Below are 57,671 nucleotides of genomic sequence, written 5' to 3'. Positions count from 1 at the left end.
ACCGTGTGACAGATCGATCTGAAGCGAAGTCCACAGGACGAGCGCGCGAAACCCTTCGGTGAATGCACGCGCATCCATCAACATGCGGCGAACATCGGGATGAACGATCAGTGGATCGGCAGCTGCCTTGGGGTCTGCCCGTTCGCCCGCGGCCTTGCCCTGCCGCCGTTCCAGCGCATAGGCGGCGGCCTTCTGATAGGCGAGTTCGGCCTGCGCCACGCCCTGATTGCCGCAAGAAAGACGCGCCGCATTCATCATGATGAACATGGCGGCCAGGCCTTCGCCCTCCCCGCCGATCATCCAGCCCTTGGCACCATCGAAATTCATCACGCATGTTGCGCTGCCGCGAATGCCCATCTTGTGTTCGATGGCGCCGCAGCTGACGGCGTTCTTCTCACCGGGTTCGCCAGATTCATCCGGAATGAATTTCGGGACCAGGAACAAGGATATACCGCGCGATCCGGGTGCAGCATCAGGCGTCCGCGCCAACACCAGGTGGATGATGTTGCCGGTCAGATCCTGTTCGCCGCCGGAACAGAAGATCTTTTCGCCGCTGAGAGAGAAAGTGCCGTCATCAGCCGGTTCCGCGCGCGTGCGCAGCAGACCGAGATCGGTCCCGCAATGCGCCTCTGTCAGCGCCATTGTGCCGAGCCATTCGCCGGAAACCAGCTTGGGCAGATAAATCTGCTTCAGCTCATCGCTTCCCTTGGCAAGCAGGGCCGAAACCGCGCCATGGGTCAGGCCCGGATACATATAGAATGCGTGGCACGATGCGTTGGCGAACTCTTCCACCACCGTGGCGAGAACGTGAGGCATACCCTGCCCGCCGAATTCTTCCGGCAAGGCCAGCGTGCCCCAGCCGGATTCGCAATATTGGGCGTAAGCCTCAGCAAATCCGCCCGGCGTCTTCACGCTGCCATCCGCTGCGCGCGTGCACCCCTGTTCGTCGCTCACGCGGTTGAGCGGGGCGAGCACTTCCGCGCAAAAGCGCCCCGCCTCGTCAATGATCGTATCTACCAGGTCTTCGTCCACCATTGCGAAGGCCGGAAGCGCCTGATGGCTTTCCAGATCGAGCAATTCCTTGAGGACGAAGCGTATATCGCGGGCGGGCGGAATGTAATCAGTCATAACAATCCGCCTTTAACCCGGCTTAATCGGGAAGGCGAGTCAGCTTTTCACCCTCCAGCACCCGATAGAAACAGCTTTGCTCCCCGGTGTGACAGGCCGGCCCAGCCGGTCGCACTTTCAGGATGAGCGCATCCTGATCGCAGTCGACCAGGATCTGTTCGACATGCAAAACATGCCCGGACGATTCGCCCTTCATCCACAAGCGTTTACGGCTGCGCGAATGGAAATGGGCCTTGCCGGTTTCAAGCGTCTTTGAAAGCGCTTCCGCATCCATAAAGGCAACCATCAGAATAATACCGCTGGCAGAATCCTGCGCGATGGCCGTCAACAGGCCGGAATCATCGAATTTCGGCAGGAAGCTTGTACCCTGTTCCCGCTCATTAACCTCTGCATCTTTCTCGGAAATGTCCCGGTTCCTTTTCAATTAAGCCTGTAAGGGCCTTCGTTACGCATTATTGTTGCAGGATAACCACAGAGAGGCGGCAAAATCCATGATGCGCGGCGAAGGCTCTTTGTCAGGGAAGCTTTCAATGTGATGAATATGCCCTGCGGTCGTGACGGGCCGCGCTTCAAAACCGGATGCGCCGGTAAAGCGCCAAGGTATTGGGGGGTTTCGGCACTGGTCATAAAATGACAGGCCGATACATGAGGGTTTGGGCCGCCGCATCCGAGTGGGGGGGTGATGCGCCGCTGGCCCAGCGATTTTCGTCACGCGGCGCCCGGGGGTTTTCCCCCGGGCGTTTTGCATTGGGGGTCATAGCGCTTCATCCAGTACGCGGGCGAAGCAGGCAATCCGCACCTTGTTTACGCCCGCCCGCTTCAACGCCTTGACGCAGGCCTGGGTGGTGGCACCGCTGGTCATCACATCATCAACCAGAAGAACCCGCGCCCCGTTGAGTTGCCGGGCCCTCTTCGGGTTAAATGTGATTGCGCCGGAAAGTGCCCTCGCCCTCGCCTTCTTTCCCAGACCCCCAAGTGGCGGCGTCCGCTTGCGGCGGATCAATCCGTCATACAACATTTTCTGATTGCGCCGCCGCGCGATTTCCTGCCCCAGCAGGGCAGACTGATTATATCCACGCTGCCATATCCTGCTGCGGTGCAGCGGCACCGGCACGATCAGCCATTCCCCGTCAAGCGCAGGTAACCGCGTCAGGATCAGCCGCGCCAGCATGGGTGCCAGTGCGATCTTGCGGCCATGTTTGAACGACAGGACCAATTGCCTTGAGGCATCATTATAGAGCGCGGCGGCCGCGATCCCATCATGCAAGGGCGGATCTGCCATGCAAGGTGCGCAAATGGCCCCTTGTTCGAGCGAGGCATTGCCGAAGGGGCGCTGGCATTTTTCGCAGGACGGTTCGCCGGGAATAACCAACTCGCTCCAGCAATCGGTGCATAGCCCCTGTTGAGCGGCAATTCCGGCGCCGCATGACGGGCAGCGCGGTGGATAGACGAGATCCACCAGCGGGGCGAAGGAAGCCTTGAGAAACACCGCATGCTGATGCCCCGGCGCGTGGATTGCAGCAAGCCACCTTGCATGGCCGCGCCCCGCGCGGCAGGTGCGAAACATGGCAAATGTTCCCCCGACTATTTTCTCCGCCCAGCGCCGCAATGCCGCGCGCCGCAGGATAGGCACGCTGCAGGCCCGGCCCAATGCGGCGCGTTTCGTGCTGGACGATATGATTGATGACGTGATCGAACGGCTCGCTTTCGTCATGCATGAACCGAAACGCGCACTTGTCATCGGTGACTGGAGCGGACGGCTTGCCACCATTCTGGGCGAGAGGGGCGCGCAGGTTGTTCGTGCCGATCCCGCCCCATCCTCCGGCGAGGAAAGGGTGGAGGAGGAACGCCCCCTCCCCTTCTCCGGTTTCGACTTCATTGCGAGCCTTGGCACGCTGGATACCGTCAATGATCTGCCCGGCGCCCTGATCCATATACGCAATGCGCTGGAGCCGGGCGGGCTCGCCATTGCCAGCTTTGCCGGGGCTGGCAGCCTGCCGGTGCTGCGCGGGGCGATGCTGGCGGCGGATGGCAATCGCCCGGCGGCCCGGCTGCATCCGATGGTGGATGTGCGTGCCGGGGCACAATTATTGCAAAGGGCGAACTGGGCAGACCCGGTGGTGGACGGGCATCCGCTCAAGGTCCGCTATTCCAGGCTACAGAATCTGGCTGAGGATTTGCGGGCCCAGGGCCTCGGCAATGTCCTTGCCTCAACCGCGCCTCCGCTCGGCAAGGCACAGCTTCGCCTTGCCGAACAGGCATTCATCGCACAGGCGGACTCCGAAGGCCGGGTGACCGAAACCTTCGAAATCCTGACCCTGAGCGGGCGCCGGCGTTAGCCTGCGCGGAGCGCGGCCTGCGCCGCCGCGAGCCGGGCAATCGGCACGCGATAGGGCGACGCGCTGACATAATCGAGGCCGACCTTTTCGCAGAATGCGATGCTGGCCGGATCGCCGCCATGTTCGCCGCAAATGCCCAGCTTGATATCGGGGCGGGTTGCGCGGCCGCGTTCAGCCGCGACACTGACCAATTGCCCCACACCTTCAATATCCAGGCTGACAAAGGGATCGCGCTGGAAAATGCCCTTTTCGACATAAACGGCGAGGAAGCGCGCGGAATCATCGCGGCTGACGCCAAGCGTCGTCTGCGTCAGGTCATTGGTGCCGAAAGAGAAGAAGAGCGCTTCTTCCGCAATTTCGCCTGCCATCAGGGCGGCGCGCGGCAGTTCGATCATCGTGCCGACCAGATAATCAAGCTTGCGGCCCTTTTCGGAGAACACCTTTTCGGCCGTATCGTTCACCAGCTTGCGCAGGATCTCCAGCTCGCGCTTCGTCCCTACCAGCGGGATCATCACTTCCGGCACCACGGCTTCGCCGCTCTTTTCCGCGACTTCGCAGGCAGCCTCGAAGATGGCCCGGGCCTGCATTTCGTAGATTTCCGGATAGGTAATGCCCAGACGGCAGCCGCGATGGCCCAGCATCGGGTTGAATTCGTGCAGTTCGTTCGCGCGCCGTTTCAGATGATCTACGCCGAAGCCGGTCGTTTCCGCCAGTTCGGCGAATTCCGCATCTTCGTGGGGCAGGAATTCATGCAGCGGCGGATCCAGCAGGCGGATCGTGCATGGCAGGCCCGCCATGGTGGTGAAGATCTCCACGAAATCGCTGCGCTGTTCGGGCAGCAGCTTTTCCAGCGCCTTGCGTCGGCCGGCTTCGTTTTCAGCCAGGATCATTTCGCGCACGGCGCTGATGCGGCCGGCATCGAAGAACATGTGCTCAGTCCGGCACAGGCCGATGCCTTCCGCGCCGAACTGGCGCGCCATGCGGCAATCCGCCGGTGTTTCGGCATTGGTGCGCACATTCATGCGGCGGTGACGATCCGCCCATTCCATCAATGTGGCGAAATCGCCCGCCAGTTCCGGTTCGATGGTCGGAACTTCGCCATACATGACTTCGCCGGTGGCCCCGTCCAGCGTGATCGTATCGCCTTCCTTCAATTCCCGATTGCCGACCAGCAAGGTCCGCGCCTTGATATCGATGGAAACCGAAGAGGCACCCGAAACGCAGGGCCGCCCCATGCCGCGTGCAACAACGGCGGCGTGGCTGGTCATCCCGCCGCGAGCGGTCAGGACGCCCTGCGCCGCGTGCATGCCGTGAATGTCTTCCGGGCTGGTTTCCACGCGGACCAGGATCACCTTGTCGCCATGCTGCGCCCATTGTTCGGCCGTGTCGGCATCCAGCACGATCTTGCCGCTGGCCGCGCCGGGGCTGGCGGGCAGCCCCTTGGCCAGCACATCCCGCTGTGCATCGGGATCGAGCGTGGGGTGCAGCAACTGGTCCAGCGCCATGGGATCCACGCGCAGCACCGCCGTTTCCTCGTCGATCAGGCCTTCAGCCACCATGTCGACCGCCATCTTCAACGCGGCCTTGGCGGTGCGCTTACCGCTGCGGGTCTGCAGCATCCACAACTTGCCCTGCTGCACGGTGAATTCGATATCCTGCATGTCCTTGTAATGCTGCTCCAGCAGCTCGAACACGCGGGCCAGTTCGTTATAGGCATCGGGCATGGCTTCTTCCATGCTCGGCTTGTCGGCGCCGGCATCTTCGCGGCGGCGCTTGGTCAGATATTGCGGCGTGCGGATACCCGCCACAACGTCCTCACCCTGCGCATTGACGAGCCATTCGCCGTAATATTGCCTGTCCCCGGTGGAGGGATCGCGGGTGAAGGCAACGCCCGTGGCGCTGGTATCGCCCATATTGCCAAAGACCATGGCCTGCACATTGACGGCAGTGCCCCAGTCGCCCGGAATGTCGTTCAGCCGGCGATAGACCTTGGCGCGGTCCGAATCCCAGCTGTCGAACACGGCGGCGATTGCGCCCCACAGCTGTTCGGTCACGTCCTGCGGGAAGGGCTTGCCCTGTTCGCGCGCGACGATTTCCTTGTATTCGGCGACCAGCGATTGCCAGTCCTGCGCCGTCAGTTCCGTATCCGCGAAATAGCCGTTGTCTTCCTTGGCGATTTCCAGCGCTTCCTCGAACAATCCGTGATCGAGGCCGAGCACCACGTCGGAATACATCTGGATGAAGCGACGATAGGAATCCCAGGCGAAGCGATCGTCCCCTGATGTCGCGGCGAGGCCCTTCACCGTCTCGTCATTAAGGCCGAGATTGAGTACCGTATCCATCATGCCGGGCATGGAAACGCGCGCGCCGGAACGGACGGAAACCAGCAGGGGATCGCTGGCGGAGCCGAAGCTCTTGCCAACCGTCTTTTCGATATGGGTCAGCGCTTCGGCCACATCGGAACGCAGTTTGTCGGAAAAGTCCGACCCTTCCCGCAGATAGCGCACGCATTCTTCGGTCGTGATCGTGAAACCCGGGGGAACGGGCAGGCCAATGCTGGCCATTTCAGCCAGATTGGCTCCCTTGCCGCCGGTAATGGTCTTGTCCGTAGCGCGCGGATCGCCATGCGATGCGCCGCCGCCGAATGTGTAGACCGTATTCATCATGTCCCCTCAAACAGTCAGCCTGGAACGGCTGGAACAGTGTTCCGAATAGAAAAAATCAGCCTTCGATCTTCGAAAAATCGGCCACTTGGTGCACCGCAGCGCGGAAGCGATCAAGCAAATCAAGCCTGCTTGCGCGCTTGTCCTTATCGGGGACATTCACCGTAACCTCGTCAAAGAACCGATCGATCGGCGCGCGGAGCGCCGCCAAAGCCGCCATGGCTGCCTCGAAATCCTCCGCCTCGATCGCGGCGGCAGCCCGGGGCTGCGCCTCGTCCAGGGCATCGATCAGCGCCTTTTCCGCCGGATCGGGCGTGTAGGACAGTTCCTTCGCATGGCGTTCCGCCATCTTGGCGGCGATCACCGGCTTCAGGTCGGGATCGTCCACTTCCGCCAGCGGATCTTCCTCGCCAGTCTGCGGGATTTCCGCTTCGATTCCGTGCCAGTCTTCCTTCTTCAGGATATTGGCCGCACGCTTGTATCCGGCGAGGAGATTGGCGCCGTCTTCGGTATCCAGAAAGCGCTGGAGAGCGCTGGTGCGATTGACCATGCGGACATTGTCACCGCCCGTTTCGACAGCCACGACCGCGTCAATCATATCGTGCCGGATATTCGCATCGCGCTGCTGAACCTTCAGCCGTTCGATCAGGAAGTTTGCGATGTCGCGGCCCGCATCGGATGATTTTCCGTGGTGCGCGGCATGAGCGATCAGGTCGAACATCGATGCGCGAAGACCGTTCTCCAGGATCAATCGCAATATGCCGAGCGCGGCCCTGCGCAGCGCGAAGGGATCTTTCGAGCCAGTGGGCTTTTCATCGATCTGGAAGAAGCCGACCAGCGTATCCAGCTTGTCGGCCAGACTTACCGCCACCGTCACCGGCGCGGTAGGCACATCGTCCCCCTGCCCGACCGGCTTGTAATGATCGCGGATTGCGTCGGCGACTGCATCGGGCAGCCCTTCCGCACGGGCGTAATAGCCGCCCATAAGGCCCTGCAGTTCGGGGAATTCGCCGACCATTTCGGTGACGAGGTCCGCCTTGCACAGGCGCGCGGCCTGTTCGGCCATGTCGGCCAGCTCTGCCTGAGTCCCCGCGAAGGCGGGGACCTCGTTCGGCCCGGCGCCTTCGCCTGAGGTCCCCGCCTTCGCGGGGACTCCCGATGGGGTGACAATCCCTTCTTCCACCAGCCAGCGGGCCAGCTTGGCCACGCGCTCGACCTTGTCAGCCACCGTGCCCAGCTTTTCGTGGAAGGTGATGCGCTCCAGCTTCTTCACCTGTTCGGACAGCTTCACCTTGCGGTCCACGTCCCAGAAGAAGCGCGCATCGGATAGCCGCGCGGCGAGCACCTTGCGGTTGCCATCGACAATCGCCGCGCCGCCATCGCTCGCTTCGATATTGGCGGTGCAGATGAAGGCATTGGCGAGTTTGCCATCCTTTTCACAGACGAAATATTTCTGGTTCGTCCGCGCCGTCAGCTGGATGACTTCAGGCGGCACTTCCAGGAATGCCTCGTCAAAACGGCCAAGCAGCGGCACCGGCCATTCGGTCAGGCCGGCATTTTCCACCACCAGCCCTTCATCTTCCACCAGCGTCAGACCGGCATCGGCGGCAGCCTTCGCCGCGCCTTCGCGCACGATGGCCTCGCGCTCTGCATGATCGACGATTACGTGGCAGGCGCGCAATTTGCCCGCATAATCATCGGCGCCGCCAATCGTGATCGGGCCCGGGCAATGAAAGCGGTGGCCCAGAGTGGCATAGCCGCTCGGCACGCCGTCCACTTCGCATTCCACCAGCTCCTCGCCCAGAATGGCGACAATGCCGGAAAGCGGGCGGACCCAGCGCAAACTTTCGGAGCGGAGGGAGGCCGCGCCCCAACGCATGCTCTTGGGCCAGGGGAAGGCGCGGATGATGGCCGGGATCGCTTCCGCCAGCACATCCTTGACCGCGCGGCCGGGAATATTGCGGACGGCGAAATAGGTCGGGCGGCCCTTCACGTCCCGCACTTCCAGCTGATCGCGCGTGACGCCGTTCTTGCGGCAGAAACCCTCCACCGCCTGATCGGGCGCGCCTTCGGGCGGGCCCTTGGCCTCTTCGCTTACCGCTTCGGTCTGTTCGGGCAGACCCTCTGCAATCAGGGCCAGACGGCGCGGCGTGGACCATACGGTGATCGCGCCGGGCTTGATGCCCGCTTCGTCCAGCTGTTGCCGGAACAGCTTTTCCAGATCGGCGCGCGCGCCCTTCTGCATCCGTGCGGGAATTTCCTCGCAGCGCAGTTCGAGAAGGAAATCAGCCATGGGCCGCACTCCCACACATACGCTCGTGGAATGTCACTTGCTGTATCATGCCGTCCACCCGTCATATTCGGCAGCCCAGCGCTCTTTCTCCTTGGCCATATATGCCTCGCAACTGCCGCGGGCGAGATCACGGACGCGGCCCATATAGCTGGCGCGTTCCTGCACGCTGATCACGCCGCGCGCCTGCAACAGGTTGAAGATGTGGCTGGCTTCCACCGCCTGTTCATAGCCCGCGATGGGCACGTTGTTTTCCAGGCAGTTGCGGCACTCCGCTTCCGCCTTGTTGAACAGGTCGAACAGGGCATCGGTATCGGCGACTTCGAAATTCCATTTCGACATCTGCCGTTCGTTTTCCAGGAAGACATCGCCATAGGTGACGCCCTTCCCGTTGAAATCGAGATCGTACACATTGTCGACATTCTGGATATACATGGCCAGCCGTTCGAGCCCGTAGGTCAGTTCCCCGGCCACCGGCTTGCAATCAAACCCGCCCATCTGCTGGAAATAGGTGAACTGGGTGACTTCCATCCCGTCGCACCAGACTTCCCAGCCAAGACCCCAGGCGCCCAGCGTGGGGCTTTCCCAGTCATCCTCCACGAAGCGGATATCGTGTTTCAGCGGATCGATGCCGATCACCGCCAGGCTCTGCAGGTAAAGTTCCTGCAGATTGGCCGGGCTCGGCTTCATGATCACCTGATACTGGTAATAATGCTGCAACCGGTTGGGATTTTCGCCATATCGGCCATCGGTCGGCCGCCGGCTTGGCTGCACGAAGGCGGCATTCCACGGCTCCGGCCCCAGCGTGCGCAAGGTCGTGGCGGTGTGGAACGTCCCTGCACCCATGCGCATGTCATATGGCTGCAGGATCAGGCAGCCCTGCGCACTCCAGTAATCGTGGAGCGCGAGGATCATGTCCTGAAAGCTTTTTTGCGGCTCTCTCTTCATCGCGCGCGGCTTTGGCCGATGGCCCGATAAGCGTCAATGGCGTGGCGGCATCATGCGGCGGGATGCGGCAAGAACACAACACCGCCTCCTGTGCCCCCGGCGCGATAGACAGGCCTGTTCCTGACGGCAGGAATCGCTAAGAGGTTACGCGAAATCCCAAAGGGAAACCGAATGTCCATCAAACGCATCGCCGCAACTTCCATCGCGGCCCTGTCCATCGCCTTCACCGGCGCCTGTTCGACCAGCGAAGGTGGTCCCGCAGCGATTACCGAAGTGCGGCCCGCAGGTGTAGCGCCGGGGCCGGCTCTCTGGTCCGTCAGCGACGAGGATACGACCATCTATCTCTTCGGCACGGTCCATGCCCTGCCCAAGGATGTGGACTGGTTCGACGGCAAGGTGGAGCGCGCCTTCAACGCCTCCGATGAACTGGTGACCGAAATCGACCTCGGCGATGCCGCTGCATCATCGCAGGCGCTGGCGGCCGCGGGCATGCTCCCGCCCGGGCAGAAACTGCGCGAACTGATGACGGAGGAAAACCGCCGGCAGTATGAAGAAGCGCTGGTTGCGCTCGGCCTGCCGGTGGAAGCGCTGGACCGGCTGGAACCCTGGTTCGCGGCGATGACGCTTACCCTCCTGCCGCTGATGAAGGACGGGTTCCAGACCGAAACAGGCGTTGAATTTTCGCTGGGCAACAAGGCGGGCGAGAAGAAGAAGCGCGGCGCGCTGGAAACTATCGACGACCAGATCCAGCTGTTCGACAGCATGCCGATGGAAGATCAGCTTACCTTCCTGGATGAAACCGTTGAAACGGTGCCGAAGGCAGGCAGCACGCTGAACGCGATGATCGCCGAATGGCTGGAAGGCGATGCGGACGATCTGGCCGATCTGCTGAATGCCGAGATGACCGACCCTGCGCTATATGCACGCCTGCTGACCAATCGGAATGCCCATTGGGCCGACTGGATCAAAAAACGTCTGGATCAGCCCGGCACAATATTTATCGCCGTGGGCGCCGGACATCTGGCCGGCAAGGGCAGCGTGCAGGATCAGTTGCGCCAGCGCGGGCTGGAAGTCGACCGCATCTGGGAGTGACCTCTATCCGATCCGGACTGGCCATTCTTCTGGCAGGGGCCTTGTGGCTGACCGGCTGCGGCGCCCTGTCGGACGAAGGGCGGACGGATTGGCCCGCCCCGTCCCCGGCCCTGTGGCATGTTACCGGGCCCGGCGGAACGGAAGGCTGGCTGTTCGGGACCGTGCACGCCCTGCCCAGGGGGCTGGACTGGCGCAATCCGGCGCTCGATGCAGCCCTGGACCAATCCTCGGTCCTCGTCGTCGAAATCGCCGATCTGAACGATGGCGACGCCGCCAGTGCCGCCTTCATGGCCCGGGCGCGCCAGCCCGGCCTGCCGCCGCTTTCCGAACGCGTGCCACCGAAGGACCGCCCTGCCCTGCGCGAATTCATGGACCGTGCGGATATGGACGATGCCGAACTGGCCGGAATGGAAAGCTGGGCGGCGGGATTGCTGCTGGCCAATGGCGCGCGCCGGCATGAACCTTCGCAAGGCGTGGACCGTGCCCTGCTGGCCGATGCAGCTAGTGTAGTCGGGCTGGAAAGCTTTGCCGAACAATATGACCGCTTTGACCGGCTTACCCATGATCAGCAGGAGAAACTGCTCCTGGGTTTGGCCAACGATGTGGATGGCGACCGCAGCGACGATCATATCGTCGCCTGGCTGACCGGCGACCTTCAGACTTTGGAACATGAAACCGGCATCGGCATCCTGGCCGATCCGGATCTGCGGCAGGCCTTGCTCACCAACCGCAACCTTGCATGGATGGATCGGATAGAAAGCCTTCTGACAGAAGGGCGCCGACCGTTCATCGCGGTTGGCGCGGCGCATATGCTGGGGCGGGACGGGTTGCCGGCCCTGCTGGAAGCCCGCGGCTTCACGGTGGCCCGCCTGCAGTAGAGCTTGCCATTCACAGGCAATGGCACTATGCGCCCGGCCTTCCTGTCATGGTCATCCCTGGAGGCGTGACGGGAAACCAAACCAACGCATTCGAAAGGCACGAGATATGAGCGACGCTCTGACCCTGCCGGCCGAGCTGCGCGAACGGGCTGGCAAGGGAGCCTCCCGTGTATTGCGCCGCGAAGGCCGTGTTCCCGCCGTTATTTATGGCGGCAAGGAAGAACCGACCACGATCCACGTTGAGGAAAAGCTCCTCATGAAACAGCTGGACACCGGGCACTTCATGAACTCGATCGTCATGATCGAGATCGACGGCAAGAAGCAGCGCACGATCCCCAAGGACGTTGCCCTGCATCCCGTCACCGATCGTCCGCTGCATGCCGATTTCCTGCGTCTTGCCAAGGACGCGAAGATCGATGTCGCCGTTCCCGTGCTCTTCATCAATGAAGAAGCCAGCCCCGGCCTCAAGAAGGGCGGCGTGCTCAACGTCGTGCGTCACGAGCTTGAACTGGTCTGCGAAGCGGACAAGATTCCGGGCGAGATCGAAATCGACGTTACCGGCCTCGAAGTCGGCGATTCGATCCATATCAGCCATGTGAAGCTGCCCGCCGGTTCGGAAAGCGCGATCACCGATCGCGACTTCACGATCGCGACGGTCGTAGCTCCGTCTGCCCTCAAGCGCTCCGAAGCTGCGGCTTCCGAGGAAGAGGAAGGCGGCGAAGAGGCAGAGTCGACGGAAGCATCCGAAGACTGATCCTTACGCCGCATATTCGGCATTTCAGGCGCCGGCCCGCTATTGCAGCGCGGCCGGCGCTTTGCTTTTTGGCTCACAGCGAATAGGTGCGCGGGATGCAGCTTTGGGTTGGTCTTGGAAATCCCGGTCCGCAATATGCGATGCACCGGCATAATGTCGGCTTCATGGCGATGGACGTCATCGCCGAAATGCACGGATTCGGCCCCGTTCAGAAGAAGTTCCAGGGCTGGCTGCAGGAAGGCCGGATCGGTGGTGAAAAGATCCTGCTTCTGAAACCGGCCACCTTCATGAATGAAAGCGGCCGCAGCGTCGGGGAAGCGATACGCTTCTACAAGCTGGGGATGGATGCACTCACAGTCTTTCACGATGAACTCGACCTCGCCCCTTTCAAGGTGAAGGTGAAGACCGGGGGCGGCACGGCCGGCCATAATGGCCTGCGTTCCATCGACAGGCATCTGGGCCCCGATTTCCGCCGGGTGCGGATCGGCATTGGCCATCCCGGCCACAAGGACCGCGTAACCGGCTATGTGCTGGGCAATTATGCCAAGGCCGAACAGGACGATCTGATCACCATGCTTGGCGCCATGGGGGCCGAAGCCGAATGGTTGGTCAAGGGTGAGAATGCCCGTTTCATGAGCGACGTCGCCCTGCGCCAGCAAGGCTGAACCCGGCGGCCTGGGCGGCCCACAAGGCTTAAGCGGAATTTAACCATAATTTACGGCTCAGCTGTCGGGCTGATTGACAGCTCCCCTGCCAACCCTCCCCCGTTAACCACCATAAACGCCGGAAAACTGGGATTGGCACGGGGTTTGCTAAGGTTGCGACGAACCATAACTCGCAAACACATTTGCAAATCAAAAGGTAAACAGGGGATCAACCATGCTGAACCGTAAGATCATCTTGCCTGCAATCGCCATCGGCGCTCTTGCCGTCGCCTCCCCGGCTTCTGCCGGCGGCTGGTGGGGCGGCGGTTCGCACAGCCACCATCCGGGCTGCGGCCATGGCGGCAGCACTTCCGGCGGGTGGGGATCTTCGGGCGGCGTTCCCGACGGCGGCAGCTCCGGCGGTGTCCCGGACGGCGGCAGCTCGGGCGGCACCGAAGTTCCGGAACCCGGCATGCTGGCAATGTTCGGCGCCGGACTGATCGGCGTGGGCTTCGCCCGTTCGCGTCGCCGTCGCCGCAAGGCCTGATCTACCCACCGCAGCGGAACCCCGTTCTCTGGCCTTTCGCCGGTGTCGCCGCTAAAGGCGGCCCAGCAAAGGCTTTAAGGACCGACTTTCCATGGGATTCCGCTGCGGAATCGTCGGCTTGCCCAATGTGGGCAAGTCGACGCTATTCAACGCTCTTACCGAAACGCAGGCCGCCCAGGCGGCCAATTATCCCTTCTGCACGATCGAGCCCAATGTCGGGCAGGTCGCCGTGCCCGATCCGCGGCTGGAACAGCTCGCCAGGATCGCCGGCAGCGCGAAGGTGATCCACACCCAATTGTCCTTCGTAGACATTGCGGGCCTGGTTAAGGGTGCCAGCAAGGGTGAAGGACTGGGCAATCAGTTCCTCGGCAATATCCGCGAAGTCGATGCCATCGTGCACGTGCTGCGCTGTTTCGAGGATGACGATATCCAGCATGTCTCCAACAAGGTCGATCCGATTGCGGACGCCGAAGTTGTCGAGACGGAACTGATGCTGGCCGATCTCGAAAGCCTGGAAAAGCGGGTCGAAAATGCGAAACGTCGCGCTACGGGCGGGGACAAGGAAGCCAAGGCGCTGACCAGCGTTCTCGGCCAGGCGCTGGACCTGCTGCGTGAAGGCAAGCCCGCGCGGCTGACCGAACCGAAGGATGACGAGGAAGCCCGCCTGTTCGAACAGGCGCAGCTTCTGACGGCCAAGCCCGTCCTCTATGTCTGCAATGTCGCCGAAGAAGATGCAGCGACCGGCAATGAGTTGTCGAAGAAAGTGTTCGAGAAGGCCGCGGCGGAAAATGCCCAGGCGGTGGTGGTTTCGGCCGCGATCGAATCCGAACTGGTGGGCATGGAACCGGAAGAAAAGGCGGAATTCCTCTCGGAACTCGGCCTGGAAGAATCCGGTCTCGCCCGTGTGATCCGCGCTGGCTACGATCTGCTCGGCCTCAAGACTTTCTTCACTGTCGGCCCGAAGGAAGCGCGCGCCTGGACCTTCCCGGATGGGGCCAAGGCGCCGCAGGCCGCAGGCGAAATCCATACCGATTTCGAAAAGGGCTTCATCCGCGCCGAAACCACCGCGTTTGAGGATTACATCGCTTTCGGCGGAGAAAGCGGTGCCCGCGAAGCGGGCAAGTTGCGCCAGGAAGGCAAGGAATATCTGGTGCAGGATGGCGACGTGATGATGTTCAAGTTCAACGTCTGATCGGCCACTTCACCCCGGCTGTGCAGCGGGCGCCCAATCTGCGTGCCGCCCGCGCACAGACGGACAAGCGACTCCATTCGGTCACACTGATCTGGCAGTTCAGCATCATGCGTTTGCCTCACCTCCTCATCGCCGCGGCATCGGCCGCCCTGCCCATCCCCGCACTGGCCGCAGCGCCGCCGGAACAGGCCGTACAATCGGCAAGGTCTGAAGAACAGCGGGCTCCGATCACGATCCTGGTATCGATTGACGGTTTTCGGCCGGACTATCTGGACCGGGGAATCACACCGGTCCTGTCGCAAATGGCGGCGGAAGGCGTGCGGGCATCCATGATCCCGTCATTCCCGACCAAGACCTTCCCCAATCACAATGCGGTCGCAACCGGGCTGCGGCCTGACCATAACGGCATTGTCGGGAACAATATGGTCGATCCCGAAGATCCGAAACACAGTTTCTGGATGGGATCGCAGGAACCGGAATGGTGGGACGGTGCAGACCAGATCTGGATTACCGCGGAAAAGGCCGGAATCCGCACCGCGACCCAGTTCTGGCCCGGCACGACGGTGAAGGCCAATGGTCTTTACCCCACCGACTGGCACCAGTTCAGTGTTGATATCGGGACGCGGCAACGCGTGGATGCTATCATCGACTGGGCACGCCGGCCGACGGAAAATCGCCCGCAATTCATGATTCTCTACATTGAATCGGTGGACAGCGCCGGTCACGATTTCGGCCCCTTCGCCCCGGAAACCGATGAAGAGGTTGCCGTGGTGGACAGCCAGATCGGCCGCTTGCGCGATGCACTGGCCGAAATGGGCCAGCCCGCGAATATCGTGATCGTATCGGACCACGGGATGGGTCCGACCAGTGCTGACCGGGTTATTCCTCTCTATCGGCAACTGGATGGCATTGGTGTGCCGATCGAGGAAGGAGCCTACAGCTCGATCAACCCGGTGCCCGGCAAGGATGCCGAACTTTCGGCCCTCTTGCTGGAACCGCATGAACACATGGAATGCTGGCCCAAGGCGGAAATACCGGCGCGGTTCGAATATGGCACCCATCCGCGTGTGCCTGATTATGTCTGTCTTGCGGAATCCGGCTGGATCATCCGCGCCAAGCCACCCCGCCCCGATGCCAAGCAGATGAAGGATGGCGGCACTCATGGCTGGGACAATCTCGATCCTGATATGCGGGCCACTTTCATCGCCAATGGCCCGGCCTTCCGATCCGGCGTCACCTTGCCCGATTTTGACAATGTGGATGTGAACCCGCTTCTGCGCGAAGTGTTGGGCCTGCCGCAGGATCGCTCCCTCGATGGCGATCTGGAACCGCTCGGCGGCGCACTCAGGCAAGACTGAAAAGAAAACGGCGCGCCTTTGGGGCGCGCCGTTCTATCCGGGCCGGCCTCAGCCGGCCCGTAATGTCAGGTCCGATCAGGCCTGGCTGTCGGCATAGGCCGACCACAGCTTGGCCAGCAGGGCGCGATTGCCATCGACCTTGGCGAAAGTTGCCTTCGCTTCGGCAAATTTGCCCTGATGCGTCTGCGCGATACCGAGACGGGTCAGCGCCAGATTGGCATCCGCACCGCCCTTGTCGACGGCCAGCTGGTACATTTCCTCGGCCTTGGCGTAATTGGCCAGCGACATATAGACATCGCCCGCCACAACGCCCGCTTCGCCACTTGCGGCGGAACGCGCTTCTTCTTCCAGGCTCGGCGCATCGGCCGCGTCTTCACCTTCGCGCTGGTCAACGACCCGCTTCACATCGGCATAATACTGGTCGCTGGCTGCCAGTTCACCCGCTCCCACCGCGGCATCGAGCACGCGCTGCACTTCGGTGGACATGATGCGCGGATCGGCGGCTTCGATATACTGGACGAATTCACGGCGCTGCGAGAGCGAATCCGTTGCCATCATCAGACGGAAGAAATCGAGCTGCTGCGGGACTTCCATCTCGTTAAGGGCAGCGATGACCTGCATTGCACCGACCCAGTTGTCCTTGGTCGGATTGGTCTGGACCAGCAGCAGGGCAACGTCGTTCGCCTGCTGGGTCAGGCTCTCGTTATAAGCGATCTGCAGGGCGCGCAGCAGCCACTGTGCCGGAACCGGCTGGCCGGCAGCCATGCGTTCCTTGGCCGCTTCCTGCACGAAGGCAACGCCTTCGGCCGGCATGTTCTGGACGAAATAGGTTTCCGCCAGCAGGCCGTCGAGATTGTCGTCCTGGTAGCCGGCCTGCTTCGCGCCGAGCAGTGCCTCACGCGCAGCGGCATAATCCTTCGCATCATAAGCGAGATTACCGATGAAGAACTGGAACTGGCCCAGCTGTTCCGGCGGAGTCTGACCGCTTTCGACCATCAGTTCCAGCCCCTGGCGCTGCAACGCCTTGTCGTTCAGCTTGTTGCCCAGCATCAGGCTGAGATTGCCGGCGAAGAAGCGATCCGTGGAGTTTTCGATCTTGGCGATCACCTCGGGCAGTTGCTCCTTGGCTGCTGCCGTGTCGCCATCTTCGGCATTCACCATATCGGCAACCGGCTGATATGCCTTGGCGAATGCTTTGGAATTCTTCGGCTTTTCCTGATCCTGTGCCTGCGCCGGGGTATCCAGTGCGACCGTGCCGAGTACAGCGCCGCCCGTCAGGGCCAGAGCCAGTGCGAGGGCTGAGGAAAGGCCCTGGCGGGCCTTGCGGCGGGCAGGACTGAGCTTGCGAACCATGTATAGTCTCTCCTGTCGGACTTGCGGCCTACCGCTGGGTAGAGCCCATTCGTGTCGTTAACGCTACTGTCGCGTAACGCGCAAAATTGCAAACCGCTCCTAGGAATTCCGGCCTGAATGGCTATTTAACCGATGCAGGACGTCCGAATGCCGTCAAATGTGGATAAAGCGGCCCGCGACGCCTGCCCCGCCCCCCTTCGGCTGGCCTGACGGGCATGTATGCCCTAGGCATTTGCGGGTCAAAACAAGGCACAACAAGACGGGCGAACCGCGCAGGTGAACGACACAACTGATACAGCAGAAGCCCCGGCAGGACCGGGCGAATATAATCGCATCGACATCGTCGATGAGATGAAGACCAGCTATCTCGATTACGCGATGAGCGTAATCGTGTCGCGCGCGTTGCCCGATGTGCGCGATGGCCTGAAGCCGGTGCACCGGCGCATTCTCTGGAGCTGTCACGAAGGCGGCTTCCTGCCCGGCCGCCCCTATCGCAAGTCCGCCAAGATCACCGGCGACACGATGGGCAATTATCACCCGCACGGCAACCAGGCGATTTATGACGCGCTGGCGCGCATGGCGCAGCCATGGTCGATGCGGGTTCCGCTGATCGACGGCCAGGGCAATTTCGGGTCCATGGACCCGGATCCGCCAGCGGCAGAACGCTATACCGAAGCGCGCCTGGCCAAGCCGGCGATGGCTCTGCTGGAGGATATCGAGAAGGATACGGTCGACTGGGCGGACAATTACGACGGTTCGCGCCAGGAACCGACTGTTGTTCCGGCACGGTTCCCCAATCTGCTGGTCAATGGCGCGGGCGGTATCGCCGTGGGCATGGCCACGAATATTCCGCCGCATAATCTGGGCGAAGTGATCGATGGCTGCCTGGCCTTCATCGAAAATCCGGGAATCACCAGCGAAGAGCTGATGCATTATATTCCGGGTCCCGATTTCCCCACCGCGCCGATCATTCTGGGCAATGCGGGCAGCCGGGCAGCCTATACTACCGGCCGTGGCTCCATCCTGACCAGATGCCGGCACGAGATCGAGGAAAAGCGCGGTGATCGCCAGTCGATCGTCCTGACATCGATCCCCTATCAGGTCGGCAAGGCCGGCCTGGTTGAAAAGATTGCCGATGCCGCCAAGGAAAAGCGGATCGAAGGCATTTCCGACATTCGCGACGAATCCAATCGCGATGGCGTGCGCGTGGTCATCGACCTGAAGCGCGATGCCACGGCGGAGGTCGTGCTCAACCAGATCTGGCGGCACACGCCCGCGCAATCCAGCTTCCCGGCCAACATGCTCGCCATTCGCGGTGGACGCCCGGAAACGCTGGCCCTGCGCGATATCGTGCAGAGCTTCATCCAGTTCCGCGAAGAGGTGATAACCCGGCGCACCAAATACGAGCTGCTGAAGGCACGGGAACGGGCCCATCTCCTGCTCGGCCTGGTGGTCGCGGTTTCCCATCTCGACGAAGTGGTGGCGATGATCCGCGGATCGTCCAACCCGGCGGAGGCCCGCGCCAAATTGCTGGCAAAGGATTGGCCGACGGCAGAAATCGCGCCTTACCTGACCCTGGTAGAAGCGGTTGAGGACGAGCAGAACGGGCCGGAAGGCACCTATCGCATGTCCGAAGCGCAGGTGAAGGCCATCCTCGACCTGCGTTTGCATCGTCTGACGGCACTCGGCCGGGACGAGATCGGTGACGAATTGAAGGAACTGGCGATCAAGATCGCCGAATTCCTGGAAATTCTCGGCAATCGCCGCAAGCTTTACGAAGTGATGCAGGGCGAGCTGGAGGAAATCCGCGCCAATTTCGCCACGCCGCGCCTGTCCGAAATCGCGCCCGCATGGGATGGCCTCGATGACGAGGATCTGATCGAGCGGGATGACATGGTGGTGACCGTCACTCTCGACGGTTATATCAAGCGCACTCCGCTTTCCACCTTCCGCGCCCAGGGCCGCGGCGGCAAGGGCCGCTCTGGCATGGCGACGAAGGAGGAGGATGCGGTGAAGGCGATGTTCGTCACCAGCACCCACAATCCGGTGCTGTTCTTCTCCACCGCCGGCAAGGCCTATCGCCTGAAGGTCTGGAAGCTCCCCGAAGGCGGCCCCGCCACGCGTGGGCGGCCGATCATCAATCTGCTTCCATCGCTGGAAGATGGTGAAACGATCGCGGCCGTGCTGCCCCTGCCCGAAGATGAGGACAGCTGGGGCGCACTCAGCGTCGTCTTCGCAACGGCCAAGGGCAATGTCCGGCGTAACTCGATGGATGCCTTCGCCAATATTCCCAGCAACGGCAAACTGGCCATGCGCTTCGAGGAAGGCAGCGACGACAAGCTGATCGGCGTGGCCCTGCTCGATGCCGGAGACGACGTGCTGCTGGCCAGCCGCGACGGCAAGGCAATCCGCTTCGCTGCGGAGGATATTCGCGAATTCACCAGCCGCACCTCCACCGGCGTGCGCGGGATGAATCTGAAGGGCGAGGATGAAGTTGTCTCGCTCTCCATCCTCCATCGCGTCGGCACGAATGCGGAAGAGCGCGATCAATATCTCCGTTTTGCCCCATGGAAGGCAGAGCGTGAGGGCGAGCCTGAATTGCCGCCCGAGCGTTTTGATGAACTGACCGAAAAGGAAGAGTTCATCCTCACCGTCTGCGCCAATGGCTATGGCAAGCTCAGCTCCGCTTATGAATATCGGCGGATCGGGCGCGGTGGCCAGGGCATCACCAATATCGACAATATCAAGCGCAATGGCCGCGTCGTGGCGAGTTTCGCCGCGTCCAAGGAAGACCAGCTGATGCTGGTGACCAATCAGGCCAAGCTGATCCGCATCGGGCTGGACACTTTGCGCGTGATCGGCCGCAACAGTGCGGGCGTGCGCCTGTTCGATGTCGGCAAGGGTGAATTCGTCGTCAGCGCCGTGCGTATCGACGATGACGAAGCGCCCGAGGATACGGCGGAAGAGGCCGTGGTCGAGGAAATGGTCGGTCGCGGCACGGAAGAAACCGCTCCGCCCGCCGAAAGCGATCGGGACGAATCGCCGCCTGAGAGCGAAGACTGAAGATAAAAAGGGGCGAATCGCATCACTGCTTCGCCCCTTTTTCTTATCCGGTTACACGCAATTGCGATCTTCCGGCGCCCGGCTTATCGCCCCGCCAGCCCCGGCGCTGGCAGAGCCGCCGCCCGGCGCATGATCCGGTCCATGGCAGATGTCTGGCCCGGCGGGGCTTCCGGTTTATTTCACCAGCCGCAATTCCGGATCGCGTTTGCGCAATGTCTGGGCAATGCCTGTCACGATCAGCAACTGGCCCAGATAATATACCGGCCAGGCGAAAATTCGCGGAATCTCGTTCCCCTCCAGCGGGCCGAATTCCGCAATCAGCAGCATATGCGCCAGCAGGAACAGCACCGCCCCCGCTCCTACGCGGTAGCGGGGGAAGCTGCTGGCCCACGCCGATGCAGCCATGCCGCCCAGAGAAAAACCATAGATCAATGCCTGCTCCCGCCCGGCCGGATCCGCAGGCAGCAGCCATGCGATAGCGGGCGTAAGCAGCAGCAGCGCCACCACCGTGGCCTTCTGGCTGGGGGCAAGCCGTTCCCGCCTGTGCCGCAGATAGAGCATCAGCGCGACGACATGATGGCCGAAGAAAATCACGGCTGCCACGCCGGAATAGAATTCCAGCGCCATGTCACCCAAAGCCGCCAGCACCAGCATGATCGCCAGCAATCTTGCATCCTGGCTCATGTGCCGTAGCCAGGCATAGATAGCCAGCAACGCCACGGCCGACCCTTTCAAGGGTATCAGGATCACATCGGGATAGGGGCCGGCCCGCAGATAATAGAATGCCAGTGCGGCCGCGATGCTGGCCAGCAGGAAGGGGCGTTTCTGGGCAAGTGCGCGCTTGGGCATAGCCTCCCTTGACGCGGCCCGCGCGCAGGAGCAAGCGCCCGCTGCATGGTTCATGACGTGCACATTATCGGCGGCGGCCTCGCCGGCAGCGAGGCAGCCTGGCAACTCGCAAGGCGCGGGGTGAAGGTCCGCCTGTCAGAAATGCGCGGCGGCGGCGGGTCCACGCCTGCGCACCAGACGGACGGATTGGCGGAGCTTGTATGCTCCAATTCCTTCCGTTCCGACGATGACGAGCGCAATGCGGTCGGCCTGTTGCATCACGAAATGCGGCGTCTCGATTCGCTGGTCATGCGCGCCGGCGAAATTGCGCGCGTACCGGCAGGTTCGGCCATGGCGGTCGATCGGGACGTATTTTCCGCCGAAGTGCAGAAAGCGCTGGAACAGGACCCGAATATAGAAATCGTTCGCGAACAAGTGGACGAACTGCCGACAAGCGGCCTCACCATCGTCGCCACCGGGCCGCTGACTGCCGCCAGCCTGGCCAGGAGCATCGGCAAGGTGACGGGGGAAGACAGCCTGGCCTTCTTCGATGCAATCGCCCCGATCGTCCATCGCGACTCCATCGACATGGATATCTGCTGGTTCCAGTCCCGCTGGAACAAGGGGGACGGCAAGGATTACATCAATTGCCCGATGACGAAGGAGCAATATCTGGCCTTCCACCAGGGGCTGCTCGACGGCGAAAAGGGCGAATTCAAGGACTGGGAAGCCGACACGCCCTATTTCGAAGGATGCATGCCGATTGAGGTGATGGCCGAACGCGGTGTCGACACGCTGCGTTATGGACCGATGAAGCCGGTCGGCCTCGATGATCCGCGCACGGCCTGCGAGGATTTTCCGCAGGGCCGCTGGCCCTATGCCGTGGTGCAATTGCGGCAGGATAACAAGCTGGGCACGCTGTGGAACATGGTCGGCTTCCAGACCAAGCTGAAATATGGCGCCCAGGTGGAATTGTTCAGGACCATTCCCGGGCTGGAGAAGGCGGAATTCGCCCGGCTTGGCGGTATGCACCGCAACACGTTCCTCAATTCCCCGATCGTCCTGGACAGGCAGTTGCGACTGAAAGGGGCGGAACATATCCGCTTCGCCGGGCAGATCACCGGCTGCGAAGGCTATATCGAAAGTTCCTCCGTCGGTCTGCTGGCCGGCCTGATGACTGCGGCCGAACTGGGCGGGCGCAGCTGGAATCCCCCGCCCGCCACCACGGCCATGGGCGCCCTGCTGGGCCACATTACCGGCGATGCGGAGGCGGATAGCTACCAGCCGATGAATATCAATTTCGGCCTGTTCCCGCCCTTGCACGATGTGAAGAAGAAGCAGCGCAAGGAATCCTATACCGGCCGCGCCAAGGAAGATTTCGGCCGCTGGCTGGAGGAACTGGCGCCGCTCCCGGCCTGATCAGCAATCGCAGCCGCTATTGCTTCTCCCGCTTGAGCTTTGCGAGGATTTGCGGCCGGTGGTTGCGAATTCGGCCGGCGTCAGCTCACGATCGCCATTGGCATCCGCCTCGTCAAACCGCTCTGCCGTGGTGACGGCCCATTCCTCGAAAGTCAGCAGATTGTTGCCGTCCACGTCCAGCTTGCGAAAACCGGCCGTGCGTGTGGAAAGCATTTCGTTACGCGTGATCTTGAGATCGCGGTTCCGGTCATAACGGAAGAAGCGGCGCTGTTCGCGGGTAAGCTCGGTCGCTTCGGGCGGTTCCGGCCCTTCCAGCCCGGCAATATCAGCGAATGGCAGGACATCGCTGCCCGGCCCATCGGGAGCTTCGGGTTCGGGAGGTGGCGCTCCACGTTCCACCGCTGCCCTGCCCTGCAGCCAGAACAGTCCCACACCCACCAGCATCAAGCCGATAAAGACACCCAGCACTATCCGGTTCATTGCGACCCCCTGGCCGCAGACCTACCTTCCGGTGAAGCCTATCCGCAAGGCCTGAAACAGGCTGCGGGGCCCGTTCAACAGCGGCGTTCCCCCATTTTTGAGCGCCTGGCCGCCCAGCCCCGCCAGCACGGCCAGCGGCCGCAGGCTGGCGGAAAGGCGCGGCGCAGGCGGCCGGCTTCTGCCATAGTCGATCACCAGTGCCCGCTCTTCCCCGTCGGACAGATTATTCGCCAGATCGGCCAGCGCCCATATCTGCGCCGCCTGCCGCGCATCATCATCACCCTGCACGCCCAGTTCACGCGCCAGCGCGGCAAAGGCCCGGCCCCGCCCATCGACGAATTCGGAGATTACATGCGCGGACAGGTCGGATGCCAGCAGCGCTTCCCACCCATCGGACAGAGCGGCCAGATCCTGCGGCGCGCGCCAATGGCGCAGTTTGTCGAGTATGGCATCGCCGGATGGCCAGTCTTCCGCCTGCTTGCCCAACATGTCCCGCCACCAGGCCAGGCGCATCTGGGCCAGAAGGGGTTCGCGCCGGTTGCGGATGATCTGCGAAAGCCGCGCATCCAGGGCCAGAAGCGCGAGATGCGCGGGCCGGCTGCGATGCGAGGCATAGGACAGCGCCAGCCGCTGCGCAGGCGGCAATTCGGTAATGAGATCGTTATCCGTCACAGCCGCCGCCTTTAGGGGCGCATCCACATCAGGCGCAACGATCTTGGCCACGCCGCCGCAATATAACGGCTTCTTAACTTCGTCGGTTGAATAAGCACTTACTACAACTCTCTAAAGCCTTGAGGTTGATCGGGACAATCGGCGGGGGCCGCTCAGTGGCTGAACTCATGTCTGGCAAATCGCGACCTGGATTTCATGGTCGATGGAAACGCCCTTTCAAGGCGCTTCTGAACGACGCAAGTGGCAGTGTGCTGCCGATGATGGCTGTCGGCATGCTTGTGCTGGCGGGGCTGGTCGGCAGCGGCGTGGACATGGCGCGCGGTTATATGACCGAGCGGCGCCTGCAGGCCGCGTGCGACGCGGGCGTGCTGGCCGGGCGCCGGGCCGTTTCGACCAATGGCTTCGATGCCACGGCCCTGGGCCAGGCCAATGCCTTCTTCGATGCGAATTACGACGTCGACCAGCAAGGCACAGCCGAACCGGCCTTCACGCCATCATCCGATGATGACGGCAACACGGTCAACGGCATCGCCACGGTGACGCTCGACACCGTGATCATGCGGATATTCGGGTTCGATACATTCGATCTTTCCGTCACCTGTTCCGCCTCCATGGGGGTTGGCAACAGCGATATCGTGTTCGTGCTGGACAATACCGGGTCGATGGCCTGGGCGCCCAATGGCCAGTCCTGGGGTGTGCCAAGCGATGGCACGCGTATTTACGCGCTGCAGACAGCGATGAAGGAATTCTACGACACGGTGGATGCCTCGGTCCAGGGCAGCAATGCCCGGATCCGCTATGGTTTCGTGCCTTACAGTTCCGCGGTGAATGTCGGACGGCTGATCAATTCGGTCGATAGCAATTACATTGCCAATTCCGTGACCATCCAGTCGCGTCAGGCAGTTAACTGGAGTGATGTCGTCGCCGAATGGACAAGCGGTGATCCCACCTGGACCAATCCGCAAACCGGTTATTTCCAGCGGCTGAACGATACGCGCTATTACAACCGCAATTCCTGTGAAAACTCCATGCCCGCGGATGACAATGACTGGACCGCCAATGGCGGCATCCAGACCGATGTCGAAAGCGAGACGCTGGATCCCGCGACGGGCCGAAAGATAACCGCCTATGGTAACAGGCAGGAATTCGTCAAAAGAGACTATGACTGCCGGTATTATTCATCCTGGTATGGATCCGGTTATTACGTCCATGTCCGCGAATATACGCGTTACAAGATCAGCTACAGTTACGAAGCGCGGAACCAGGTCCCCGTTACGGGATCGGGGCAATATTATCAGGACTGGGTTTACCAGCCTGTCACTTACGATGTCAGCAATTTCAAGAACTTCAACTCTGTCTCCGTTCCTGTCGGCAGCTGGTACGGGCGCACTTCAAACGTCACGTCAACCTGGCAAGGCTGCATCCAGGAACGACAAACGGTCGATGCGAGCACATTTTCCTTCGTGAATCTGGCAACCGGCATCACGCCGGGGACCGCGCTGGACCTCGACATCGACAGTGCACCCACATCGGACGATGCCACCAAGTGGAAGCCACTTTGGGATGACGTAACATTCAACCGGGGATCGGTCGATCCGACCTTCAATGGGGGAGGTGTCAACACATATTGCCCCCAGCGTTCGCAGCTTCTGGCCGAAATGAGCGAAAGCGATTTCGATGATTATGCCGATTCCCTGTCGCCGGTCGGCAGCACCTATCACGATCTCGGCCTGCTCTGGGGCGCACGGATCAGTTCTCCCAGCGGCATTTTTTCCGGCAACGTAACCGCAGAGCCGAGCAATGGCGGCACCGTCTCGCGGCACCTGATTTTCATGACCGATGGTGAACTGGCTCCGTCGATGAGCATCAATTCTTCCTACGGAATCGAAAATCTGGACCGGCGTATCACAGGCAACGGCAACAGCAGCCGGCAGGAACCGCGGCACCGTTCGCGCTATCTGGCGATATGTGAAGCGATCAAGGCACGCGGTATCCGACTGTGGGTGATCGCCTTTGGCTCCGGCGTAACTCTCTCTAGCGAGCTGCAAACCTGTGCATCGGCGAACAGCGCATTCAAGGCCGACAATGCCGAAGAACTCAACGAACAGTTCCAGGAAATTGCCAAGCAGGTGGGTGAATTGAGGGTCATCCAATGATGCGTTCTGCGAAATCGATCTTCCGCGCCCTATCCCGGCGGGAAGATGGCACTGCGGTGATGGAATTCGGCCTTATCGCGCCGGTATTCGTGATCCTGCTGATGGGCATCTATGATTTGTCCCATATGGTCTACGCCCGGTCGGTTCTGGCCGGTGCGGTAGAACGGGCCGCGCGCGATTCGTCTCTGGAAGGTGGCGATACGGATGTTGCCGACCAGATCGTGGAGGATGCGATCAGGCCTGTCCTGCCGGGCGTGGATCTGGACCCGCAGCGCCTCAGCTATTTCGATTTCGCCGATATCGGTCGTCCTGAACAATTCGATGACGAGAATGGCAACAATGTCTGCGACAATGGCGAGGCCTATGTCGACGAGAACCGCAACGGGATCTGGGACGCCGATATCGGCGTGGCCAATAATGGCGGTGCCGGCGATGTCGTGATCTATACCGTCACGGCGACCTATTCTCCCCTGTTCAAGATACCTTTCATGCCCGAAATGTGGAACGAACGGACATTGACGGCCACGGCGGTGAAGAAGAACCAGCCATTTGCGAACCAGCTTGGTTACGCAACCACTGCCGGCACATGCAGCAGTTGAGGGGCACGAAGATGCGGACCATGCGCAAGCCAGGAAAATTGCTGCCGCGCCTCCCCAGGCTCAGCCGGACGCTGGCGCGGGATGAAACCGGCATTTCCATGGTCGAGTTTGCCTTGTGCCTGCCGGTGATTATCGGCCTGGGCATGGGCGGCATGGAAATTGCCAACATGACGTCTGCCAATATGCAGGTCAGCCAGCTTGCGCTTTCCGTGGCCGACAATGCTTCCCGCCTCGGTCAGACGGACAATAGCGCTGTCGCCCCGACCGTGGCGGAAACGGATATCGATGCCCTCATGTTCGGGGCGATGGAACAGGGGTCCTCCCTGAATTTCGAAGATAATGGCCGGATCATCCTGTCGAGCCTGGAAAAGGATCCGGTGACGGATAAGCAATATATTCACTGGCAACGCTGCGCCGGGGATCTGAACGAGAGATCCGATTACGGCAATGACAGCGATATGAACGGGCTGAACGGCACCGAAATCCCCTATGGCCTGGGGCAGACGGGGCGCCGGGTCATGGCCGGCGATAATCAGGCCGTGATGTTCGTGGAAGTCTTCTACCGCTACACGCCGCTTTTTCCCGGCGTGATCGTGGACGAGATGCAGTTCAAGAAGGAAGCCGCCTTCATCGTCCGCGACGACCGCAATCTGACCGGCGGCGGCGGCGACGGCCTGTCGGGAACGACGACTTCAACCTGTTGAGGCCGCTGCCGCATTGGCGGCGAGCGACCCCGACAGGCAGCCTGCCCCCGAAGGGGCAGACGCTCAATCCTTGTAGCAGACCTTCTTCGCGGCGGTGACGATCCGGTCGGAATCGATCAGCGCCAGCGCTTCCAGATTCGCGGCATAGGGAAGCGGCACGTCCTCGTTGCAGACACGCAGCACTGGCGCGTCGAGCAGGTCGAAACCTTCTTCCATGCAGATCGTGGTGATTTCCGACGCGATCGAGCAGACCGGCCAGCCCTCTTCGGCAATGATCAGGCGGTTGGTCTTGGCCAGACTTTCCAGCACCGTTTCCTTGTCGAGCGGGCGGAGGGTGCGCAGATCGACCACTTCGGCATCTATGCCTTCTGCGGCCAGCTTTTCTGCCGCTTCCAGAGCCAGGCCGACGCCGATCGAATAGGATACGATCGTCACGTCAGACCCTTCACGAACGATACGTGCCTTGCCGATTGGCAGTACGTGGTCATCCAGCTGGGCCAGTTCGAAACTGCGGCCATAAACCAGCTCGTTTTCCAGGAAGACCACGGGATCTTCGCTGCGGATGGCCGCCTTCAGCAGGCCCTTGGCATCATGCGCATCATAAGGTGCGATCACGACCAGGCCCGGAACGCTGGCATACCACGGACCGTAATTCTGGCTGTGCTGTGCGCCCACGCGGCTTGCCGCGCCGTTCGGACCGCGGAACACGACCGGGCAGCGCATCTGGCCGCCGGACATGTAATTGGTCTTGGCCGCGGAATTGATGATGTGGTCAATCGCCTGCATGGCGAAGTTGAAAGTCATGAATTCCACGACCGGCCGCAGACCGCCCATGGCGGCGCCCGCGCCGATACCGGCAAAACCATATTCGGTGATCGGCGTGTCGATCACGCGCTTGGGGCCGAATTCTTCGAGCAGGCCCTGCGTCACCTTGTACGCGCCCTGATATTCGGCGACTTCCTCGCCCATCACGAAGACGCGATCGTCGCGGCGCATTTCTTCGGCCATCGCATCCCGCAGCGCTTCGCGCAGGGTGACCGTGACCATGTTCGTGCCTGCCGGGATTTCCGGGTCGACCTTTTTGGGGGCCGGCTTTTCTTCCATCACTTCGGCAGTACTGGCCGCCGTGGTGGCGCCCTTGGGCTCCTCCTTCGGGGCCGGAGCAGGCGCGGTGTCTACATCGGACACGTCTTCACCCTCGGCAGCAAGCACGGCAATCACCGTGCCGACGGCCACATTTTCCGTGCCTTCGGGCACGAGGATCTTGCCGACAATACCTTCGTCGATGGATTCGAATTCCATCGTCGCCTTGTCGGTTTCGATTTCCGCCAGCACGTCACCGGAGGAAACTTCGTCCCCTTCCTTGACCAGCCATTTGGCCAGCGTGCCCTCTTCCATTGTCGGAGAAAGGGCGGGCATCTTGAGCTCGATCGCCATCAGTACTTCTCCACCACGACATCGGTGTAGAGCTCGGACGGCTCCGGCTCGGGGGAGTTTTCCGCGAAGTCGGCGGCGTCATTCACCGTCGCGCGGATCGCCTTGTCGATTTCCTTCAACTTGTCCTCTTCCACGCCCGCTTTCATCAGGTCTGCCTTCAGACCTTCAATCGGATCGCGCTTCTCGCGCACGCCCTGCACTTCCTCGCGCGTGCGATATTTCGCCGGGTCGGACATGGAGTGGCCGCGATAGCGATAGGTGTTCAGTTCCAGCAGGACCGGGCCATTGCCGCCACGGACATGATCGATGGCGATCTTGCCCGCCTGGTGGACTTCCAGCACATCCATGCCGTTGACCGCGATGCCGGGAATCCGGAAGGCGGTGCCGCGGCGGTAGAAATGCGTTTCGGCAGAGCTGCGCTTCACCGATGTGCCCATCGCATACTGGTTGTTTTCAACCACGAAGACGATCGGCAGGTTCCACAGTGAAGCCATGTTGAAGGTTTCGTACACCTGCCCCTGATTGGCTGCGCCATCACCGAAATAGGTCAGGCAGATGCCGCCATCTTCATTATATTTGTGCGAGAAAGCGAGACCGGCGCCAAGCGGCACCTGCGCGCCGACGATGCCGTGCCCGCCGTAAAAGCGATGTTCGGTGCTGAACATGTGCATCGAACCGCCCTTGCCGCGGCTGATACCAGCTTCGCGTCCGGTCAGTTCCGCCATGATCACTTTCGGATCGATGCCGTAAGCCAGCATGTGGCCATGATCGCGATAGCCGGTGATGACGCTGTCCTTGTCGCCATTCAGCGCCGATTGCAGGCCCACGGCAACAGCTTCCTGCCCGATATAGAGGTGGCAGAAACCGCCAATGAAGCCGAGGCCATAAAGCTGGCCCGCCTTCTCCTCAAAGCGCCGGATGAGCAGCATCTGCTTGTAGAAGTCGAGCATTTCCTCTTCGCTCGCCTTGTAGCGCTTATCCTTTTCGAAGGATTCCTGCAGGCTGCGAAGCTCGAAACTCTCGTCAGGACCATCGCCGGCATTTGCGGCGGCTGCGCCCATTTTGACTTCGGGTTTCTTCTTTGCCGGCGTCCGTTTCGGCTTGCCGGAACTGGGAGTGGCGGCTCGTGCCAAGGCGTCTTCCCCTTTTTGCGCTGAATGGCGCTGGTTTCGGCCCGCCTATAGGCGGATGATCGCGCCGCTTGCAACGTCTCCGATGCAGGTTGTTGGGTTTGTGCGAAGCCTGAGCCCTGGAGGCGGTAAAATCTGCGCTCAGGGCTCCGGATTGTATTCGAGAACATATTCGTCCGGATGCGCGACGTTGAGATTACGGCGCAGCAATTCGGAAACCATGTCCGGATCGGCATTCTCAGGATCGAGACGTTCGACCCGATTGACCAATTCGTCCCGCTGTTCCTGTAGCGCGGCGATCCGGGCCTGGCGCTTTTCCAGCAGCGAGATGTTTTCCCCCCAGGACAATACGCCATAGGGTCCGGCCAGCGCCAGTCCGCCCAGCAAAAGCAAATAGCCGAGCGCGCCGAACTGGCCGAGTTTTTCCCGGATCGTGTCGCGCTTGTTGGTGGCCAGGTTCATGATGTAACCAGAATCACAATTCCCCACTGAATTCAAGCGGGATCGCCGCATTCTTGCGCCATTACGGCAGCATGTTGCGATGAGTGATCTTGTAGTCACGCTCCAGTCCGGTTACATTTGAAACCATGCCTGATCTGTTTGACAATCCACTCGGCCTGGACGGCTTCGAATTTCTCGAATTCTCGGCACCTGAAAAGGGTATTCTGGAACCCGGATTCGAACGCATGGGTTTCAGCATGGTCGCCCGCCATCGGAGCAAGGATGTCCAGCTCTGGCGGCAGGGCGGAATCAATCTGATCGCGAACTATGAACCGAAAAGCCCGGCCGCCTATTTCGCGGCGGAGCATGGACCTTCAGCTTGCGGCATGGGGTTCCGGGTCAAGGACGCGGCCCATGCTTATCAGGCCGCACTCGATCGCGGGGCGGAGCCGGTGGAAGTGCATACCGGCGTGATGGAACTGAATATCCCGGCAATAAGGGGTATCGGCCATTCACTGATCTATCTGATCGACCGCTATGACGGCGATCTGACGATCTACGACATTGATTTCATTTATGAAGACGGCGCCGAGCGCAACCCGCCGGGTGCCGGCTTCAAGATGATCGATCACCTTACCCATAATGTCTATAATGGCAGGATCGCCCATTGGGAGGATTTCTATTCGCGGATCTTCGGGTTCCGCGAGTTCCGCCAATTCGACGTTACGGGCGAATATTCCGGCCTCAATACCAAGGTGATGATGGCGCCTGATGGCAAGATCCGCATCCCCCTGAACGAGGAAGGCGGCGCGGATGGCAAGGGGCAGATTGCCGAATATTTGCGCGCTTATAATGGCGAAGGCATCCAGCACATCGCCTTTGCCAGCGACGATCTCTATTCATCGCTGGACAGCCTGAGGCAGAAGGGGCTGGAATTCGCCCCGCCCCCGCCCGACACTTATTACGAAATGCTGGAAGAGCGGCTGCCCGGCCATGGCGAGCCGATCGAAAAGCTGAAGGAACGCGCCATATTGGTCGATGGCTCGGTCGAAAATGGCGAGCCGCATCTGCTGATGCAGATATTCAGCCAGTTGATGGTGGGGCCCGTCTTTTTCGAATTCATCCAGCGCAAGGGGGATGAAGGCTTCGGAGAAGGCAATATCTCCGCATTGTTCAAGTCCATGGAAGAAGACCAGATTCGCCGCGGCGTCCTGCAAGGAAATGATGTTCCGGGCTGAAGGCGCCCTGCCTCAAGCCTCTTGCGCCTTCGCCGGTCAAGCTTCACTAAGCGTGTCCGGACGAGAGGAGTAGATAATTTCATGACCGCGCAGCGAGTTTCCATGCTGCTGGCAGGGGCCGCCGCCCTCACGCTGGCTTCCATGCCTGCCACAGCCCAGGTGAATGACGGCATCGTTCTCAACATCTTGCGCGAATGCGCGAAGATCAATGATCCGACCGCGCGGCTTGCCTGCTATGACAACAATATCCGCTCTGCCGGTGCACCCAGCCGTAGCTCCGTTCCCGGCTCGATGCAGCGGCCGCAGGGCGGGTCTGGCGCCCCTCTTTCCGGCAATGATTTCGGCAAGGACGATCTCGGCAAGGCTCCGTCTGCGCCCTCTCCCGCGCCAGCTATGGCCGAACCGGAAGGTTTCGGCGGCGACGATGTTCGCGCCAACAGCCCGCAACGCTTCGATACGCGGCCAGGACAGGTGAACGAGATCCAGGCAAGGGTCGCGACCGTGCGGGAACGCGAACCGGGCATCTATCTGATAACCCTTGATGATGGCGCCCAATGGCTCTTCGGAGAAAGCGTCAGCCGCTTTTATCGCACCCCACGCAAGGGCGATAGCATCGAACTCGAACGCGGCGCACTCGGCAGCTACCTCATGCGCTTTGACAATCAGGCCCCGGTCCGGATCGAACGGGTCAAATAGGCCTCCGCCTAATCGTCCAGTTCGGCGAAGGCGCGTTCGCGTTCAAGCTGGGCGACAGCATTCCTGCGGATTTTCTCGAAAGTCTGCAGGAATCGCCGGCGTTGATCAGTTGCGAGCGGTGCGAGGAGATAGGCACTGCGTTCGCGGCCCGCCTCGTCAATCCTTTCCCACAGGCGGGCACCTTCCTTGCTCGGCGCGAAACGGCCATGCCGGCGCCCGGGCTTGCCTTCCCGCGTCACGAGGCCGCGATCGACCAAGGTGTTGATCGTACGCCCGGCCTGGCTGTGATCCCGTTCCAGCGCGCGGACGAGCGGGGTCCAGGCTATCGGCGGGTTCTTGCCGATCTCGTACAGGACATAGGCTTCAAAATTTGACAGCCCGGTCAGCCGCTTGAACGCCAAGGCGCCGCTGCGGCTGAAATAGGAACTGAGCGTCATCAGCGGCGAGACGATCCTGGTGCGATCGAGGGGCAGCTTCTCCCCGATCTTGCGTTCTTCGCGATCCCCCAAGCTAACGGTCCCACCCTTTTCATGGGCGAGATCATATTCCTCGTGATAAAGCGTGACAGCCCGGTCGAGCAGGATTTCGATAGTCGCCAGGAATTCACGCAATTCCGCATCGCCGATATCGAAGGTCAGCTCGCGATTGCGCAATTCGGCAAGGCGCATCAACTTCTTGCTGAGCGTTTCACCCTTCCGGGTGAGCCGCAGCGGGGCGCGGATCTGTTCCCGCTCCACCATCTTCAATTCCAGCAGGCGCTTAACCGACCGGCTGACCTGCGCCTTGTCCACGCCCACCGCACTCGCCACGTCCGCCGGCACCAGCGGGCCCATGCTCCGCAACAGGAACAGGATGCGGCGATCAAGCTCGATAAGGTCGATTTCTCGCGAATAGGAAAGCTCGGCGCTTTCGCGCGTCTTGTGGAGCAATTGCCAGAGTTCCCCCTGGATTACATGCGGGGGCTGAACAGGGAGATCCGGATCCCCCGCCCCGCTTTGCGCAAGTTCCAGATCGATACCCTTGAGAATGATCTCTAGCCTTCGCTCGAAATCAGCGGACCATCCCTGCCCGCCGGCACTGGCTTCGATCTGCACGCCGCGCGCGAAAGCATCGATGATGGCAAGAGCATCTTCGGCCAGCTTGCCAAGCGCCCTGGTGGCGCCATTGGTTTCGGTATCCGCCGTAATGGAACTGCGCAGCACGTCATGGGCGCGCATACGCAACATGCTCCGCCAATCGCCTGAGGCGCCCGTTCTTTCGTCAGGCCCGCCTTCTCTCCGGGCCATCTGGCCCGCATCCTCCCGATCACCCATAAGCGCGGTTATCCCCGCCCCTTCTTCTGATCAATTGTTTCCGGCAACCTATCTTGGATTTGTACAATTGAACAGTTCGCGGCTTGTCATCGCGTAAAAACATTGTGGGTGAAATGGACCGGATACCGGACCAAATCAACGCAATGGCTTCTCGATACACTGCCGTCACACCTCTTATTGGGGCAGAAATCCCGCCAAATCGCTGAATTCCGCAAATCTGTCATACAAGCGATGCAGCGGGGCAACACTCGCAAGTGCAGCAAAAGTTTCAGCTCCGTAAAATGCCGGAAAACTGCGAAAAATTCTACTGCTTAATGCAATGTAAATAGGTTGTTTGATGCCATCTGCGGCTAATATTGTGTCCCAAAACGGCCGAAACCCGCATTTTTAACAAGCCGCCGGGTCCGGTCGGCTAGACAGTATCAGACACAGACAATATGAATACGAACAAACGGTACCCGTCGACTCAATCAAGTCGGGGCCGCGAGGGAGGGATGAATGGAACGAGCGCGTTCATGCGCGAATGGCGTGCCGGCTTTTGCCGAAGCCGCATCGCGCGTCCCCGGAAAAACAGAATTTGCCTCGACCCGTAGTGGCGGTGCCAGCGCGCGCAAGATTTGCGCGTCCAATCCGTCCGGGGTGCGGTGAGAGGTTTTACAGAACGACGGCTGAAGGGCCGTGCGTATTATTTGTGAAGGGAGCACAAAGTGAGGAGTTTGCAGAATTCGGGGCTTTACAGGGCCCTCTTGCTGGCCGGATGCGCCAGCACTGTCACCATTGCCGCACCGGCAATGGCGCAGGAAGAGGGTGCCGGTCAGAGCAACACCATCATCGTTACCGGTTCGCGCATCCAGCGCGCCGATTTCGAAAACAACAGCCCGACCGTGACGGTTGACGAGAGCCTGCTCCAACAGTCCTCGACCGCCGCGCTTGAAACCAATCTGAACAAGCTGCCGCAGTTCACGCCGGCGCAGACGCCGCAGGCTGGCGCGGATATTCAGCCGACCGCCACCAACACGCCGGGTGCGGCAACCGTTTCGCTTCGCGGTATCGGTGCAAACCGTAACCTTGTCCTGCTGGACGGCCGCCGTGGCACGCCGGGCAACGCATCGGGCGTCATCGACATCACCACGATCCCGTCCGCCGCGATCGAGCGTGTCGAGATCATTTCCGGCGGTGCATCGTCCACCTACGGCGCCGACGCCGTGGCCGGTGTCACCAACTTCATCCTGAAGAAGAACTTCCAGGGCCTCGAACTCGATGGCCAGGTCGGTATTACTCAGGAAGGCGACGGTTTCGAATATCAGCTGTCCGGCATCATGGGCACGGACTTTGACGATGGCCGCGGTAACGTCAGCCTCGCAATGTCGATGAACACCCGCGAAGCGAACCTGCGGGCCGATCGCAAATGGTACAAGGATCTGTACGCCGATACGAGCACGACCGGCGGCGCGCAGTTCTTCATCAACAATCCGGGCATCCTGCTGGATGGTACCAACGGCAATTATGCTTCCGGCCTGGAAACGCTGTTCCCTGACGGTAACTTCAGCCCCAACGTGCAGGGCACGACCGTCTATCTTGACGGCAATGGCAATCCCTTCGTCAACGGTTCGTTCTTCGATGCCGCTGGTATTTATGGTGCGCCCTTCACGCGTTACGTAAACTTCTTCGGCTATTCCGAAGATGTTGACGGCTTCAACACGAAGGTCACCGATGCCGGCACGCTCAGCCAGGCCAGCACCGGCCTGCAGCTGGTTCTGCCGCTGACGCGTTACAACTTCCTTGCGCGCGGTAATTACGAGGTCAATGACTGGATCGGCGTGTTCGGCCAGGCGATGTTCAGCCATGTCAGCACCCAGACCCGCAACGAACCGGGCCCGATCACGGGCGGCTGGGGCGTCAATATCGATCCGACCCAGCTTTCCCAGGATCAGCTTCCCGCATCGCTGTGGGATCTGCTGGACAGCCGGGACAATCCTGACGCGCCGTTCGGCATTACCACGCTGATGCCCGACCCGCGTGAAACTTTCACGGACGTTCTGACCTACAACATCGTGGCCGGCCTGGAAGGCAATATTCCGGGATCCGATTTCACCTGGGATATCTCCGTCAACCACGGTGTGTCGCAGACCCATGCGAAGCAGACGGGCATTTATTCGCTCGAACGTCTTCGTGCGGTTCTCACCGCTCCGAATTTCGGCCAAGGCTTCAGCGCGACCGGCAACGAGGCTTTCGGCGGCTTCGGCGCATCGTCGGCCACCTGCACCAGCGGTCTCAACTTCTTCGTGCGGCCTGAAGGCGGTTATTCGGAAGATTGCCTTGAAGCCATCCGTGCGGACCTGAAGAACCGGACCTATACCCGTCAGACGATTGTGGAAGCCAACCTGCAGGGCGGCCTTCTCGATCTTCCGGCCGGCCAGGTGCGCGGCGCCATCGGTGCCAGCTATCGTGAACTCGATTTCGAATTCACAAACGATACGCTGACCACGCAGGGCCGCTCCTTCATGGATCAGGCACTGGGCATCTATCCCAGCGGTAACTCCGAAGGCTTCTTCGACGTGAAGGAAGCTTATGGCGAATTGCTGATCCCGGTCCTTTCGGACATTCCGGCGATCCAGATGTTCCAGCTGGAACTGGGTGGCCGTGTTTCGGACTACAGCACGACCGGCACCAGCTACACCTACAAGATCCTGGGTGACTGGGAGGTGACCGATTGGCTGCGTTTCCGTGGTGGCTACAACCGTGCGGAACGTGCACCGAACCTTGCCGAGCTTTATCTTGCTCGTCAGCAGACCTTCGGCGTCAACACCGCCGGTGACCTGTGTTCGCGTGCGAACCCGCTGCCTTATTCGGCAAATCCGGCCAATGCCAATGGCGATGCGGTCTATGCGACCTGCCTTGCCATGATGCCGAACCAGCAGGCTTCGGAAGCTTATTACAATGGCGGCCCGGGCGTTACGGATAACTCCACCTTTGGTTTCGCCTGGCCGAGTGCGATCGGCAACCCGGACCTGACCCCGGAAAAGGCTGACACCTGGACTGCCGGCATGGTGCTGAATTCACCGTTCAACAGCCCGCTTCTGTCTCGCCTGCGGCTTTCGGTCGATTACTACAATATCGGCGTGAAGGACGCGATCGGTCAGCAGACCGTGGCGATCGTGCAGCGTAGCTGCTACGATCCGGCGCTGAACCCGCTGGTGGCAACCGATCCGGCTGCTGCTGCCCAGACGGCTGCATGTCAGGCCCTCACCCGCAACGCAGTTACGGGCGGTCTCGACAATGTGAACCTGACCTATGTGAATAATGGCCGGTTCCGCGTGCAGGGCATCGACGCTCAGCTTGACTGGGCAGGCGATGTTGGCCCGGGCACGCTGGGTGTGAACGTGCAGTTCACCTATCTGCTGTCGTTCAAGGCGTCCGAACTGCCCACCGATCCGATGGTTGAATATGCCGGCACCCAGGGGCCGACCTCCAGCGGTCTGAATGGTGGCAATTACGACTATCGCGTGTTCACCAACGTCAATTACAGCATCGATGGTTTCATGCTGGGTCTGCAGTGGCAGCACCTGCCTTCGATCGAAGATGCCACGGAAGCATCGTTCCCGACAACGACGCTGGGAGCGCCTTCCTATAACATCTTCCATCTCAACGGCAGCTATGCCCTGACTGAAGATGTGAACCTGCGGTTCGGCGTGGACAATCTGTTCAACAAGGCTCCGCCGATGACCGGCGTGAACCCGGCGAACACCAACCCGCTCGCCACCGGCAACCTGCCGGGCGGCAACCTCGGGACCGGGTTCTATGACGATAACGGCCGTCGCTTCTATCTCGGTGCGAACGTCAAGTTCTAAGCCGGAAAACGACTGCTGAAACCTACGGGCCCTCCCCTTCCGGGAGGGCCCTTTTTCTTTGTGCGATTGCTTCTGCGAGGCTGGACAATGCCGGCCCATGCAGCCCATGCTGTGGCAAAAGCATAAGGGGGAGGACGAATGGCAAAGGTCATCCGCATTCACGAACTCGGCGGGCCGGAAGTGCTCAATATTGAAGAGCTTGCGGTCGGCGCCCCCGGCGCGGGCGAAGTCCGCATCCGGGTAGAGGCAGTCGGCCTCAACAGGGCGGAAGCGATGTACCGGGCAGGCCGTTACCCGGTGAAACCGCAACTCCCGAGCCTGATCGGCTATGAAGGGGTGGGCGTGATCGAGGAAGTCGGCCCCGGCGCCACCACCTATGAAATCGGACAACGGGTCTGCGTGCTGCCTATGATCCGGCAGGGCGAATACGGGATCTGGGGCGAAGAAGCGATCGTGCCGGAATCGATCCTGCTGCCCGCGCCCACTGGCCTGTCATCCGCCGAAGCCGCATCGATTTGGATGCAATATATGACCGCTTTCGCCCTGATCGAAGTGGCGAATATCGGCATTGGCGATGGTGTGCTGATCCGCGCGGCTTCCTCCAGCGTCGGCATTGCGGCAATCCAGCTTGCGAACTGGGCGGGCTCCATTTCCATTGCCTGCACCCGCACCAGCGAGAAGGCACAGGCTCTGCGCGATCTGGGTGCGGCCCATGTCATCGCCACGGAGGAAGAAGACCTGGTCGCCCGGACAATGGCGATTACCGGCGGCAAAGGGGCGCGGGCAGCCTTCGATCCGGTCGGCGGCCCCTATGTCGAAACTCTCGCAACCGCCCTGGGCGAACGCGGCATATTGTTCGTCTATGGCGGGCTTAGCGAGCAGGAAACGCCCTATCCCCACTGGCAATGCGCCTTCAAAGGCCTGAGCATGCGTGGCTGGGTCGCCAGTGAAATCTGGAACCACCCGCACCGCTTCAAGGCAGCCCAGGAAAAGATTCTGACCGGGCTGGAAACCGGGCATTTGCGGCCGGTCATCGCCAGGCAATTCCATGGACTGGACCAATTGGCCGAAGCGAACGCCTATCTCGAATCCAACCAGCAGATCGGCAAGGTCGTCGTCACGTTCTGAGAACCATCACGGAGAGGATATATGCGCGTTTCATGGCTGGCACTCGCGGTGCCCTTCCTTGCCGGTGCGGCGACGAGCGAGATGCCGGCCCGGCAGCCGGCAGATGATATCGATGCCCGCTGCGAGGCATTGATCGGCATGGAAATCACGCCGGGAACCACTATCGTCGCTGCAAGTCATGTCCCGCCCTCCGAAGGCGGCTCCGCCCCGCAAGCTGGCGCTCCGCCCCTGCCGCCCCTCCCCGGCCATTGCCTGGCCGAGGGCATGATCGACCCACATCAGGGGGCCGATGGCACGCAATATGGCATCGGTTTCGCCCTCGCCCTGCCGGATGACTGGAACGGGCGTTTCCTTTTGCAGGGCGGCGGCGGAATGAATGGCGTGGTGCAACCGCCGATCGGCCCCGTGGCAGCCGGCAGCAACCCGGCGCTCGCCCGCGGTTTCGCAGTCCTCAGCCATGATAGCGGGCACAAGGGCGCGGTTTTCGATGCCAGCTTCACCCGTAACCAGCGGGCCGCGCTGGATTTTGCCGAACGCGCCGTGCGCAAGGCGGCCGAACGCGGCAAGCCGATCACTGCGCATTATTACGGCCGGGAGATCAATCACAGTTACATGACCGGATGTTCCACCGGCGGGCGGGAAGGAATGCTGGCCATGCAGCGTTATCCCGAACTCTTCGACGGAATAGTGATCGGGGCGCCGGCCATGCGGCCGGGCTTCTCCAATTTCGGGGTTGAATGGGCGGCCGTACAATTCAACCAGGCTGCACCGCGTGACGCGGATGGCCTGCCCATTGTCTCGCAGATATTTTCCGCTGCTGACCGGGAAACCATCCTGAAGGGGATGCTGGACCAGTGCGATGCGCTGGACGGGCGGGCCGACGGCATGATCATGAATGTGGCGCAATGCAATTTCCAGCCGGCAAGGCTGCAATGCACCGCCAGCAAAACCGATAGCTGCCTTTCATCGCCACAGGTCCAGGCGCTGGAGCGAGCCTTTGCCGGCGCGAAGGATGCCGCCGGATATCCGGCCTATACGCAGATCCCCTACGACACCGGCATCGTGAACACGGACGGGCCGATCCCCGGTTATCTGCCCAACGGCGCACCCGGCGTATTCGGCCCGGCCTCCCGCGCCTTGTCAGTGGATGTAGATGCCCGGCTTCAGCAATTGCGCGCCGATGGCAATGCCCGGCTGACCGATACCCATGTCTGGACCAATCTCAGCACATTCCTCGGCCGTCAGGGCAAGGTTATGTTCTTCCATGGCGTCAGCGATCCATGGTTCTCCGCCTTCGATACATGGAATTACTGGCAGCGCGCGGCAGAAGCCAATGGCGATGCCTTTACCGAGGCAAGCCGGTTCTACATGGTTCCGGGTATGATGCATTGTGCAGGCGGGAACGCCTTCGACAATTTCGACCTGCTGGCCCCGCTGGTCGATTGGGTGGAAAAGGGCGTGGCGCCCGCATCCATCGACGCCGGACGCGAAGATAGCCCTGCAAGGCGCCCCATGTGCCCGCACCCTGCCTACGCCCATTTCGAAGGCGGCGATCCCGACAGTGCTGAAAGCTATAGCTGCCGCCAGCCGGCAGAAATCAATACACCTGCCCCATCCTAGCCCGTTTTCCGCGCCAGCCAGTATTCGCCTTTTTCATCAGGAGCGCATCATTCTGGCGCGTCAGGCCGCCACGCCGGCACGGTCGATACCGGAAACGGGAACAGCGCAGCGGCGCATTCATTGATTTCGGGATACCGGGCCCGAATTCACTGACAAAGGAGGCGCCATATGGCCGATCGCCAGGACAGGATGGCCGGCGAAGGCCCCTATTGGAAGTTCATGGCCATGATCGCAACCAGCACCGTGGTCATGTTCTTCCTGATGTATCTGAACACTTTCAGTATCGATCATGTTTTCTGGAGCGAAACACGCTTCTGGATGGCCTTCGTGATGGGGGCCGCCATGATGGTGGTGATGCTGCTTTTCATGTGGGGCATGTATCGCAATCGACGGAAGAACTTCCTGATCCTCGGCATTGCGGCGGCAGTGTTTGCCGGGGCTTTGTGGCTGGTGCGGAGCCAGACCACGGTCACCGGCGTGGAATATATGCAGGCCATGATCCCGCATCATTCAATCGCGATCATGACCAGCGAACGCGCCCAGATCCGCGATCCACGCGTGCGCAAACTGGCGCATGACATCATCGTGGCCCAGCGCCGTGAAATCGCACAGATGAAATATCTGATCGCCGACATCAAAGCCAATGGCGTGCGCAGCAGCAAGGATTTGCCGCAGGAGATGGCGCAATGAAATTATCGCTGACCCTGGCCGCACTCACACTGCCGCTGGCGGCCTGCAACCAGAATACGGCTATCGGCAATGACCGGGAAGCCGAACTGGCCCCCGAGCCGCTGGCGGCCCCAGTCGAAGACGCGGCAAGCGCTTTGCAGAATGTCGCCACCGCCATTATCAAGCCGGAGACAATGAGCGAGGCGGATATACGCGCCCTGGGCGGAAAGAATGGCCGCTGCGAAGTGATCCTGACCGAAGTGGCCTTCCCTTCCTTCATCTACGAACCCGGCGGCAAGGGCACGATCAAACTGAATGGCAAGCTCATCCCGCTACAGGCAGCAGGGAAGAGTAGCTTTGCCTCCGGCGATCTCAGCGTCCGGCTCAACCTTCTCGACGAAGAAGGAAACGCTGGCAGCCAGGGCATGGAAATGATCGTGGTGCCTCCCGGCGCAAAGGACGAAATCGGCTATCACGGCTATGTCCGCTGCCACTGAAACGACAGCACCAATATCGGGATAGCCGGCGCCGGGCCGAACGGCCGCGCTCCCGGTCCTTACCGGCAGCGCGTCAAACCCTTGGTTCAGGGCGCGGGCGAGCCGTCCCCGTCCTCTTCTTCGATTGACTGATATTCCAGGGCGAAAACCGGGTTGCAGTCATATGGGAAGACGTAATTGCCCGGCTGCTTGCTCCACTGAATGTAGCGGGCGCCGTTATTATCGAGCACCTTGGGATCTTCGAACCACTGCGTCGCCTTCAGCTGCGTTCCGTCCTCGCTGAGCTTGTAACGTTCCACCATGCGCAGCGCGTCGCTGTGATCGAGGCCGTTATTGGTGATCGTTGCCGGAGCAAGATGCGTGGTTTCGATAACCAGTTCATCGCCTTCCCAGTGGCCGATCGAATGACCAACCTTGGAATGAGGCGCGTCTTCAGGGGGATGGTCCCGCCCGTCCATGAAGATCAGCCGCACCTGGTCGAAATATTCATATTTGAAGACGATCAGTTCCGGAGTCTGATGTATCTCGAAGGGGAATGGCCCCTGGATCGAATATACGACGGATGGGGCAGCACAGACCCTTTCCAGCGTCATTTCATCTTCCGGCTTCCACTGTGCCGCCTTGGCGCGGGCATCGGGCTTGAGTTCCAGCCCGCCGAATTCGCCTTGCGGAAATTCGACAAACCCGCTGTCATCGATGATGGCAGTATTCGCCGGAAGCTTGGCAACCAGCTCCTCATCAAAAGGATGCTGATTCCCGTTCAGGGACCAGAAGCCCGAGAAATCAGGCGCTTCCTCAGTATCGGAATTGTGGGCGCCAGCAGGCGCGACGATCAATGTTGCGGAAACGAGCAGGCTTAGTCCCAGGCGGATCATTCATTCACTCCCAGCCAATCAGTCCATCGACTCCCGGCGAGCCATTTGGTGCGTCATCCGACGCGGATCGAATTTGCGGCCAGGGTTTCAGCCGGACGTGTCGAAAGGCGCGCTGCCGATACGATTGCCATTTCCGTCGAATGCCTGGCGCAGGCGCAGATAGCGTTTGCCGTCGCGCGCCTGCCAACCGTCAATCGTTACCACATCACCGGCCTTCAGGCTGGTGCGGGACCAGCCGCGACGCATCAGCACGACAGGTGCATTTGTTTCAACACGCCACTCCTGGACCTCGCCATCGTCGGACGGCACCTCCACCACGATCGTGCCATGGGGATTCTGAAACCGGAAGGACGTGACCTTGCCCTTCACCTCCACGATTTTGTCCGCCTTGAAGAAAGCCGCAAACGAGTGATGGGCGTAGGCGGCGCAGGGCGCCAGGATCGCGAATGCCGAAGCAGTTGCGACAAGCTTTCTGAACATCGTCAAACTCCCTCAATTCGATAATTTCTTCCCCGCGCGGGACGAAAAATCGTGAATATATCGTCGCTTCATGAATGTTACCAAACCCGATGACGCATTTGGTTCAGAACTTCTTCTTTACACTTACAGCCCATTCCCTCGGCCGTCCCGGCTGGCCTGTGATAAAGGTGGATCCCAGCGTAGTGGCGGCACCGCGGGTCAGGAAGTAATATTTATCGAATAAATTTGTCAGCTCCGCCGACACTTCCAGATCTTCATCCCGATTGCGCCAGGTCAGGCGCGCATTCACCAGCGTATAGGCGTCGATCGTGTTGTAAACATTGTTCGCGCCGGTGAAGATGTCGCTCTGGTACGATGCATCGACGCGTGGTGTCAGGGAACCGGCGTCGCCCAGTTCGAACCTGTGCTGCGCCCCTATGCTCCATTTCCAGCTCGGCGTGTATGGCCGCGTATCACCATATTGCGGCCCCGTCGGGCTGGTCGGCCCACCGGCAGAAGGGTTTATATATGTATAGTCAAAGTCCAGATGGCTGACCGCCATGTCGATCAGCGTGCCCTCGAACGGAGCGAGTGACGCTTCCACCTCGAAACCCTGCACATCGGCATCACCGGCATTTGCCGGCTGTGCACATGGCCTGGCCGGTACGCCCAGCCCCGGACAATCGCTCAGCGTGAGCTGGATGCCGTCATACTTGCTGAGAAAGGCCGCGATATTGATGCGCAATGCACGGTTGAACCAGTCCGTCTTCAGCCCTGCTTCGTAGGAGGTGAGCTCTTCCGGACCGAATGACCGGGCCTGGGGCGCGAAGAAGGGCCGTGGATTGATGCCGCCGCCCTTGTAGCCGGTCGACAGCTGAGCATAGGTCATGACGTTGTCCGACCAGCGATATTGCGCATTGAGGCGATAATCGAAGCGGTCGGTCTGGTAATCGCCGGTCACGCCGTTCAACGCCCTGAGGATCGGATGCGGATCCCCTTCCGGTGTCAGGCGGACGAAAGTGTAGCTCTTGGATTCATCCGTATAGCGCAGGCCGGCGCTGACAGTCAGGTCTGCAAGGGGCGACCAGGCGACATGCGCGAAAACCGCCTTGCTTTCCGCCGGGACCGGGTCGCGCTGATAGAATGCGCCCAGACTGTCGCGGAACTCCTGCCGCGCGGTATAGATCGATTTCTGATCGCTGTAATATCCGCCAAGCGTATATTCGACCTCGTCATTTGCCCCGAAGGCACCGTTAAGCCGCAGTTCCTGGCTGAAGAAGTCGAAGTCGAGGATGCTCAGGCCAAGATGCTGTGCCAGCGGCGTAAGGTCGCTGTCATTGCTGAATTCCGAGCTGTAAGTCCGATAGGCGGTGATCGAGACAAGTTGCAGGCTGGGAGCGAGATCCCATTCCAGTTGGCCCGACACGCCCCATCCTTCAAACATGAAACGGCCGGACGTCTGGAATGGCGCATAGGAATCCGTCGCGACATGATTGAATGTCGAATAATTGCAATAGCGGCCACACAGAAAGCGCGAGTCCAATGCGATCGGCGCCTCGAACGGATTGATGCTGGCCGTGTAGGGCACATTCGGGCTGACAAGATCGCCATTCTCGTCCCGGAAGGGGATGATCACGCTGGGCGTGGAGGCGCGATCATCATATGTGTAGTCCGCGATAATATTGATATCTAACGAGGATGTCGGGCGGAGCCGCAATTGGCCGCGCACGGCCGAATAATCGATTTCCCCTTCCCGCGCGATGACGCAATCGCTTTCAAATGGAACGACACGCGGTATTCCGTCCGCCGGGTTGATGGCAGGATCATCCCCGGCCGGATAATCGCATCCGAAATCGCGACGCTCCACATAGCCTTTCTGCCGTTTTGAGACACCGGACAAGCGCATGTCGACCCCTTCCGCCAGGCCGAAATCGCCACTCGCGCGGATATCCAGGCGGTTTCTGATGCCGTATGTCGCGGCGACATATCCGGTGTTGTCTCCAGTGGGGCGTTTGGAAAATAGCTTGATGGCGCCACCGATGGAATTGCGGCCGGACAGCGTGCCTTGCGGCCCTCTCAACACCTCCACACGTTCCAGATCCAGCAGGTCGAGAACGGAGCCCGTGAGCGTGGCGTAATAGACATCGTCCACATAGATCCCGACCCCCGGTTCCAGAGCCGGGTTGAAGTCCCCTTGCCCCACACCGCGGATCGACGCGATCATGGACGCACCGAAGGATTGCCCGGCCGGAGCCAGGCTGACATTCGGCGCCTGCCGCGCAACCTGCGAAAGGTCGGTCTGGCTGCGTGCTTCCAGCATGGCCGCCGAAACGGCAGTGATCGCCAATGGCGTGTCCTGCAGGTTCTGTTCGCGGAACTGGGCGGTGACCACGATCTCGTTACCGGCACCAACGGTCGGTGAATTTCCGGGGCCAGGCTGGTTTGCCTCCGCCGCCCGCGCATCGGCCTGCCTTTCGGCTGGCAGCGGCTCCGCAACGCTCTGCGTTTCCGGTGCTACCTGGGCATTTGCCGCTGCGCCAGACAACATGACGGCGGCCGCCGCGATCTGGCTGGCCGAACCGAAGAATGCATGTCCCGTTCTCAGTTTCATCACTCTTCCCCTCGTTATTCTTTCTGTTTTCCGGCTTTCCCGGGCTGCACTGGCCCGGCTTTATCCTGCGGCCATCCGCGTTCGGTTCATTCGGCAATGGCCTGGTAGGCAAGCGTCTGGAATTCGCGCAGCATCCGCTCGTCATACGGCGCCTTCTGCGTCATCAGGATCGCCACCATCTCTTCGGCCGGGTCGACGATGAAATGCGTCGTCGCAGCCCCGCTCCAGCCAAAGGCACCCGGAGACGAAAGATTGCCGTCGGCCGCAACGTCGAGCTGCACCGAAACGCCCAGCCCATATCCCGTTCCGGGCGTTCCCTGTGCCTCCCCCAGATTCCCGATAGCGGGTGGGAGGTTGTTCGCCGTCATCAGTTCAACGGTCTTCTTGCCGAGGATCCGCACCCCTTCGAGCTCGCCCCGGTTCAGCAGCATTTGCGCGAAACGCGCATAATCCATCGCCGTGGACCATAGCCCGAGCGTGCCGAATGGATGTTCGGCGAAACGTTCATAGGTCGAAGGCCGCATGTCGACGGGAGGAAAGGGCGGCGGCCCTTCGGGGACATCGTGCAACGCTGCCACGCGGCCACGCTTTTCCGCCGGGACGCCATAGGCCGTATCGACCATCTGCAGCGGCGTGAAAATCCGCTTCTCCAGATATTCGTCGACCGGCATTCCCGAAAAATATTCGACCAGATAAGCCTGTACGTCGTGGCCGTAGCCATACAGCCATTGTTCTCCAGGGTGGTATAACAGCGGAACCTCGCCAAGCAGCTGCATCTGCTGGCTGAGTGATGTCATCGCATTCACCCAGATCTTGCGGTCGGTATAAAGCTGCGCGACGGGCGCGGGGCCACCGCCCGCACCTATGCCGAGAGTGTGGCGGAAAGCATCGTGAATGGTCGGTTTGCGCTTCGGCTCTTCCAGAATCATGTTCCCGTCTTCGTCGACTCCGGCGAAGACCTTCAGATTGCTGAACTCCGGAATATAAAGCTCCAGCGGGTCGTTCAGCTGGAACTTGCCTTCTTCATACAGTGTCAGAAGCGCGACGCTGACAACGGGCTTCGTCATGGAATAGATACGGAAAATATCGTCGGGGCGCATGGGCCGCTGGGTGGCACGATCGGCCAGTCCGAAGCTGGACAAATGGGCGACACCGCCCTTCCGTGCGATCAGCACGACCCCGCCGGGAATATTCCGTTCAGCCGCGGTCCTGGCGATCGCTTTATCGAGCAGGTCCAGCCGTTCGGCGGAAATGCCGGCCTGCACCGGCTCTATCCTGGGCAGATCCCGTGCGGAAACAGGCGCAACGCCTGCGCAAAGCAGGCAACAGGCGGCGGTAAAAGGCAGCAGTTTTACAGACCTTCTCATCCTCTTTCCCCTTGTATTCCGGACCGCTTGTGCGGTTTTTCCGGTTGTCAGCCCGAGTGTTTCCCGGTGCTGCTTCACAGGCGCGAGACGCGTGTTTCCTTTGCCGTCATGAACTCGATAAGGGCAGGCTGGCCATTTTCGGTGGCGGCAATGCCCCGCCCTATTGCTGCGCGGATTTCGCCGGGTTCGCTCACCCGTTCGCCATGCCCACCAAGAGCGCCGGCGAATTCGGCATAATTGCCCGAAATGTCGGTGGCCCGGTAACGCTCCGTCGCTTCGGGCATGACCGGCAGTTCGATCGCCATCGATGAATTGTTCAGCAGAATGGAAAGGATCGGCAAACGTTCGCGCACCGCCGTTTCAAAATCCATGCCGGTAAAACCGATCGCCGCATCGCCCCAGACATTGATGCAGAGCTTGTCCGGACAGGCAAGCTTGGCCCCCATTGCCAAGCCCAGGCCGTAACCGAGCTGGGTCGATTTGCCCCATCCCAGATAGCTGAGCGGGCTTTTCGTCTTCCAGAACGGCGTCAACTGATCGCGTGGGCTGCCTGCGTCATGGGTTATGATCGTGTTCGCCACATCGACCGAATGCTGCAAATCCCACAGCACACGGTAAGGCGAAAGCGGTGCATCCTCACACGTCAGAAGGGGCAGCCATTCCTGCATCCACGCGGATTCGACTTCGGCGATTTCGGCCGCCACCGGGGCGGCATCGCGCGGCGTGTCGAGCAGCTCACGGCACGCATCCACCAACATGGCGAGGGTCAGGCGCGCATCGCCGGCCAAGGCCATTTCGCATGGTACATTCTTGTTGAAGTCAGCGGGGTCCAGCGTGGCGTGAATCACCCGCTTGCCGGTGGGCATCCGCACGCCGAATGCGGTTTCGGCAAAGCTGCAACCGATGCCCAGGACCAGGTCCGAATTGTCGAGAAAATGCCGCAATTGGCCGGGCACGGCAGCCCCGCCTGCACCGAGGGCAAGCGGATGCGTTTCATCGAAGCAGCTCTTGCCTTCCAGGCTGGTGCAAACCGGCGCTGCAAGCAGTTCCGCCAGTTCCTGCAATTCCTTGTAGGCATCGGCCCAGTGCACGCCCTGCCCGGCATAGATGACCGGACGTTTCGCCGTGACCAGCGCCCTGGCGGCCTGTTCCACGGCTTGCGGGTCGGGGCCACTTCGCGTGCTGACAACCGGGCGATAATCGAGCTCGCCGTCGATTTCTTCCGTCAGGACGTCCCACGGCATTTCCACCAGAACCGGGCGCAGGCGGCCATTACGCAGCTGAGTGAAAGCCCGGCGCATGATATTCCCCACCTCGCCGGGCAAAGTGATCGGTTCGGCATGCTTGGTCACATCGCGCATGGAGATAGTGGCGTTGTAATTGTCCGGCACATGCGCGATGCGGCGCGCATAGCCCTGCGGCAGGACCAGGACAGGCACGGACTCGGAATAGGCCTGCGCAACCCCGCCATAGGCATTTTCCGTACCGGGCCCGTGCTGCATTGCGAACACACCCATATGTTTGCCCCGTGTCAGGCGGGACAGCGCATCGGCCATATGCACGCCCGTGCGTTCCTGGCGGACGATGACCGGGCGGATACCAATCTCCGCCGCCGTCTCAAGGACCGGATTGCGCGGATATCCGAAGATCATGCTGATACCTTCACGGCGCAGAATTTCGGCGATGGCGGCACTGACTTTCATCCAATCTCCTTCGACCACTGCTTGCACGGCTCCGCGAGCGGGCACCGGGAGGAGCCCGGCTGCCCGCTGGCGCCGGTCGCGAGAGTCATTTGACTAGGTGAGACGCCGAACCAGCCGACCAAAAAGCCGGCATATTGGCTTATCGCGAAGAGCACGGCTTGAACGCCGCGCCGCCTCTACTTATCCCCACCCTCTGTTTTTCTTCGGCAATGATTGTGCCACTTCGATGGCTGCTGCGGGAGTTGCAAACTTGGCCGCAAGTCATAGGATTTTTGCATGAGCCTCGATCATCGCCAGCTTCGCGCCTTTCTCCAGATTGCCGAACTGGGAAGTCTTGGCCGTGCGGCGAAGGCTGTTCACCTAACCCAGCCCGCCTTGAGCAGGCTGACACGGGAGCTGGAACGAAGCTGCGGACTGGCCCTGTTTGAACGGCATCCGCTGGGCATGCGGCTTACGGAAGCAGGAGAGGCGCTGGTGCCTTTCGCACGATCGATCCTGCACGATATGTCCCGCGCGGAGGAAACAATCGCCGAATTGCGCGGCGCGGGCAAAGGCGTGGTGCGGGTGGGGGCCATCGCCGGGGTTGCCCGTCAATTTCTTCCCCATGCCGTGAAATCGCTGCGAGACAAGGGCACGGAACTGAAGGTCTATCTGCTGGAAGGCAGCGGCGGTGAACTTGCCGCCGCGCTCGCCGATGGATCGATCGACATCGCAATCGCGCATGATAATCTCGAAGACGACGAAGTCACAGCAGTGCGCGACACTGGCTATTCAGAAGATTGCAGCGTGGTTTGTTCCACATCCCATCCGCTTGCCGCCACCAAACAATGTTCGCTGGAGGAAGTGCTGAATGCCGGCTGGGTGCTGCCGGGCCCGGGCACCACGCCGCGCAAATTGCTGGAAGAAGCGGTCAGAGGTTCGGGCAAACGAATGCCGTCAGCGGTTGTCGAAACCAGTTCACCAAGCGCGGTTGCCGCATTCGTCAGGCGAAGCCTGTTGCTGGGATGGCTTCCCTGGTCGCTTTATGCCGATGAAGAGGAAGCAGGCCAGATCTGCGCTCTCAACGTACCGGAACTTGCTTCGCATAGATGCTATTATATCTACAAACGGCGTCGCGGCGTGCTCTCTCCGGCAGCTTCGGCATTCCTGGCGGGCCTGGATATAGCAAGCCAGGACTGAGCGCTGGCCGGTAATGTCATCCCGGGCCGGGAAACTGCTTCTTCTCCACTGTCCAGCCAAAGGTGGAACACAGCCTGCAATCCTCCCCGACAAATTCGCGGGCGGCCTGCTGATCGCCGTTCAATTGCCATTTGAGCCACGCCGCGCCTACCCGCGCCCAATCGCCGCCGTTGACAAGCGGGAGGGTGCCGCCATGGCCCACCGGCAGATTGGCGAGTATCACGGGCACATGGCCGATACGGCGGAAATCGTCAGTTCCATTCGGATAGGCGATGTCTTCCGGCCCGCCCAATATATAGGCCACCGGCGTATGCAGCTTGTCGAGATCCTGCTTGCGGATCTGCACGCCGCTCAGCCCGGTTCCGGGGCGGTTATACACTCCGCTTCCATAGACAAGGACGGTATCAATGCGCGGGTCCGCCCCGGCGGCCAGCGCCTGAAGCCCGCCGCAACTATGCCCCGTCACTGCGATCCGGCTCGTATCTATCCTGCCGAATAATGGATCGGACGCGTCGCGATTGACCTTCTCGGCCCACTCGATCGCTGCGAGCATTTGCGCCACCGCGGTCTGATCCGGTGCGCGTTCGGCAGGGGGCGGCGCCGGCGTACCTGCTGATGGCGGAGGCGAGATGCTCTCAAGCGCCGCACGCTCTTCAAGCGGAGCGCCATTGGCGACGACCACGAAACCGTGACTGGCAAATTCACGCAGGGCGTGGCTGGCGCTCAGCCCGTTGTTGAGACAGGCGCCATTGCCCCACAACACCAGGGGTAGCGGGCGCGAAGGCAGGTTTTTCGGCCGATAGAGCGTATAATTCGGCGCATCCTCGCGCGATTGGGCAATTGCCGGATGAGGCCCCGTTCCGGCCGCTTCGCCGATCTGTCCCTGGACGGCGGCCATTGGCGCGGGCGCGGCTGCCGGCGCCGCTTCACCCGCCGCAGGACGCAAGGGGAGATCAATGCGTGAACCGGATTTCTGACCGCGCATTATTGTTATGCGCGGCGGCGGATCCTGTCTGACATCGGCGAGGTTGCGTTGCCGCGGATCGGCGCCGGTGACAACGAACCGCAATCTCGCCCCCTGCTCGAACCGATGCGAAAGCGGCATCATCGCGATGTTTAGCCGGGCCGTTTCCCCTGCGGGCAAAGGCGCCACGTCGCGCTCCAGCCCGGAATGCCACGGCAGTCCCAGATTGTTCCACGGCGCGTCCGCAGTGGCCCTGTGGGAAATCCGGAGACGGCCGAAAGACAGGACTTCGACATCGCCATCGGGCGCCACCTCTTCGAGATAGACGAAAAGATCGGCATCCTCGCGGTCGGCCGCAACCTCCAGATGGGCGACGGGATAGCCGAGCAGTTCCATCGGCTGGTCCAGCGGTTCGCTGGTATAGACGATGCCATGTTCGTCCAGCGGACTGGGCCAGAAAGCGAAATATTCACTGTCGCCCACGCCGTAATCGACCGTGAATTCGTCGTCCGCATCAATGCCTGCGCGGGGTGAGAGCGATAGCTCGTCCTGCTCCGTTGCCGACAGGTAGAACGCCGCCGAAAGCGCATCCGATCCGGGCAGGCTGTCGGTCCGGAGGTATTGCCCCCTGCCTTCTCCCTCGTCCGACCAATAGGTCACGCGTGGCTGCTGGGCGAAGCCATTATCGATATTTTTCAAATGGTAATCGAAGAACCGCCGGATCTCGCCTATGAAATCGAAGGCGGGCGGCGGAGCGCAATGGCTGCCCGGTCCGACAAGTAACCGACTGCCGAGATTTTCAGCCGCGACGATGACCTGGCTGGTCGGTTCGTCTTTCCAATTGCTCCAGAGATAGGTTGCAATACCGGCTTCGCGGATCGCATCGGCATAGCGCCAGATCGCCACTTCGTCCCAGAAGGCATTGCCGGTCAGCGGCGATACGCTGTCGCGATAGGGCATCGAATACCATAGCCCCGCCATCGGAGTGTTATCGGCGTGTTGCGCCACCGCCTGCCGGAGCAGTTCCCCGCCCTCGTCATCATCGACCGGCACGCTGGCAAGATCCTGGGACAATGGTTCGTCCGGGCGCGTGTTGAATTGTGCGGTGATCCCGCCGCGGCGGACGAATGCATATTTGTCCCAGTCGGTCGCCCCGGTGAATATCGCCCGCAGCGATGGCGGCGCGGTGCTGGCCGTGTGCATCGTCGTGCCGCCGAGATAAGAACAGCCCACCATACCGACCGCCCCGCTGGAAAATGGCTGGTCGGCGAGCCATTCCACCAGATCATGGCCGTCCTGCGCCTCCGTCCGGTCCTGGAAGCCGCGGCGGGCGCCGAAGGATGGCCCCTTGCCGCGTATATCGGCCACAGCCACGACATAGCCGGCCCTGATAAGCGACCGCAGGGCAAGCCGATCGTCCAGCGCGGCTTCTTCGACCTGTCCTTCGCCATTGATGAACCGCGCCCGATAGGGGGTGAAGACGAAGATCACGGGCAGCCGATCCTGCACCGCCTTTCCGCCTGCATCCGCAGGACGGTAGATATTCATTGCCAGCCTGGTGCCATCATGCACCGGCACGTAGAGAGAGCGCCTTTCGACCCCCGGATAATCCTGCGCCCGGGCAGGCGCCACCAGCGCCGCCAGGGCTGCCAATGCAATCGCTAGTCTCAAGATCATCGCTACTCTCCCGATCCCTCTGCTGGGGCTTTGTCATTTCCTGCGGTTCACTCCTCCAGCGAAGCCAGCCATTGCAGGATTTCTTCCCGGTTCTGATCCAGTCGGGGCGGTGGCTCCGCCGTTCCAGGGGCGCCGGGTTCCATGTCGAAGCCGGCATTCGGCACCGCAACCGCGCCATCGCCCGGCAGACCTTCGATATTCACGTCCAGCAGGGCTTGCGAACCGCATAGCTCAGCAGCCTCCCCCACATGGCGGATCTTGCCGCAGGGGATGTTGACCGCGCTGAGTTCGCGTTCCCACTGATCGGCATCACGCGTTCTGAATATCTTTTCGAGCTGGGCGAACATCGCATCGAAATTGGCGCGCCTTGCGTCCGGGGTGGCGAAGCGAGGATCCTTCAGCCAATCCTCCCGGCCCAGATGCCGGCAGAGCGCCGCAAACTGGTTTTCCTGCACCACGCCGAGAGAAACGTGGCGGTTGTCCGCAGTTTCGAACAGGGCCGCCGTGGGCAAGCCGCTATATCCCGTATTGCCGAGGCGCTTCAGCGTCTGTCCGGTCACGAGATAAGGTGTCAGGGCGGAGGTCATGAAGGCCATGGCTGCATCGAGCATCGACACGTCGATATAGGCGCCCTGCCCGGTACGTTCGCGCTGGAGCAAGGCACCCAGAATGGCCACCGCAGCCGTTTGCCCGGTGAGCGTATCCACGATGGGGAAGCCGATCCGCACAGGCGGATCGCCCTCGGCCCCGCTGAGCATCATCATGCCGCTGGTTGCCTGCACGATATTGTCGATCGCCGGCCAGTCGCGCTGCTCGCTCTTCTGGCCATAACCGGAAACCGAACAATAGACGATGTCGTGCTTCCATTCCCCGACGGCATCATAGCCGAAGCCCAGGCGCGCGATCACGCCAGGGCGGAAATTTTCCAGCAATACATCGCTGTTCGCCACGATCTTGCGGGCGATCTCCTGCTCTTCCGGATCCTTGAGATCCAGCGCGATCGACTTCTTGCCGACATTGGCGGCGATGAAGGCCGGGCTCATCCCGTCAAACCGGCGATCGGCCCCGTAATTGCGGAACTGGTCGCCATTGCGGGATTCTATCTTGATGACTTCCGCCCCCATCAGGCGCAGCAGATGGCTGGCAAAGGGGCCTGCCATGACATGGCTGAAATCCGCCACTCGAAAGCCGGCAAGCGGCTGGCTCATGAAATATCTCCACATGAAATACGATCGCGCGCGGCAAAGCTGGCGCGGGCGAGCTTGAAGGCTTCCAGACCATCAATCCCGAACTGTTCCAGTGCGCGCGCATTCTCTTCGGCGTCACGCAGATATATCTGGTCGAAATGCCGCTGTTCAGCCGGTGTCGCGCTGGAATAGATGATCCGCCCTTCCCCCGCGGCCCGCCCCACGGCTTCGGACTTGCGGATTTCGTCGGCCAGCGCCTCTTCCCAGGCGGCCACGCTGCGTTCGAGCAGGTCACGCTGCCACGGTTCGAGCTGGCGCCACCGTTCAAGGCCCATGGCCCGCGCAGGATAGGCGCCGCGCGGCACGCGCAGGTCATAGAAATAGTCGGTCACTTCGGCCAGATGCAGCGCACGGAGCGTGTCCAGCGGGGCAATCACTCCGTCGATGACCCCTTTGGCGAGGGCCGAATAGACTTCGCCCATCGGCATGTTCACAGGGTCGGCCCCGAGGTTCTGCAACACGGCCAGCAATTCGGTGGGTGCGCGAATACGCAATCCGCGCAAATCGGACAGTTGCTCCACTCGCTTGCCGCGGGTCAGTATTCCGGGCAGCAAACCGCCTTGCACCGCCAGCACTTTCAGACCGTCAAGCTCCCGCGATATCTGCGGTATGCGCGCTTCAAGGCAGCGATAGAGCGCGACCTGCGATTCAACCGAATCCGCGCCGCTGTAGAATCCCGTCTGGATGCGCAGCAGATGTGTTCCGCCCCGGACATAGATCGGCGTGATGAGGCCGATATCGGCCACGCCGTGGCGCAATTCCTCCATCGACATGTCGGCCGACAGCAAGGCGCCGGACCAGATCGGGCGAATGACCAGCCGCCCCTGCGATTCCTCCTCGACAAAGTCGATCCACCGCTGGTCCGCACGGCTGAACGGATGCGATGGAGGATAGGGCGTCGCGTAGGTGAGTTCCGTCACCTGCTCCGGCACGTCCCGCGCACAAGCGGTGAGCAACAGGGCGGCCAGAAGCAGCAGCAATCTCATGCCAGGCCCTTCTCGGCCAGGAAATCGGCCACCATCCCCACCATGCGATCATGATCCCAGATCTTGGCATCGACCATGTCGGCATCGATCATCAGGACCGGCACGCCGGCATCTTCCAGAGCGGAAGCAGTCATCTTCGTACCCGATTGCGACAGGCGGTTATCCGGCGGCAACAACATCACCGCAGCATCGATCCCGCAGCGCTGCGCCTCGGCCGTCATCCAGCCGTTCATCCAGGGTGGCAGATGCAGGGTTTCGTTCATCGAGGCGACGCGGCTGGCCAGCGCCTCCATCGGCCGACCGTGGAGATCACGAATATAGGACGGCCCGGCAAAGGGCATATACATCGACCAGACAAACACCGCCCCGAGGCTTTCCTCCAATGCCTGGTAGAAGCCCGGATCGTGCCACACGCCCGCACCGATCCACATCAGGCGGATATTCTCTCTGGATGACGCGCCCAACCCCTGGTTGATCCGTTCCATCACTTCATCGCGGAACCGCTTTGCATGCCCCACCGCCCATTCGGATCCGCGGTGCCATTGCGGGATCATGGTATTGGGCATCTGTTCCGCAATGGATACCGGGCATGGCCGCGCGGCCCCGATCGCCTGCGCCGCTTCCCAGATATAGCCTTCCTGGACGTTGATCTGTTCCATCAGGTGATGGAACTTTTCCTCGTCGAACCGGCGGCCCGTGCGTTTTTCAAGAAGCGCGATCAGATCTTCCATCTCGCGGACCATTTGCGCGATCCGGTCCGGTTGATAGACCCGTTCCCAATCGCTCTGCGCATGGGCGTACCAGCGCAGGTCCTTGTCCACCCAGGCGGGTGCTTCCATCGGAAAGAATTCGCTCCCCAGGGCCTCCGCCCATTGGCCGAAAACATGCTGGATGCAATCGCAGGTGAGCCGCGCAACCAGAACCGTCGGCTTGGGTAGCCCGCCCCAGGGCGCCGTTTCCGGATCGTTGGCCAGCGTGCAGGCCAGCCCCAGACTGCAATATTTGCAGCTATTGGCCGGGTAGCCAGCATCGACCAGAGTATCGAAATAACGGGCCGAAAGCTGCTTTGCCGAAATATAGGCGGACCACCACTGGTTGGTGATGATCGGGATGTCCATCGCGTGGAAAATCTCGTGCGGCGTATCGGCCTGGACGATGGCGAACGGTTCCTGCTCGTCCACGACCTTGCGGCGCAATTCCTTGCCGAACGCCTTCTGGTAAGCCGTTGCCGCTGTCGTACAGGCCAGGGACTTGCGGCTGCGCTGGTTGGCGGAGACGTTCATTGGAAAACTCCCTGTTCGCGCAGTCGATCGATCACGCCCTCCTCCAGCCCGCAAATCTGGCGCGCAACCTGATGGCTGTGTTCGCCCATCGAGGGCGCGCGAAACGGCGCGAAGCGATCCCTCGAAAAGCGCAGGGGCGTGTTCATGTGGCCGAATTGGCCTAGGATGGCATGTTCCAGCTGCACCAGCGCCTCGCGCCCGGCGATCTGCGGGTCATGTTCCAGCAGATCTTCGCAATCCTGCAAGGCACCGGCCGCAATGCCGGCTGCCTGCAATTGTTCTGCAATTGCCTTGTCGTCGCGCTGCGCCGTCCATGCGGCCACGTCAGGACCGGCAATCGCCTGCAGCTTTGCCCGGTCCTCTTCCGAAAACAGGCTGATGGCCACCCAGCGGTCTTCGCCGGCGGCAGGGTATACCTCCTGGAAGAATATGCCGGGCGCCGTGTTTCCCATGCGCTGCGGATGTTCCCCCCGCTTCGCGGCCGCGATGAAATCACGCATCTGCTGAACGCATATCTCGTACATGCTCGCATCGATGTGGCAGCCGCGCCCGGTTTCGCGCCGATGCTGCAACGCTGCCGCCACATTTGCGGCCATGACAAAGGGAACAATCACATCGCCATAGGGAACAGCGCCGGGAATAACGGGCGGGCCATCGGGATAGCCGGTCAGGAAAGTCCGCCCTGACAACGCACCGCCCGTGCCATCGACGCCCCATTCCCGGGCCAGCGGGCCGGTCTGACCATAGACGCTACCGGACACCATCACGATGCCGGGATTCCGTTCGGCCAGCTTTTCGTAATCCAGCCCGAGTTTTGCCATGGTCCCCGGGGAGAAATTCTCCACCACCACATTGGCCCAGTCGATGAGCGGGTTCAACACCTCGTAAGCGGCAGGTTCCTTGAGATTGAGCGTCAGGCTGCGCTTGGAAGTGTTCAGATGTGCGAACCACGGCTTGTCATCGAAGCTGCGGTCGCTGGAAGCCGACACCTGCACGTCCAGCCTTGCGAGGTCCGGCCGGTTGCGGGTTTCGATCTTCACGATCTCGGCCCCGAGATCGCCCAATGTCTTGGTGGTGATTGACCCCACCAGCGCCCATGCGAAGTCGAGCACTTTCACGCCCGAAAGCGGACCCGGACGTTCGCCGGAATGGATAGCGGGCGCCGCCGGTGCCGCATTGCCTTGCGTAATCAGCGCGAAGCGTTCTGGAAGGCCGGACGGGGTATTGAAGAAACCGCGCGCCTCCAGATGGGGGTCCGCAATCACGTCGGCAGGTTCGTTCACCACGCAGGCATTGATGCCGCGACGGCGCCCCTCGGTCGCTATTTCTTCCTTCGTGCGTGAGGCGAAGAAGCGCGCCATTGCCGCTTCCCACCCGGCGCGGGTTTCAGCTGGCAGGGTTGAACGGTTGTAGGCCAGCCAGTCCACACCCTGCATGGGATTGTCGACGCCGGCTTCGTCCATCCAGTCCGACAGCGCCCGGTTCGCGGGTGCGCCGAGGCGGCCTGTCATGAGGGCGTGGAAGCACCAGCCGTCGGCCAGGCGCCAGATTACCCGAACCTTGGCCTTGCCATAGGCGATGCAGCCGCCGGCCCGGTCCAGCTTGCGCTTGTCGAACTGCCACACCAGCACGCCGTTCACGTTCCGGCTCATCGCGACCTGCTGGATGGAAACATCGACATGCTGGCCTGCGCCATGCGTTCCACGCGCGAAGTGTGCGGCCATTGCGCCGGCGGCAGCGACCATGTCCGCATGGAAAGTACAGGCATCCCCGGCCTCCTTGACCGGCTTTTCTCCCGGCTCGCCAGTCAGCCGAAGCGCGCCCCCCATGGCCGAGGCGACGAGTTCCCCTCCGCGCCAATGAGCGCGCGGGCCATCCGAACCGAAAGGCGTCACGGAAACATGGATCGTTCCGGCGCCAATCGGCTGTTCTCCGATATTGTCGCGGCCGAGATCGTCGATAACGAAGGAGGCGCCCTCCACCGGGCCTCCGATTTCCGCGCCGAGCGAGGCGAGGAAACGGGCGAGCGGGCGATCCTGCATACCGCCGAGTGCGGCAACGCGATGTCCGGCAAGGAAGCTCATGCGCCCACTCCTTCCAGGAAGGCGCCGATCTCATCCACGGCTCCATCCCGGCAGAGCCAGTCGCGCCGGGTGAGGACAAGCGACGGCAGGCCGCTGGCCTCCAGCACGC

The 57,671-nt window shown here is 61.3% G+C and carries 46 protein-coding genes (2 of these 46 only partly in view); 21 read left to right on the top strand and 25 right to left on the bottom strand.

Annotated elements, in window-relative coordinates; genetic code table 11:
* The 3 genes from WYH_RS02435 to WYH_RS02425 all read right to left on the bottom strand — a co-directional run.
* On the bottom strand, nt 1–1,128 hold the 5' portion of the coding sequence (locus tag WYH_RS02435) for an acyl-CoA dehydrogenase C-terminal domain-containing protein (RefSeq protein ID WP_046902564.1). The gene continues 645 nt to the left of window position 1, outside the view; only the first 1,128 of its 1,773 coding nucleotides appear in the window; it begins with the start codon at nt 1,126–1,128; the stop codon falls past the left edge of the window.
* Between the two features lie 22 nt (nt 1,129–1,150).
* Nucleotides 1,151–1,552: a phosphoribosyl-AMP cyclohydrolase gene (gene hisI / locus WYH_RS02430; protein ID WP_221232135.1), complete on the bottom strand. Its 402-nt coding sequence runs from the start codon at nt 1,550–1,552 to the stop codon at nt 1,151–1,153.
* A 330-nt stretch (nt 1,553–1,882) separates the two neighbouring features.
* Nucleotides 1,883–2,695: a double zinc ribbon domain-containing protein gene (locus WYH_RS02425; protein ID WP_082347762.1), complete on the bottom strand. Its 813-nt coding sequence runs from the start codon at nt 2,693–2,695 to the stop codon at nt 1,883–1,885.
* Between WYH_RS02425 and WYH_RS02420 the strand changes: the two genes are divergently transcribed.
* Complete coding sequence (locus WYH_RS02420) at nt 2,694–3,467, top strand: methyltransferase domain-containing protein (RefSeq protein ID WP_046902563.1); 774 nt, start codon at nt 2,694–2,696, stop codon at nt 3,465–3,467. The genes WYH_RS02425 and WYH_RS02420 overlap by 2 nt on opposite strands.
* On the opposite strand, the gene ppdK is transcribed toward WYH_RS02420, so the two are convergent.
* The 3 genes from ppdK to WYH_RS02405 are packed head-to-tail and all read right to left on the bottom strand — an operon-like array spanning nt 3,464 to nt 9,368.
* Nucleotides 3,464–6,133, bottom strand: a complete 2,670-nt coding sequence (gene ppdK, locus WYH_RS02415; RefSeq protein WP_046902562.1) for a pyruvate, phosphate dikinase — start codon at nt 6,131–6,133, stop codon at nt 3,464–3,466. The two genes, WYH_RS02420 and ppdK, sit on opposite strands and share 4 nt — an antisense overlap.
* A gap of 55 nt (nt 6,134–6,188) precedes the next feature.
* Nucleotides 6,189–8,423, bottom strand: a complete 2,235-nt coding sequence (gene glyS / locus WYH_RS02410) for a glycine--tRNA ligase subunit beta (protein WP_046902561.1) — start codon at nt 8,421–8,423, stop codon at nt 6,189–6,191.
* Between the two features lie 45 nt (nt 8,424–8,468).
* On the bottom strand, nt 8,469–9,368 hold the full coding sequence (locus WYH_RS02405) for a glycine--tRNA ligase subunit alpha (RefSeq protein ID WP_046902560.1): 900 nt from the start codon (nt 9,366–9,368) through the stop codon (nt 8,469–8,471).
* A 171-nt stretch (nt 9,369–9,539) separates the two neighbouring features.
* On the opposite strand from WYH_RS02405, the gene WYH_RS02400 reads away from it, so the two are divergent.
* The 7 genes from WYH_RS02400 to WYH_RS02370 all read left to right on the top strand — a co-directional run bounded on the left by WYH_RS02400 (nt 9,540) and on the right by WYH_RS02370 (nt 15,833).
* Nucleotides 9,540–10,460: a TraB/GumN family protein gene (locus tag WYH_RS02400; protein ID WP_046902559.1), complete on the top strand. Its 921-nt coding sequence runs from the start codon at nt 9,540–9,542 to the stop codon at nt 10,458–10,460.
* Complete coding sequence (locus WYH_RS02395; RefSeq protein WP_169780684.1) at nt 10,457–11,338, top strand: TraB/GumN family protein; 882 nt, start codon at nt 10,457–10,459, stop codon at nt 11,336–11,338. The genes WYH_RS02400 and WYH_RS02395 overlap by 4 nt, the downstream gene beginning before the upstream one ends.
* Nucleotides 11,339–11,444: 106 nt before the next feature.
* Nucleotides 11,445–12,092, top strand: a complete 648-nt coding sequence (locus tag WYH_RS02390) for a 50S ribosomal protein L25/general stress protein Ctc (protein WP_046902558.1) — start codon at nt 11,445–11,447, stop codon at nt 12,090–12,092.
* 95 nt (nt 12,093–12,187) lie between these two features.
* A complete protein-coding gene (pth, locus tag WYH_RS02385) occupies nt 12,188–12,757 on the top strand; it encodes an aminoacyl-tRNA hydrolase (RefSeq protein ID WP_046902557.1) in 570 nt (189 codons plus the stop codon).
* A 214-nt stretch (nt 12,758–12,971) separates the two neighbouring features.
* Entirely contained in the window at nt 12,972–13,283 is a 312-nt protein-coding gene (locus WYH_RS02380; protein ID WP_046902556.1) for a PEP-CTERM sorting domain-containing protein, read from the top strand.
* A gap of 91 nt (nt 13,284–13,374) precedes the next feature.
* Entirely contained in the window at nt 13,375–14,475 is a 1,101-nt protein-coding gene (ychF, locus tag WYH_RS02375; protein WP_046902555.1) for a redox-regulated ATPase YchF, read from the top strand.
* Nucleotides 14,476–14,582: 107 nt separating this feature from the next.
* Nucleotides 14,583–15,833 carry an alkaline phosphatase family protein gene (locus tag WYH_RS02370; RefSeq protein ID WP_046904730.1) on the top strand — a complete coding sequence of 417 codons (1,251 nt, stop codon included), beginning with the start codon at nt 14,583–14,585 and terminating at the stop codon, nt 15,831–15,833.
* Nucleotides 15,834–15,908: 75 nt separating this feature from the next.
* On the opposite strand, the gene WYH_RS02365 is transcribed toward WYH_RS02370, so the two are convergent.
* A complete protein-coding gene (locus WYH_RS02365) occupies nt 15,909–17,186 on the bottom strand; it encodes a tetratricopeptide repeat protein (RefSeq protein WP_046902554.1) in 1,278 nt (425 codons plus the stop codon).
* Between the two features lie 276 nt (nt 17,187–17,462).
* Here WYH_RS02365 and gyrA point away from each other — a divergent pair, with 276 nt between their 5' ends.
* The gene (gene gyrA, locus WYH_RS02360) at nt 17,463–20,249 is read left to right on the top strand and encodes a DNA gyrase subunit A (protein WP_046902553.1); all 2,787 of its coding nucleotides are present in this window, start codon (nt 17,463–17,465) and stop codon (nt 20,247–20,249) included.
* A 174-nt stretch (nt 20,250–20,423) separates the two neighbouring features.
* Here the strand turns inward: gyrA and WYH_RS02355 are convergent, their stop codons facing one another.
* The gene (locus tag WYH_RS02355; RefSeq protein WP_046902552.1) at nt 20,424–21,098 is read right to left on the bottom strand and encodes a lysoplasmalogenase family protein; all 675 of its coding nucleotides are present in this window, start codon (nt 21,096–21,098) and stop codon (nt 20,424–20,426) included.
* 45 nt (nt 21,099–21,143) lie between these two features.
* Between WYH_RS02355 and trmFO the strand changes: the two genes are divergently transcribed.
* Nucleotides 21,144–22,496, top strand: coding sequence for a methylenetetrahydrofolate--tRNA-(uracil(54)-C(5))-methyltransferase (FADH(2)-oxidizing) TrmFO (gene trmFO / locus WYH_RS02350; RefSeq protein ID WP_046902551.1), 1,353 nt, complete (start codon nt 21,144–21,146; stop codon nt 22,494–22,496).
* Here trmFO and WYH_RS02345 read toward each other — a convergent pair whose 3' ends face one another.
* Together WYH_RS02345 and WYH_RS02340 are read right to left on the bottom strand one after the other, a co-directional pair.
* A complete protein-coding gene (locus WYH_RS02345; RefSeq protein WP_046902550.1) occupies nt 22,497–22,976 on the bottom strand; it encodes an EF-hand domain-containing protein in 480 nt (159 codons plus the stop codon).
* 21 nt (nt 22,977–22,997) lie between these two features.
* Nucleotides 22,998–23,699, bottom strand: a complete 702-nt coding sequence (locus tag WYH_RS02340) for a hypothetical protein (RefSeq protein WP_053833358.1) — start codon at nt 23,697–23,699, stop codon at nt 22,998–23,000.
* A 116-nt stretch (nt 23,700–23,815) separates the two neighbouring features.
* Here WYH_RS02340 and WYH_RS02335 point away from each other — a divergent pair, with 116 nt between their 5' ends.
* Genes WYH_RS02335 through WYH_RS02325 form a run of 3 tightly spaced genes read left to right on the top strand, consistent with a single transcriptional unit; the run spans nt 23,816 to nt 27,107 of the window.
* Nucleotides 23,816–25,804 (top strand): pilus assembly protein, encoded by a 1,989-nt coding sequence (locus WYH_RS02335; protein ID WP_046902549.1) that lies wholly within the window; start codon nt 23,816–23,818, stop codon nt 25,802–25,804.
* Nucleotides 25,801–26,403, top strand: coding sequence for a TadE/TadG family type IV pilus assembly protein (locus WYH_RS02330; protein WP_235979775.1), 603 nt, complete (start codon nt 25,801–25,803; stop codon nt 26,401–26,403). The genes WYH_RS02335 and WYH_RS02330 overlap by 4 nt, the downstream gene beginning before the upstream one ends.
* Before the next feature lie 20 nt (nt 26,404–26,423).
* Nucleotides 26,424–27,107 (top strand): TadE/TadG family type IV pilus assembly protein, encoded by a 684-nt coding sequence (locus WYH_RS02325; protein WP_046904727.1) that lies wholly within the window; start codon nt 26,424–26,426, stop codon nt 27,105–27,107.
* 63 nt (nt 27,108–27,170) lie between these two features.
* Here WYH_RS02325 and WYH_RS02320 read toward each other — a convergent pair whose 3' ends face one another.
* From WYH_RS02320 to WYH_RS02310, 3 genes are all read right to left on the bottom strand, one after another.
* The gene (locus WYH_RS02320) at nt 27,171–28,544 is read right to left on the bottom strand and encodes a pyruvate dehydrogenase complex E1 component subunit beta (RefSeq protein WP_046902548.1); all 1,374 of its coding nucleotides are present in this window, start codon (nt 28,542–28,544) and stop codon (nt 27,171–27,173) included.
* Entirely contained in the window at nt 28,544–29,605 is a 1,062-nt protein-coding gene (gene pdhA / locus WYH_RS02315) for a pyruvate dehydrogenase (acetyl-transferring) E1 component subunit alpha (RefSeq protein WP_046904726.1), read from the bottom strand. Before pdhA ends, WYH_RS02320 begins: the two co-directional genes overlap by 1 nt.
* Nucleotides 29,606–29,815: 210 nt before the next feature.
* Nucleotides 29,816–30,136 carry an FtsB family cell division protein gene (locus WYH_RS02310; protein ID WP_046902547.1) on the bottom strand — a complete coding sequence of 107 codons (321 nt, stop codon included), beginning with the start codon at nt 30,134–30,136 and terminating at the stop codon, nt 29,816–29,818.
* 125 nt (nt 30,137–30,261) lie between these two features.
* Here WYH_RS02310 and hppD point away from each other — a divergent pair, with 125 nt between their 5' ends.
* Nucleotides 30,262–31,353: a 4-hydroxyphenylpyruvate dioxygenase gene (gene hppD / locus WYH_RS02305; RefSeq protein WP_046902546.1), complete on the top strand. Its 1,092-nt coding sequence runs from the start codon at nt 30,262–30,264 to the stop codon at nt 31,351–31,353.
* Between the two features lie 81 nt (nt 31,354–31,434).
* Nucleotides 31,435–32,049 (top strand): hypothetical protein, encoded by a 615-nt coding sequence (locus WYH_RS02300; RefSeq protein ID WP_053833356.1) that lies wholly within the window; start codon nt 31,435–31,437, stop codon nt 32,047–32,049.
* A gap of 8 nt (nt 32,050–32,057) precedes the next feature.
* On the opposite strand, the gene WYH_RS02295 is transcribed toward WYH_RS02300, so the two are convergent.
* The gene (locus WYH_RS02295) at nt 32,058–33,275 is read right to left on the bottom strand and encodes a MarR family winged helix-turn-helix transcriptional regulator (protein WP_053833355.1); all 1,218 of its coding nucleotides are present in this window, start codon (nt 33,273–33,275) and stop codon (nt 32,058–32,060) included.
* 794 nt (nt 33,276–34,069) lie between these two features.
* Here WYH_RS02295 and WYH_RS02290 point away from each other — a divergent pair.
* The 5 genes from WYH_RS02290 (at nt 34,070) to WYH_RS02270 (ending at nt 41,127) form a co-directional block, all read left to right on the top strand.
* The gene (locus tag WYH_RS02290; RefSeq protein WP_244877947.1) at nt 34,070–37,213 is read left to right on the top strand and encodes a TonB-dependent receptor domain-containing protein; all 3,144 of its coding nucleotides are present in this window, start codon (nt 34,070–34,072) and stop codon (nt 37,211–37,213) included.
* A 138-nt stretch (nt 37,214–37,351) separates the two neighbouring features.
* Entirely contained in the window at nt 37,352–38,341 is a 990-nt protein-coding gene (locus tag WYH_RS02285; RefSeq protein WP_046902543.1) for a zinc-dependent alcohol dehydrogenase family protein, read from the top strand.
* A gap of 21 nt (nt 38,342–38,362) precedes the next feature.
* On the top strand, nt 38,363–39,961 hold the full coding sequence (locus WYH_RS02280) for a tannase/feruloyl esterase family alpha/beta hydrolase (protein WP_046902542.1): 1,599 nt from the start codon (nt 38,363–38,365) through the stop codon (nt 39,959–39,961).
* 168 nt (nt 39,962–40,129) lie between these two features.
* Nucleotides 40,130–40,651: a DUF305 domain-containing protein gene (locus WYH_RS02275; protein WP_046902541.1), complete on the top strand. Its 522-nt coding sequence runs from the start codon at nt 40,130–40,132 to the stop codon at nt 40,649–40,651.
* Complete coding sequence (locus WYH_RS02270; protein WP_046902540.1) at nt 40,648–41,127, top strand: DUF6692 family protein; 480 nt, start codon at nt 40,648–40,650, stop codon at nt 41,125–41,127. Before WYH_RS02275 ends, WYH_RS02270 begins: the two co-directional genes overlap by 4 nt.
* Nucleotides 41,128–41,213: 86 nt before the next feature.
* On the opposite strand, the gene WYH_RS02265 is transcribed toward WYH_RS02270, so the two are convergent.
* The 5 genes from WYH_RS02265 to WYH_RS02245 form a co-directional block, all read right to left on the bottom strand.
* On the bottom strand, nt 41,214–42,002 hold the full coding sequence (locus WYH_RS02265; protein WP_046902539.1) for a hypothetical protein: 789 nt from the start codon (nt 42,000–42,002) through the stop codon (nt 41,214–41,216).
* 87 nt (nt 42,003–42,089) lie between these two features.
* Nucleotides 42,090–42,482, bottom strand: coding sequence for a DUF6152 family protein (locus WYH_RS02260; RefSeq protein WP_053833354.1), 393 nt, complete (start codon nt 42,480–42,482; stop codon nt 42,090–42,092).
* 103 nt (nt 42,483–42,585) lie between these two features.
* Nucleotides 42,586–45,072 carry a TonB-dependent receptor gene (locus tag WYH_RS02255; RefSeq protein WP_046902538.1) on the bottom strand — a complete coding sequence of 829 codons (2,487 nt, stop codon included), beginning with the start codon at nt 45,070–45,072 and terminating at the stop codon, nt 42,586–42,588.
* A gap of 86 nt (nt 45,073–45,158) precedes the next feature.
* Nucleotides 45,159–46,439, bottom strand: coding sequence for a serine hydrolase domain-containing protein (locus tag WYH_RS02250; protein ID WP_082347756.1), 1,281 nt, complete (start codon nt 46,437–46,439; stop codon nt 45,159–45,161).
* 74 nt (nt 46,440–46,513) lie between these two features.
* Nucleotides 46,514–48,142 carry a thiamine pyrophosphate-requiring protein gene (locus WYH_RS02245; protein ID WP_046902537.1) on the bottom strand — a complete coding sequence of 543 codons (1,629 nt, stop codon included), beginning with the start codon at nt 48,140–48,142 and terminating at the stop codon, nt 46,514–46,516.
* Between the two features lie 276 nt (nt 48,143–48,418).
* On the opposite strand from WYH_RS02245, the gene WYH_RS02240 reads away from it, so the two are divergent.
* A complete protein-coding gene (locus WYH_RS02240) occupies nt 48,419–49,321 on the top strand; it encodes a LysR family transcriptional regulator (RefSeq protein WP_046902536.1) in 903 nt (300 codons plus the stop codon).
* A gap of 16 nt (nt 49,322–49,337) precedes the next feature.
* Here the strand turns inward: WYH_RS02240 and WYH_RS17085 are convergent, their stop codons facing one another.
* The 6 genes in view from WYH_RS17085 to WYH_RS02210 are tightly spaced (at most 47 nt apart) and all read right to left on the bottom strand, a layout consistent with a single transcriptional unit that may run on beyond the window.
* Nucleotides 49,338–51,962 (bottom strand): CocE/NonD family hydrolase, encoded by a 2,625-nt coding sequence (locus WYH_RS17085; RefSeq protein WP_235979771.1) that lies wholly within the window; start codon nt 51,960–51,962, stop codon nt 49,338–49,340.
* Nucleotides 51,963–52,009: 47 nt separating this feature from the next.
* Nucleotides 52,010–53,170 (bottom strand): CaiB/BaiF CoA transferase family protein, encoded by a 1,161-nt coding sequence (locus WYH_RS02230; protein WP_046902535.1) that lies wholly within the window; start codon nt 53,168–53,170, stop codon nt 52,010–52,012.
* Entirely contained in the window at nt 53,167–54,195 is a 1,029-nt protein-coding gene (gene dctP / locus WYH_RS02225) for a TRAP transporter substrate-binding protein DctP (protein WP_046902534.1), read from the bottom strand. The genes WYH_RS02230 and dctP overlap by 4 nt, the downstream gene beginning before the upstream one ends.
* Nucleotides 54,192–55,478 (bottom strand): 2-hydroxyacyl-CoA dehydratase subunit D, encoded by a 1,287-nt coding sequence (locus WYH_RS02220; RefSeq protein WP_046902533.1) that lies wholly within the window; start codon nt 55,476–55,478, stop codon nt 54,192–54,194. The genes dctP and WYH_RS02220 overlap by 4 nt, the downstream gene beginning before the upstream one ends.
* On the bottom strand, nt 55,475–57,562 hold the full coding sequence (locus WYH_RS02215; RefSeq protein ID WP_046902532.1) for a CaiB/BaiF CoA-transferase family protein: 2,088 nt from the start codon (nt 57,560–57,562) through the stop codon (nt 55,475–55,477). Before WYH_RS02215 ends, WYH_RS02220 begins: the two co-directional genes overlap by 4 nt.
* A protein-coding gene (locus tag WYH_RS02210) for a 2-hydroxyacyl-CoA dehydratase family protein (RefSeq protein WP_244877946.1) crosses the window boundary here: on the bottom strand, nt 57,559–57,671 show its 3' end. Its footprint extends 766 nt past the window's final position; 113 of the gene's 879 nt are visible here — the last part of the coding sequence; its start codon lies off the right edge, out of view; it ends in the stop codon at nt 57,559–57,561. Before WYH_RS02210 ends, WYH_RS02215 begins: the two co-directional genes overlap by 4 nt.

It is taken from the genome of Croceibacterium atlanticum (genome assembly GCF_001008165.2).
Classification (GTDB): Bacteria; Pseudomonadota; Alphaproteobacteria; order Sphingomonadales; family Sphingomonadaceae; genus Croceibacterium_C; species Croceibacterium_C atlanticum.
The sequence above is the reverse complement of the archived record's forward strand: the minus strand, read 5'-3'. Positions and strand labels throughout refer to the sequence as shown.

What these genes read in the sequence shown, in the direction of transcription:
- WYH_RS02310 (WP_046902547.1), bottom strand. Translation starts at nt 30,136, where the DNA reads ATGAACCTGGCCACCAACAAGCGCGACACGATCCGGGAAAAACTCGGC.
- WYH_RS02355 (WP_046902552.1), bottom strand. Translation starts at nt 21,098, where the DNA reads ATGCCCAAGCGCGCACTTGCCCAGAAACGCCCCTTCCTGCTGGCCAGC.
- WYH_RS02250 (WP_082347756.1), bottom strand. Translation starts at nt 46,439, where the DNA reads ATGAGAAGGTCTGTAAAACTGCTGCCTTTTACCGCCGCCTGTTGCCTG.
- WYH_RS02345 (WP_046902550.1), bottom strand. Translation starts at nt 22,976, where the DNA reads ATGAACCGGATAGTGCTGGGTGTCTTTATCGGCTTGATGCTGGTGGGT.
- pth (WP_046902557.1), top strand. Translation starts at nt 12,188, where the DNA reads ATGCAGCTTTGGGTTGGTCTTGGAAATCCCGGTCCGCAATATGCGATG.
- WYH_RS02220 (WP_046902533.1), bottom strand. Translation starts at nt 55,478, where the DNA reads ATGAACGTCTCCGCCAACCAGCGCAGCCGCAAGTCCCTGGCCTGTACG.
- ychF (WP_046902555.1), top strand. Translation starts at nt 13,375, where the DNA reads ATGGGATTCCGCTGCGGAATCGTCGGCTTGCCCAATGTGGGCAAGTCG.
- WYH_RS02420 (WP_046902563.1), top strand. Translation starts at nt 2,694, where the DNA reads ATGGCAAATGTTCCCCCGACTATTTTCTCCGCCCAGCGCCGCAATGCC.
- WYH_RS02335 (WP_046902549.1), top strand. Translation starts at nt 23,816, where the DNA reads ATGTCTGGCAAATCGCGACCTGGATTTCATGGTCGATGGAAACGCCCT.
- WYH_RS02370 (WP_046904730.1), top strand. Translation starts at nt 14,583, where the DNA reads ATGCGTTTGCCTCACCTCCTCATCGCCGCGGCATCGGCCGCCCTGCCC.
- WYH_RS02255 (WP_046902538.1), bottom strand. Translation starts at nt 45,072, where the DNA reads ATGAAACTGAGAACGGGACATGCATTCTTCGGTTCGGCCAGCCAGATC.
- ppdK (WP_046902562.1), bottom strand. Translation starts at nt 6,133, where the DNA reads ATGATGAATACGGTCTACACATTCGGCGGCGGCGCATCGCATGGCGAT.
- WYH_RS02285 (WP_046902543.1), top strand. Translation starts at nt 37,352, where the DNA reads ATGGCAAAGGTCATCCGCATTCACGAACTCGGCGGGCCGGAAGTGCTC.
- WYH_RS02400 (WP_046902559.1), top strand. Translation starts at nt 9,540, where the DNA reads ATGTCCATCAAACGCATCGCCGCAACTTCCATCGCGGCCCTGTCCATC.
- WYH_RS02425 (WP_082347762.1), bottom strand. Translation starts at nt 2,695, where the DNA reads ATGTTTCGCACCTGCCGCGCGGGGCGCGGCCATGCAAGGTGGCTTGCT.
- WYH_RS02265 (WP_046902539.1), bottom strand. Translation starts at nt 42,002, where the DNA reads ATGATCCGCCTGGGACTAAGCCTGCTCGTTTCCGCAACATTGATCGTC.
- WYH_RS02365 (WP_046902554.1), bottom strand. Translation starts at nt 17,186, where the DNA reads ATGGTTCGCAAGCTCAGTCCTGCCCGCCGCAAGGCCCGCCAGGGCCTT.
- WYH_RS02380 (WP_046902556.1), top strand. Translation starts at nt 12,972, where the DNA reads ATGCTGAACCGTAAGATCATCTTGCCTGCAATCGCCATCGGCGCTCTT.
- WYH_RS02240 (WP_046902536.1), top strand. Translation starts at nt 48,419, where the DNA reads ATGAGCCTCGATCATCGCCAGCTTCGCGCCTTTCTCCAGATTGCCGAA.
- WYH_RS02230 (WP_046902535.1), bottom strand. Translation starts at nt 53,170, where the DNA reads ATGAGCCAGCCGCTTGCCGGCTTTCGAGTGGCGGATTTCAGCCATGTC.
- WYH_RS02245 (WP_046902537.1), bottom strand. Translation starts at nt 48,142, where the DNA reads ATGAAAGTCAGTGCCGCCATCGCCGAAATTCTGCGCCGTGAAGGTATC.
- WYH_RS17085 (WP_235979771.1), bottom strand. Translation starts at nt 51,962, where the DNA reads ATGATCTTGAGACTAGCGATTGCATTGGCAGCCCTGGCGGCGCTGGTG.
- pdhA (WP_046904726.1), bottom strand. Translation starts at nt 29,605, where the DNA reads ATGGGCGCAGCCGCCGCAAATGCCGGCGATGGTCCTGACGAGAGTTTC.
- WYH_RS02330 (WP_235979775.1), top strand. Translation starts at nt 25,801, where the DNA reads ATGATGCGTTCTGCGAAATCGATCTTCCGCGCCCTATCCCGGCGGGAA.
- WYH_RS02390 (WP_046902558.1), top strand. Translation starts at nt 11,445, where the DNA reads ATGAGCGACGCTCTGACCCTGCCGGCCGAGCTGCGCGAACGGGCTGGC.
- WYH_RS02215 (WP_046902532.1), bottom strand. Translation starts at nt 57,562, where the DNA reads ATGAGCTTCCTTGCCGGACATCGCGTTGCCGCACTCGGCGGTATGCAG.
- WYH_RS02295 (WP_053833355.1), bottom strand. Translation starts at nt 33,275, where the DNA reads ATGTTGCGTATGCGCGCCCATGACGTGCTGCGCAGTTCCATTACGGCG.
- hppD (WP_046902546.1), top strand. Translation starts at nt 30,262, where the DNA reads ATGCCTGATCTGTTTGACAATCCACTCGGCCTGGACGGCTTCGAATTT.
- WYH_RS02260 (WP_053833354.1), bottom strand. Translation starts at nt 42,482, where the DNA reads ATGTTCAGAAAGCTTGTCGCAACTGCTTCGGCATTCGCGATCCTGGCG.
- WYH_RS02280 (WP_046902542.1), top strand. Translation starts at nt 38,363, where the DNA reads ATGCGCGTTTCATGGCTGGCACTCGCGGTGCCCTTCCTTGCCGGTGCG.
- WYH_RS02275 (WP_046902541.1), top strand. Translation starts at nt 40,130, where the DNA reads ATGGCCGATCGCCAGGACAGGATGGCCGGCGAAGGCCCCTATTGGAAG.
- WYH_RS02325 (WP_046904727.1), top strand. Translation starts at nt 26,424, where the DNA reads ATGCGCAAGCCAGGAAAATTGCTGCCGCGCCTCCCCAGGCTCAGCCGG.
- WYH_RS02270 (WP_046902540.1), top strand. Translation starts at nt 40,648, where the DNA reads ATGAAATTATCGCTGACCCTGGCCGCACTCACACTGCCGCTGGCGGCC.
- WYH_RS02300 (WP_053833356.1), top strand. Translation starts at nt 31,435, where the DNA reads ATGACCGCGCAGCGAGTTTCCATGCTGCTGGCAGGGGCCGCCGCCCTC.
- dctP (WP_046902534.1), bottom strand. Translation starts at nt 54,195, where the DNA reads ATGAGATTGCTGCTGCTTCTGGCCGCCCTGTTGCTCACCGCTTGTGCG.
- trmFO (WP_046902551.1), top strand. Translation starts at nt 21,144, where the DNA reads ATGGTTCATGACGTGCACATTATCGGCGGCGGCCTCGCCGGCAGCGAG.
- WYH_RS02405 (WP_046902560.1), bottom strand. Translation starts at nt 9,368, where the DNA reads ATGAAGAGAGAGCCGCAAAAAAGCTTTCAGGACATGATCCTCGCGCTC.
- glyS (WP_046902561.1), bottom strand. Translation starts at nt 8,423, where the DNA reads ATGGCTGATTTCCTTCTCGAACTGCGCTGCGAGGAAATTCCCGCACGG.
- WYH_RS02320 (WP_046902548.1), bottom strand. Translation starts at nt 28,544, where the DNA reads ATGGCGATCGAGCTCAAGATGCCCGCCCTTTCTCCGACAATGGAAGAG.